Consider the following 57,671-nt stretch of genomic DNA (forward strand, 5'->3'; position numbering starts at 1 on the left):
CCTACCTTCTCTATTGTAGAGGAATCCAATACCGACCCTGGCGCGCCGAGCTCAGTGTATTCAAATGCCTCGGGCAACTTAGGTATGTAGGGTAGCACCGAGAACTTCCGGTCCTCACCGAAGCGTCGCTTGAGCGCTAAGCCATTGAGCGAGCTATCAAGATCGCCCGCCATAAAATAGGACATTCGCTTGAGATTCCACACGTCCTTGAATGCCTCGTTCAATTCCTTCAAGGTCAGCGACTGGATGTACGCATCCATCTTTTCGGAAAATTTATCCGAGGATACATAAACCCGGCCTAGGGCGATGCTCTCTACCAAATCGTCGACCAACATCCTTGGTTCAGCCGTCTCGTAACGATCTGCGGCTGACCGGCTAGATTGCAGCCATGTTTTGCGTACGTAATCGAGTTCCTGCTTGGTAAAGCCATAGGTCAGAGCTTGTCTCAGTAGTTGATCCATCCATACGAACGCATCCCACCAAAACTCGCCACCTGAACTAATGCTTAGCTGACAATAGGGAATCCCGAAAATGCGATTGTAGTTCGCAAAATCATCACTCATGCCATCGATCAGCTCGCGGCAGCGCTCATTGAAAATCGAAGTAGCGAAAGCACGCAAAGTGTCTTTCTCCCGACGCTCCCAACTGTCGCCATTATCACGCTCCATCCAAGCTCTGGAGATTTCCAAAGTGTAGCGTTCGACCCCCTCTACAGCCAGGTGCCCAGTGCGGAATTGCTTGCTACGAGCCAACCGACCAATCTTGCGTTTGGGTACTCGCTCGGACGGAGTCTCCATATCCGAGAAAGCTTCCTCGATCTTCTGCTCGAACGAATCCGCGTCGATATCACCCACTACCACGAGTGTCATCAAATCCGGACGATACCATTTGCGGTAAAACGCCTTCAGCTCCTCGATCGAGGTATCCTTGACCACTGATTCCAATCCAATCGGGCTTCTCTCAGCGAGCTTCGTTCCTGCAAAAGAGAATTGGAAAGACGCCTCGGAGATTCGAGAGCTCGGCGAGTCGCGAGCCTGCTTTTCGCGAAGAATCACCTCACGTTCGTTTTCAACGCGGTTTTCTTCAAAGAGAATTCCGTCCGCATAATCTCGATACAGTAGCAGCCCTTGGTCGATGAGCTCGGCTTCGTTTTGAGGCAGCTCCAAATGGTAGACCGTTTTGTCGTGGTAGGTGAAAGCGTTAACGTCGACGCCGTAGCCCATACCAAGCTTTTGGAAAAAGGCTATCAGTTCGCCTGGCTTGAAATTACGTGTCCCTTCGAAAGCCATGTGCTCGATGAAGTGAGCAAGACCTCTCTCGTCCTCATCTTCGTCTAACGCGCCCACTTTGACCATCAAACGCATGCTTACGAGACCCGGCTTAGCTCGGTGGGGCATCAAGGCGTAGCGGAAACCATTATCGAGATCCCCCCAAACAATGCTACTGTCAGCAGGCAGCGAGCTGGACTCATGCGCCCATTTCTCCCGCTTCGCCTCAGCGACTGAAGGCAGAAACAGTATAGTAAAAACGAATACTGTGATGCCGCATAAAGATCCCCACCCCTTGCGCATGAGAGAACTATTCCGAAGGGAGCTTTACAATGCTGACTCGTTGTCCACGCCCACCTGACTCCTCGCTGCTTTGTTCCGGTACAGCTATTATAATGCCGCCATCCTTCAACTCGAATAGCCCAATCTTGCCTGGTGAGGAAAACTCGTGGCGGGGACGGAAACGCAGCGGTCTCGTTTCCCTCCTACCCTTGGGGAACATGAGCTCGCCGGAATTGCCCGCCAGCAACACGCGTCCTTTCGGCATGATTTGAATACCTGTTAAAGCGTCCAAGTCCCTCACAATAGTCTGCATGGAAGAGATGCCGTCGTACTGGCCAGAGCTGATACGGAAGACCGAACCGCTAGGACGTCCTTGCGTGTGGTTGGTTACGAAATAGAGCATATCCTCCTTGTTGCGGAAAGTCATGTCAGTCGGAAGGCTGGTTGTCCGGATGAGCTCGGCTTTCTTGGGAGCGCGATCCGAGAGCAATCCTTCTACTTCCTCTGCGCCTATTCGCCAGATCCCAGGACGTCCGACCTGCTTGCGCTCAAACATGTGCCCACCTACACCGGACTCTCCGATATAGAGGTTACCTTTGCTGTCGAAGCAGATGCTAGACGGCGAGAGAAGTGAAAGATCATCCTTGAGGCGCAAGCGGCTGTTCGGGCCGATATCGATGGACTTGATCTGCCTACCTGTGTTCGGATCGAAAACCTCGATCCCCACCATAATACGAGCAAGGTCTCGCATCGGCCGGCCAGCTTCGTCCTGCACAAGCGGCGTTCCCACAGCTAGGAAGATAGCGCCTTGCGGGATGTTTCCAAATCGCACAGGTGAGAAGTCAAGGTCGATTGGTGCAGTCAAGTTCTTGATGAAACGCATGTTATTGACGCTCACCTTTCCGTCGTCATCGACCGAAAGCTTGCTGATGTAGCTCTGACTCCTCAGGGTTCCGGCCTCACCTTGAGCGTGGTTCACTACAAACATATAACGTCCAGCAGGGCTGAAGACCGCTGCCGTGGGCCTCATAAACTCGTCCAACTGCTGGGAAATGACCGGACGGTCCTGGGCTTGCAAATGGCCTGCAAATGCGAGGCTTAGGAGGCCGATCGTGGCAAAAAAGCGTTTTGGTTGGTTCATGCTGTCAGTTTTGGGGCGGTACGCGACACGGGGTCGTCTTCAGTAACTAAGACGGAAACGATGCGGAGTTCCCCTTGCATGCCAAGCCTCCTTTTACAATGGCTAGCGAGTGCCCCAGCACGTCGTTCTATGCTTCAAACCATGTGCGTCCTGCTCAACCCAATCCCTGCGATCAATCCACGAAAAAGCCGCCCTTCGAGAGGGCGGCTTGAAATTATAGTTCGGGTGGCGCCTCTAATTCACCTCGACAGGTGGCAGGTTCCAAATCTCGGAGGCATACTGGCCAATTGTGCGGTCGGTCGAGAACTTCCCGACTCGAGCGGTGTTGAGGATCGCCATACGGGCCCAGCGCTTTTGGTCCTGGAACGCTTCGCTAACACGGTCTTGGCAATCAACGTAAGTCCGGTAGTCAGCCAACACCTTGAAAGGGTCACCCCCTCCAAGCATGCTTTCCTTGATGGACTTCAAAACATCGGGCTCGTCCGGAGTGAAGTAACTAGACCCCACCCAATCGACAACCGCTCTGAGCTCTTCGTCCGCATGGTAATAAGAAAACGGGTCATAACCCTTCACGTCCAGGGCCTGCACTTCGTCAACGTTCAAACCGAAGATGAAAATATTGTCGTCGCCGACCTCTTCACCGATTTCGATATTCGCTCCATCAAGAGTTCCGATGGTTAGGGCTCCATTCAGGGCAAGCTTCATGTTTCCGGTACCAGAGGCTTCCTTTCCGGCTGTCGAGATTTGCTCAGACAAGTCTGCGGCGGGGATGATCTTGGCCGCGAGCGATACGCGGTAGTTGGGCAAGAACACGACCTTGAGCTTCCCCTTTATGCGTTCATCGGAGTTGATAACTTTACCGACAGAGTTGATCGCCTTGATGATGGTCTTGGCCAGGTAATATCCCGGAGCAGCCTTGGCGCCGAATATGAATACCCGCGGAGCGATATCTAAGTCCGGGTTGTGCAGCAGGCGGCGGTAGAGCGTTAGGATATGCAGCAAGTTGAGGTGCTGGCGCTTGTACTCGTGGAGGCGCTTGATTTGCACGTCAAAAAGAGCATTCGGATCAACCTCCACATCGCAGAGTTCCTTGATGGTCTTCGCAAGCTCGACCTTGTTCTCGTATTTGATTTTCATATACGAGTCTTGGAATTTCGGATCGTCGGCATACTTTTCGAGCCCCCGAAGAGCGTCGAGGTTCTTGGGCCAGTCCGAGGGTATCTTTTTGCTGTCGATTAGCTTGGAGAGTTTCGGATTACACGCCAGCAACCAACGCCGCGGCGTGATTCCATTGGTCATGTTCGTAAACTTGCCCGGATAGAGCGCGTTGAAACTCGGGAAAAGCACAGTTTTGAGCAGTTCTGAGTGAATTGCAGCAACACCATTCACCGTATGGCTTCCAACAACCGCTAAGTGCGCCATGCGAACCATTTTGGGATGGCCTTCTTCGATGAGGGAAAGGTCGCGTTTCATCCAATTGTCACCCGGCCAGCGGGCTTCGATTGTATCCATCAGGCGGCGGTTGATCTCGAAGATGATCTCAAGATGTCGGGGCAATACTTTCTCAAAGAGAGGCACACTCCACTTTTCCAAGGCTTCGGGAAGCAAGGTGTGGTTGGTGTAAGCAAATGTCTTAGTGCTGATTTCCCACGCCTTGTCCCAACTCAGGCTGTGCTCGTCGACGAGTATACGCATAAGCTCCGCAACGCCGATGGCAGGGTGCGTATCGTTCAACTGGATCGCCACCTTGTCGGCGAATGTCTCCCAACTGTCGTTGTTCTTAAAGTAGCGGCGAATGATATCGTGCAAGGAACAGGAAACGAAGAAGTACTGCTGCACGAGACGCAGCTCCTTGCCATTTTCGGTCTTGTCGTTTGGATACAGCACCTTGGATATCGTTTCACCGATCGCCTTTTCGCGAATCGCTTCCACGTAGTCACCCCTGTTGAACTCGTCTAGGTCGAACTCTTCAGAGGAACGGGAGGACCAGAGGCGCAAGAAATTGACCGTTTTCGTGTCATAGCCAGCAATCGGAATGTCGTACGGTACCCCTTGGATCGTCTTCGTATCCACCCAAACAGCACGCGGGTCGCCCTTTTCGTCGAACTGGGTCTCAACGCGGCCGTAGACCTTCAACGTTTGCGTATATTCTGGGCGGACGATATCCCACGGCGTTCCAAACATCTTCCAGCTATCGGGCTTTTCGATCTGGTGACCGTTTTGGAAAGCCTGCTTGAAGAGGCCAAACTCGTAATAGATTCCATATCCGACGGCAGGCAGGTCGAGCGTGGCTAGCGAATCTAAAAAACAGGCGGCAAGACGGCCGAGACCGCCATTACCCAGTCCCATGTCCAACTCTTCGTCTACAACAGCATCCCAGTCCACGCCAAGCTCCTCGATCGCGGAACGGGCCTCGTCGTAAACGCCGGCGCTGTACATGTTGTTGACCAGCATCCGCCCCATCAGATACTCCATGGAGAGGTAGTAGCAGCGGCGGACGTTATTCTGGAAATGAGTTTGCTGCGTCTGAATCATGTTATCCACGATTCGGTCGCGCACGGCGAGGGAAATGCAGGTCCACCAGTCGCGCTTCGTCGCTGCCGACGGGTTGTGCGCGAGCGTGTACTTGAGGTGGTCCAGGATCGCTTGCTTCATGTCGCCTGAGGCGGAAGCTGCGGTTTCGTTAGCGGCCTTTTTGGCAGCCGGTTTCTTTTTTGCAACAGTACTCATTTTCAATTCAAAAGTGGTTGATAATGAAAGGCTCCTTCTAGGACCGTTCTAGGGAATTACACAAAGGCAAAATAGTAAATAATGCCAGCCATGAGGGCCGGTCCGCCAAAGCAAGGTCCGCGCCGAATAATTCGGTTCAGATTTGCCATTGCCATATAGAAAGACCAGCCTTAGCTGAAAGGCTGTGAGTTTCAGCTTTCACCCCATTGAGCCTGACAACAATCTCCGTGACAAATCCTAGAACCCTAGGACAGTACCTATCTCCTACCCTTTACTTCCCCGAACCTTCCCCGAAAATCCATGAGCACTAACGCTTCTGTAAAACTTAGCTTCCGCGAAAAAGCGGGCTACAGCTTAGGCGACGCATCCGCCAATTTTGTCTTCCAAATGTTCATCGTCTTCCCGACCGCGTTTTACGTGGACGTGATGGGCATCAGCGCCGCAGCCATGGGAACGATGCTGCTACTCGTTCGCTTCAGCGACGCGATAACAGACCCGATTATGGGCTACATCGCAGACCGAACCAATACCCGATGGGGCAAGTTCCGTCCTTGGCTCCTGTGGTCCGCTATTCCCTTCGCACTGCTATTCTGGGTCGCCTTCACTGTTCCCGAAGGAATGAGCGACGAGGGAAGGCTCTGGTACGCTGCCATTACATACACGGTGCTCATGATGGCATACACCATGAACAACGTCCCATACTCCGCACTGAACGGGGTCATTACAAGCGATGGCATTGAGCGTACCAGCGTGTCCAGTTATCGCTTCTTTGCCGCAATGGTCGCTGCCTTCTTCGTGCAAGGTTTCACTCTTCCTTTAGTAGACAAATTCGGCGACGGCGATGCCGCCAAAGGCTGGTCCATGACCATAGGTATCATGGCGGTCACTTCCATCATCTTCTTTGTCATCTCGTTCTTTAGCGTAAAGGAACGCGTGCAGCCACCGAAAGGGCAAAAGCCCGACCTCAAGCAAGATTTCCGAGACATTGTCAAAAATCGCCCATGGATCGCCATGTTCGGCATGACGCTCTTCGTCTTCATGACACTCGCCCTTCGCGGCAATGCCGGCTACGTGCATGCTAAATACTATCTCTCCCCCGACGCCTTGCTAGCCTTCATCGATAGTCTCGGTCTGGTAGCGACTCCTGAGGTACTACAAAACCAAGGTATTGGATTTTGGATACTCGATCTATTCGGCCTCATCATCACCCCAGAGGATAGTCCTACATCAGTCGGCTTCAGCCTATTCAACATGATTGGCAGCCTCGTTAGCATCATTGGTGTACTCGCGGCCAAGCCCTTAGCTCGCATCTTCGGGAAGAAAACAGTTTTCACCGTGGGTCTCGCGCTAGCCGCAATTTTCCAATCGATGTACTTCTACATAGGACCAGAGGACATTTCAATGATCCTCGTCCTCACCCTCCTGACAAGCATGTCATACGGCCCTACCATCCCGCTGCTGTGGGCGATGATTGCAGATACAGCCGACTACGGTGAGTGGAAGCGAGGCCGTCGTTCCACTGGCTTCGTATTCGCTGGCATGGTCTTCGCCCTCAAGGCTGGACTCGGTGTTGGTGGTGCGCTGGCTGGCTGGCTGCTCGCCATGTACGGCTACTCCCCAGAAACAGCGTCCGATCCAGAAGTGCAACTCGGCATGCGAAAAATGCTAGGATTCTGGTCCGGCGGATTCTTCGGAGTCGGCGTACTCTTCATGCTATTCTACCCGATCACCAAAAAGGTGGCCAACACGATGGAAGAGGAACTCAAGACACGCCACAGCGCTCAAGAAGCTTAATCCTAGTCGCCAATGCACAAATATCGCCTCATTCTGGCCCTGCTCGCCGCCAGCCTTTGCTATACAACCCTGAGTTACGCCGAGGATGGCTATCGCCTATGGCTACGCTACGAACCTATAGAGAACGAGGCGATCGCGGCTTCCTACCGCGACGCGATCGGGCCGGTCTTCGCCGAGGCTAAAAGCAAAACGGCAAAAATTGCGATCGATGAACTAGACAGAGGGCTTAACGGCTTGCTCGGGACTAATCGCTCGTCTCTTCCACCTCACCTTTTGGTAGGTACACCTCAAACCGCGCACATCAAGGAACTCGGGCTCGACCTAAGCGAGCTCGGAGACGAAGGTTACCTCCTCACCCGACACGGAGATAACACCGTGATCGCCGCTAACACGGACCAAGGAGTGCTCTACGGCGTATTCGCTTTCTTGAGGCACCTCCAGACCCAGTCTCCACTGCAAGACTTGCAGGTCGCCTCAGCGCCAAAAATTGATCACCGATTGCTTAACCATTGGGATAACCTGACTCGCACCATCGAACGTACCATGGTCGGAGCTTCGATCTTCAACTGGTTCGACCTGCCATACTACATCGAGCCTTATTACCATGACTACGCCCGAGCCTGTGCTTCGGTCGGCATCAACGGCACCGTTCTCACCAACGTCAATGCCAACGCTACCGTACTCCGTCCCCAGTTTCTGGAGAAGGTCAAAGCGCTCGCTGATACATTCCGCCCTTACGGTATCCGTGTTTACCTTACAGCTCGCTTCAGTGCGCCAGTCGAAATCGGGGGCCTCGATACAGCCGATCCACTCGACCCTGCAGTTATTAAATGGTGGAATGACAAAATCGACGAAATCTACACTTACGTCCCCGACTTTGGCGGCTTCGTGGTAAAAGCCAATTCCGAAGGACAACCTGGTCCCCAAGCCTACGGTCGAGACCACGCAGACGGTGCCAACCTACTCGCACGAGCCCTCGCACCCCACGACGGCATTGTAATGTGGCGTGCCTTCGTCTATGATTTTGAGATCAAGGAAGACCGCCATAAACAGGCCTACACTGAGTTCACCGCCCTCGACGGAAGGTTCGAACCCAACGTTTCGATACAAACTAAAAACGGGGCCATCGACTTCATGCCCCGCGAGCCCTTCCATCCACTCTTTGGCGCGACTCCTGATACGCCGCACACCCTTGAACTACAGATCACCCAGGAATACCTCGGTGGTGACATTCATCTTGTCTACCTCGCCCCTATGTGGAAGGAAACGCTTGAGTCCGACACTTTTGCAAAGGGAGCCGGTTCCACTGTCGCAAAAATCGTAGACGGATCCGTTTTCGATCACGAACTCACCGCTATCGCAGGGGTCGCAAACATTGGTAACGAGCGCAACTGGACCGGCCATCCGATGGCCGCATCGAACTGGTACGCTTTTGGCCGCCTAGCGTGGGACCATCAAATCAGCTCAGAGCAGATCGCCGATGAATGGACCCGCATGACCTTCGGAAACGATGACTCTACCGTAGCGATCATAACGAAGATACTGCTCGGCTCTCACCAGACTGTTGTGGACTCCTCCATGCCTCTCGGTCTGCACCACATCATGTATCCCGGACACCACTACGGACCCGGTCCATGGCATGACCAAGGCCGCCCCGACTGGACTTCGACCTACTACCACAAAGCCTCCTCCGACGGAATCGGCTTCGATCGAACCGAAAATGGGAGCGACGCTCTCGGCCAATACGCTCCTGAGGTGGTAGAAAAGTGGAGATCGCCAGAAACGATCGAGGATAAATTCCTACTCTGGTTTCACCACCTTGATTGGGACTACAAAATGAAATCCGGAAACACGCTCTGGAACGAGCTCTGCCTCACTTACCAGGACGGCGTGGATCGCGTCGCCGAGATGGGCAAGCAATGGGCCAACCTACAAGGCGCCGTTGACGACCAGCGACATGCTCGAGTCACAGCCCTGCTGAATCGGCAGCTCGAGGACGCCAAGTTTTACATGGACGCGTGCCTCGCGTATTTCCAGACGTTTTCACAGAGGCCGTTTCCCGAAAGTATCGATGCGCCTGAATATCCACTCGAGTACTACAAGAGTTTCGAGCTCTACCATGTCCCCGGCCACCCCGGCGAGCAGTGGTAAGGGGGTACCGACCCAATCCTATAAAAAAGCCGTTCCTACGGCAGGAACGAGGGAAAGTGGAATTCGCTTCTTAAACTACGCCTTTTGCTGGCGTCTTCTTAAAATAACACGCCAGCTAAGCCGATATCTAGTAGTACCAGAGCCGATCCATAGTCTGGAACCTTTACGTCCAGGTCACCTGCCCTACCATCAACTGTGATGTGCGAAATCCCCAGATAATTGTCCGAGTGTTTTTTGTGGACGATCCCATCTTGGTAAATTATGATCGCGTCGTAGTTGGACGACTCGTTGAAGAGCTCTAAATCGCTCGCATCCCATATCATCGAGAAAAGGCCATCCACTGCCGATTTTTTACCGCCAGCCTTCGATCCGACGCTCGTCAGAAACGGTTTCGGATTCTCCGACCAGGTCAGTTGCACGAATTCGCGGAGGGCGTCGCCCGCTCCAAATTGATAATCGAAGATTCCAGCGGCGGAGCCGCTCTCGGAGCTCGGGTGGTCCAGCTTGTATAAATCGCTTTACGGATTCACGTTGGATAGTGTGGCTGTGCTATCGTTCAAAACGAAGGGCATGTTAATCCGAAGGGCCGAAGGTTGCCGCTGCAAAAAATACAACCGTGCTCGTAGTCAATCTAGCTGCTGAGCAATACGGACGCAAAAAGTAGAAATTCGTACTCGGAAAACCGACCGATTGCCCAAAAGGTTTAGCCAACAAAGACTTTGCCCCAGGCCGACTCGATCCTCAACCAAATGCTCACGGTTTGACTGTCAGCCAAGATATTACCGTCAAGCCTCGACCCCAACTAGCAATAATTACAAAGACGTAATCTAGCCGCAACCTTACGGAAATCCCCGTGTATTTAAATTCGTTCGCATAACGAATCCCTTTGATCCCTCGTGAAACCCACTCTCTTTTCTATAGCGCTGATCTTCGCATCAGCGTTCTTCTCGTTTAATACTTTCGCAGCGGAGCCGCAATCTCCGCAAGAGCTGAGCCTAAGATCCGCGATCGAGGAGGCTTTGTCGCAAAATCTCGGCCTTCGAATCCAAAGCCTAGCGCCTCAAATCGCAGAGGAAGCTGTTGCCGCGCAGGAAGCGAACTTCGATCCCTCTCTATTCTCCCGAGCGAACCTCAGCCAAAGCGAGCTCGACTGGGAAGACGCTAACGGAACTACTCGCCAAACCACATCGGATTCCCGCTCGTATTCGGTCGGCGTTACTAAACGCATAAAGACTGGAGCCCAAGTCACTGCCAGCGCCGCTCAATCCCGCAGCGACGGATCCAGCTTCAATTCCGAACTCGGCCAACTCGTTGGGGGCTCGCTGAGCGAACGTGCGTCTCTCACGCTCGAGCTCACCCAACCTCTGCTCCGAGATTTCGGTCGCGACGTAAACCTGGCACCTATCCGCCGGGCCAAGTCCCAAGCACGCGTTGCAGACCTACGAACCCGGAACAGCGTCCTCGACCTTTTGCAGCAAATCGAAACCGCGTACTGGCAATTATCTGACGCCTATCAACGCCGCGACCTCCGCCAATCCAATCTAGAACTCTCGGAACGCCTTCTCGAGGAAGCCCTAGAGCGCGAGCGACTTGGTCTCGCCACCCAATTGGAGACCCTCCAAGCGCAGGCCAACCTCGCCCAGCGTAAGGAGCAAATCATCAGGGCCGACCAAGCCATTCGCGAAGCAACCGACTTCCTTTTTTCCGCCATGGGCATTCTCGACGAAACCGTCGAGCTCGCCCCAAACCTTTCGGTTTCCCCACTTCCCGAGGCCGCGAGCGATATTCCCGCTTTCCAAGAGACCCTAGACGTCGCCTTTGAACAAAACTTCGACTCTGACATACAAGAAGAAGTCCTACAGCAACTGGATCAGGAACGCATCCTCGCCCGCAATAGCAAGCGCCCTCAAGTCGATCTCAGCGTATCCAGCTCATACAATGGTCTCTCGCCAGAGAGCGGCCGTGACGCTTTCAGCGAAGCCCTCGATCGCCGCGGCGATGACTGGGGCCTTAGCTTGAGCTTCAACCTACCTTGGGGGGCCCGGTCAGCTAAGTCCAACCTTCGCCAAACCCTCCTCCGAATCGACCAAGAGGAGATTCGCCTGGCTGAAATCAAGCAAGACCTTCTCCGCTCCGTGCGCTCCGCTTGGCGCGACCTTGACGCATCTCGCCAGCAACTCGCCGCAGCCGAGCTCGTCGTAAGCCTCCAGGAGGCCACCTATGAACAAGAAACCGGCAAGTACGAAGAAGGGCTCTCCACCATCCGCATCTTACTCGAGACCCAGCGAGACCTAGACCAGGCGAAGCTTAGCCTCCTCGACGCTCAACTCGCTACCGTACAAGCAGAGATCACCCTTGCCCGCGTGCAAGGCAACTTGCTCGATCGCCACGGTATAGAGTGGAACGACGCCCTATACGACGATCAATAATCGTATTCCCTTTTCAACTACCGCATCCTCAATTTTCTCATGAAAAAACGATACTGGATATCAGCTCTCGTCATCATCGGTCTCGGCATTGCCGGAGCCAGCAAGTTCAAGAAGGGCGACCAAATAACCGAAGTCACCGTAGAAAAAGTGCAAGTCGGTGACATCACCAGCGTTGTAACCGCGACCGGAAAAGTCTTTCCCGAAATCGAAGTTACGATCTCTTCTGAAGTCGCAGGGGAGATAGTGGAACTCCCCATCCAGGACGGTCAACTCGTGGAGAAAGGAGATCTACTGGTAAGCGTAAATCCCGACCGCCTCGAAGCCCAGGTCCTCCAGCAAGAGGCTGCCCTGCGAGCCAGCAAGTCAAACTCCCTCGAGTCAAAAGCCCGCATGCTGCAGGCCGAACTGGACCTGAACCGTCAGAAGAATCTCTTTGATAAAGGTTTCTCCACCCAAGAGCAACGAGACGAAGCTGAGACGAGCCTAGAAATCAGTCAAGCGTCCTACCAAGCCACCCTTTCCCGCATCGAGCAGCAGGAAATGCAGTTAAAGGAAGCCCGAGACTCGCTCGCCAAGGCGACCACTTTCGCGCCGATCAGCGGTACCATCACCTCCCTCAGTTCCGAACTAGGAGACCGCGTCGTTGGCACAGGTCAATTCGAAGGTACCGAAATCATGAGCGTCGCCGACCTTTCCCAAATGGAGATTCGCGTCGATGTGAGCGAATCCGATATCGTGCAAGTCAAGATCGGCGATCCAGCGACCATTGAAATCGAAGCGATCCCCAATGAAGAATACAAAGGTGAGGTGACTGAAATCGCTAACTCAGCATCCGGCGGTGAGAACTCCAACGACCAACTCACCACCTTCCTAGTAAAAGTCCGCCTCATAGATCCCAGTGCCAAAATCCGGCCTGGCATGACCGCAACGGCTGACATAAAGACTCAGACTGTAAAAGATGTCGTCAAAATTCCACTACAAGCTGTCACGGTTCGATCAAAGGACGAAGTCGCCAAACAACTTCAAGAAAGCTCCGTAGGCACGGACACCCCAGCGAAGCCTGACATGACGCGTGGCGAGAACGGGAACCGAGAAGCGGGTCCTCGTAAACGCGACAACCTTGAGCGGGTAGTATTCCTCTACAATGACGACAACACCGTCACCCTTCTGCGTGTTGAAACCGGACTCGCAGACAATCGTTCGATCGAGATTAAATCCGGAGTCACCGAGGGCCAGCAAATCGTCACCGGTGGATATCGCGTCCTCACTCGCGAACTTGAAAACGGCAAGACCGTAAAGATTGCAGACAACAAGAAGGACGCAAAATTCAAGATGCCTTCCAAGTGAGCGAAACAATCATCCAGATAACAGGCGTTAAGAAGATCTATGACCTCGGCAAAGCCAAGGTCCACGCTCTGGACGGAGTCGATCTTAAGATCTACGAAAACGACTACGTCGCGATCATGGGCCCCTCCGGTAGCGGAAAGTCTACGCTCATGAACATGCTCGGCTGTCTCGACACACCCTCTCAAGGCCAGTACTATTTCGGTGGTGAAGATGTAGCAAAGATGGACGACGACTCACTCGCGGATATTCGTAACCGGCGTATCGGTTTCGTTTTCCAATCCTTCAATCTGCTTCCCCGCGCAACCATCCTTCGCAACGTCGAGCTACCTCTAGTCTACGCCGGGATCCCGAAGAAAGAGCGAGCAGAGCGAGCACAGCACGCCCTCTCCCAAGTCGGACTCGGCAACCGTGTCGAACACCGACCCAACGAGCTCTCCGGCGGTCAACGTCAACGCGTCGCCATTGCCCGCGCCCTGGTTACGGAACCCTCAATTATCCTCGCAGACGAACCCACTGGTAATCTCGATTCTAAGACCGGCGAAGAGATTATGGAACTATTCGAAGGACTGTATTCAAAGGGCAATACTATCATCCTCGTAACCCACGAAGAGGAAATAGCGCAGCACGCTCGCCGTCTTGTTCGCCTGCGTGACGGCGTAGTCGAAAGCGATGCTGCCATCCCAAGATAGCGGGCGACTTCCGAGAATCCACGCATGAAACGTTCACGCACCAGACGCATGGTCAATGACCTCGAAGAGTCTGCACGCATTGCCAGCGAGCAGCTCTCCGAGCACAAGATGCGTTCGCTCCTTACTGCATTGGGTGTAATCATCGGCGTATGGGCTGTCATCCTAATCGGCGTCGGTATGAATGGCCTGGATACAGGTTTCAAAAACAGCCTAAGTATGCTTGGCGACGATCATTATTACATCGAAAAGTTCCCTTGGAAGGACATTGGCGACGACTGGCGAACTTATGTCCGACGCCCGAACTTCGAGTCCCGCTACGCCGAGGAAATGAACGAGATCATCGATAACACGCCGAATTCCGGACTCCTGCTCGCCGTACCCACCGTCGGATTCAGGCGTAGTATCTCTCACGAGGACCGATCCGCCAGCAATATACAGTTCACGGCAACGACAGCTGATTTTGGATACGTCAACACCGCAGACCTCGAGGAAGGTCGCTTTTTCACTCCAACTGAGGAGACTAGCGGACAAAACGTGGTCATCCTTGGATCAGGCGTAGTCAAAGCGCTCTTCCCGGACGAGGACGGCAGTATTCTCGCAAAGCGTGTCAAAATTGCCAACATCCAGTTCAGCGTGATTGGTGTCCTCGAAGAGCAAGGATCCTTCCTCGGCTTACAAAGCTTCGATAACCAAGCAATCATACCCCTACCCACCGCCCGCAAGTTCTTTGTAGGCGGGCGCCGGTGGAATGGCACGTCTATCCGTGTTGTAAAACAGCCTGAAACGGACCGCGAGTTAGCGAGAGACGAAATCATCGGTGCTATGCGCCGGATTCGCGGACTGTTGCCGGGCGAGGAAAACGATTTCGAGGTAAACGCCTCCGACGCCGTGGAGGATACGGTAGGACCCGTGAAAGCAGGCATCGCAGTGGCGGGATTCGTGATCACCGGACTTGCCCTGTTCGTGGGAGCCATCGGTATCATGAACATCACCTTCGTGAGCGTTAAGGAACGGACCAAGGAGATCGGTACCCGCCGCGCCATTGGAGCTAGGCGTAGCTCCATCCTCACCCAATTTCTGATGGAAGCAGTTTCGATCTGCCTTCTCGGAGGGTTGGTCGGATTGCTGCTCGCCTTCGTTTCCAAAGCAGTGCTCGACCACTTTTTCCCAAATTTCCCTGCAAGCTTTTCTATCGAGCTGATGATTCTCGCCGTTTCCCTTTCCGTAACCACAGGCATCCTTTCCGGCTTCGTACCGGCGCTCATGGCATCTCGCCTCGAACCAGCGAATGCTCTCCGCCATGAGTAAGCCAAAGAACAAACGCGGAATGCTCCTTTCTGATTTGTTGGAGCAAGCCTTCGCTTCGCTCGGCGCAAACAAGCTTCGTTCCTCGCTGACGATTCTTGGCGTCTCTATCGGAGTCTTCTCCGTGGTTGGCGTCATGACCGCACTATCAGCGGTGCGGCACAGCATCGACACTAGCCTCAATGTATTCGGAGCCAACGTTCTACAGGTTACCAAAGACCCCGCTATCCAGCTTGGCCCAGGAGGACGCCAGCGGATCCGCGGTAGAGAACCGATCTCGCCTCGCCAAGCGGAGAACTTCAAGCAAGAGATGGATGCTCTCGGAATTCCAACTACATTATCTGCCAGCGATGGAAATGAACGGGCAACCTACGGAGAGTACAAGACCCAACCGCGTATCAACATCATCGGTACAAACGAGAACTATCTTCTCACCAACAAGTACGAGCTGGATTTCGGCCGCAACCTGACCCCCGCCGATATAGAGTTCAATCGGCCCGTCGTAGTCATCGGTCGAGAAATCCTCGACGAGCTATTCCTGCACGAGGATCCGATCGAGAAACAGATAAACATGGACGGCGAAAAGTACATCGTGGTCGGAGTACTGGAGGAACGCGGTGAAATCTTCGGAAGGTCTATGGATGGAGTTGCTCTCATCCCACACTCAAAATTCGTGCAGAACAATTGGCACAGGCGTCGTAGTATGGAAATCGCCATCCAAGCGGATTCTGTCGATAAGATCGAAGACGTGGAAGACATGGTCATCGGCAATATGCGCATGGCCCGAGGGCTTCAGCCGGAACAAGAAAACGATTTTGAGATCACCTCCAATGAAGCCTTGCAAGCGGCATTCGCTGAAATCGCGATCGTCGTCGGAATAGGCGGCCTCATGATCAGCGGGATCGCCCTCGTCTGCGCTGGTATTGGCATTATGAATATCATGCTCGTTTCCGTAACCGAGCGAACTCGCGAGATAGGCGTGCGCAAATCCTTGGGAGCCCGCAAAAAGAGCATTCTTGCCCAGTTTTTGCTGGAGGCCGTTTTCCTATCCGAAGTGGGTGCTGCCATCGGCATCTCAGTCGGAATCCTCGTTGGCAACATCATCGCTACCCAGTTTAATGCCACTATGATTATTCCCTGGTTTTGGATCGGAGCTGCAGTCGGCATTTGCTCGCTCATAGGAATCGGCTTCGGCTTCGTGCCTGCACTACGCGCTGCCAACCTACATCCCGTTGAGTCGCTAAGGCACGAGTGACGTGCGGCCGCGCCTTAAAACCCAAATTCTTCCTGGCACTCCTCGCTGGGCTCCTCGAGAAGCTTTCTCAAGAACAGCGGCCGGTGGATATTTGTCGGTCCATTGTCCAATATAGCCGTGCGGTGAAGCACCGTAGCATATCCTTTCGAGGATGCTAAGTCGTAGTGAGGATACTCGCAATCGAGAGCCATCATGATTCGATCGCGCGTCACCTTAGCAATGATCGAGGCCATAGCGATGCAGAGGGCAGTGGAGTCGCCCTTGACCACCGCTTGATGCGGATATCCGAGGTGTTTCATCGGCTTGCCGTCGACCAGTATTTTCCAGTCGAACAAAGTTTCGGGACGGCCTTCGGTGCCGGCAAGCTGGTCGAACAAAGGGTCTGGTTCGTGCGGAGAAATCGTAGCTGCTCCCAGAGTTTCCTCAACTGCTCGCTTCATGGCGATCTGCGTTGCTCCTAAGATATTGTGGTCCTCGATCTCACTCACACTACCGCGACCCACACCAATAAAGAGACGCCCTTCCCGCTCTAGCCAGCGTAGTTTGGCGTACAGGTCTTCGCGCTGTTCCAAGGTCAACAGCTTGGAGTCGTTTATGCTGGAAGCGTTTCGCTTACACCATTCGCTGTCATAAAAATCCTTCCGAGCAGCAACCGCCGCCGCAACCACTGGCCCCGCGAGAGCGCCTCTTCCGGCTTCGTCCACCCCGATCAATCCTACCCGCTTCTTCAGGTACTTTCGATCGTAGGCCCGCAGGCGATGCGACTTCATCCACGCACCTCCCGGCGAATCACAACGGAGCTAGACTGTAACCAATCTACCACTACCGCTTAAATACTGTCTCCTTCGGTTTCTTCAACGGCAAGCGATCTAGCATACCCGCAGCTTCCACTACTTGGTAGGACGTCTTGAAATGCAGCTTGGCAAACTCGCCCAAACGCTCCGGTCCAAACTTGTGTAAGATTTCCGTCGCTTGTTCCTTCACCTTGGCACTCGCACCCTTGGATAAGGTATCCCCAAACTTCTTAGACAAGCTGTCCATGTAGCGAACGTATTCCGCGCGAGCGACCACTGAAGCGGCGGCGACCACGGGATCGGCTTCCGCCTTCGTCTGCATTCGCAAGTCGAACTTTGGATCTTTGAAGTATCGCCCAACAAGGTCTTGTTTGCTGAATTGGTCGAGCATGCCCCAAGGCACCCGCTTCTTGGCGAGAGCAGCTTTTAGAGAGATCGCATGCTGCCAGGCCAATAGAAGGTTCAAGTTAGCCCGCGGCTTACTCATCAACTGGTTGTACTTCGGCATCCCACAAAAACAGGTTTCCACCGAAACCCCTTTCGTGCCGCGAATTATCTTATCCAGTTTCATGATACGAGCATCGGTAATCGTCTTCGAATCGCGGATACCATCTTTAACCCATCGGTCGATATGCACTTTGTCCGCGATCACGCAGGCAGTCACGACCGGTCCGAACAAGTCGCCCTTGCCGCTTTCGTCCATGCCCGCATGCGACTCGAACCATTCCGGATGGTAAACCTCGTCGTAGCCGAACTTGGCTTCACCGAGCACCTCCGGCTCCAAGGTGTTGATGATAAACTCCTCAGTGTCCTTGCCCTGCACCACGAGCTTGCCGCTCTTGTAGCCGACTACGTTGACCTTGTTTCCCTTGAACCCGAATTGGGCGTACTCCACCTCGTATGGCTCCCACATCTTCATCTCGAGAATGTGCTGGAGCTTGTCCAACTGCTCTGGAGAGAGCTTATGGGTGTACATCGTCTTCTTCTTGGGCTCGTCGGGGTCGACGACAGGTTTCTTTTTTCCTCTGGCCATCAATAATTTACTTCGCAACAGCTAGGCAGAGCATTCGAGCTTTGAAAATCAAAAAAAACTGCTGCTCGAAGCGCGAAATCGGGAATAGCCCCCGTACGTATTCACAGCGATGATAAACTCACCGACAATGAAGATTCTCAGTAGGATCGCATTTCTGTTGGTCTGGCTTTTCGCCGCCCCTCTCGCTTCCGCCAAAACGCCACCAGAGGGAGTTGTCCCCGTCGACAATTTTAACTTAGAGCGCTATCTCGGGCTCTGGTATGAAGTGGCCCGTACCGATAACCGCTTCGAACGTGGCCTCGACAGCGTGACTGCCGAATACACGCTCAAGGAAGACGGAAGCATTACCGTCTTTAATCGAGGATGGGACGAGAAAAAGCAAAAATGGGATGAGGTGAACGGCCGCGGCTACAAGATTGGCGATCCCGACAAGGGTACGATGAAAGTCACATTCTTTTGGCCGTTCTACGCCGGTTACCACGTTTTCGAACTCGACCACGAAGGCTACCAGTACGCCCTCGTTAGCGGGGACAACCACAGCTACATGTGGATTCTCGCACGCACGCCCCAACTCCCTCAGGGTACCCTAGACATGTTACTGAAGGAGGCCGAGGAAGCGGGGTTCGACACTGACGAGCTCGTCTGGCTCGACCACCAAACCGTGCATCCTTCCTTGCTAAGCGAGTAATATATCCAGATCGATTCGTCGATCGCTGAAAAAGCTAGCCGTGCCCTCGCCGTAGTCGCACTGTTCGTCCCCGATGCCTTCCCAAAATACTCTGACTGACGAAGCCGAGGCCTTTCGCGCTGCCTTGATCTCTTGGTACGACGCCAACGCCCGCGAGCTGCCGTGGCGTAGCGAACCGTCCACCTACAAGACGGTGGTATCCGAATTCATGCTACAGCAGACGCAGGTAAAAACGGTTCTGCCCTACTTTGCCGCCTGGCTGAGTTCCTATCCCGATTTCAAAAGCCTAGCCGCCGCCTCCGAAGATCAAGTCCTCAAAAGCTGGGAGGGTCTCGGCTATTATTCCCGAGCGCGCAACCTCCACAAATTGGCCAAGGATGTCGCTGCAATCCCCGATGGCGAACTCCCCACCGACGCCAAGAGTTGGCTCGCCTTTCCGGGAGTCGGACCCTACGCCGCGGCCGCCATCTGCAGCATTTCATTTTCCGATCCTTCCGCTGTCGTCGACGGAAATGTCGTGCGCATCCTTTCGCGACTCACGGCCGACGAGACCAACTACAAAAACTCCACCGACGCGGCCAAATCCTACCGGCAGCTCGTCCAGGATTTGCTCAATATTGATCGTCCTGGCGACCACAACCAAGCCATGATGGAGCTCGGTGCCACAGTCTGCCACAAGCAATCTCCCAATTGCCTGCTTTGTCCAGTGCGACCGTTTTGCCAAGGCCACGCCTCAGGCGTCGCCGAAAGCTTACCTCGCCTAGCCAAAACTAAGTTTGAGGAAGTCACCCTCAACCGGGCTTGGATCCGCAGCGCCAAAGGCGTTCTGCTTCACAAAATCCCTGCAGCCGCCAAACGTATGAAGGGCTTGCACGAGCTACCCGATCTCGCCCAGCTAGCAATCCCCGCCCCCCAGAGCAAACCTCAGCTCGTACGTAAACGCGGCATCACCAAATACCGTATCACCGAGCGCATCCACGCTATCCCAGCGAACAAGCTCCCGGCGGAGCTTCCCGCCGACCACGTTTGGGTAGCTGCCGAGGCCATCCCTGATCTCCCATTCTCCGGACCTCATCGCCGTTGGATAACCGAGCTATTGGAAACAATTGAATAAGCCTGCTTCCAACTCTTAAAAATGCGACAAGCCGGCGTCTCTTTCGAGGGCACCGGCTTGCTGAATCGACTCTCTGGAATCACCTTATTGCGTGTATCGGTAATCCGTTTTTAACTGCGTTAACTCCTTGAGTCTGATCCCTTCCATAAATCGGATTTACCACGAAAATGCTGAAGCCTTTTTCGGCTCTTTGTAAACCTAGGGGCATGGTATAAGCTACGCACGCCGTTTGCAGCGCCACGGCTTAAGGCTGGTTCTCAAGTGGGTTACATTAGGGAAAATTGATTGAATAGCTCCCTGAGCAAGCTTGTGATTCTCGGAGCCCAGTGCTTATTTGCCGCACACCAACAAAACCATCACCTATTGTGAAAGATCCCCTTTTTAACTGGCTCGACCACCGCGCAGCTGGAGTTCTCCTCCACCCGACCTCGCTTCCCGGCGAATACGGCATCGGTACCCTCAATGACCATTGCTACCGCTTCCTCGATTTCCTCGCGGAAGGTGGTTTCAAGTACTGGCAAATCTGTCCGCTCGGCCCCACCGGCTTCGGCGACTCACCGTACCAGTCCTTCTCCTCTTTCGCTGGAAATCCGTACCTGATTTCTCTCAACGCTCTGGAAGCCAAGCATCTCATCGAGCATGACATCCTCGAAGAACTGAAATCGCTTCCCAACGGGTTCGTGGACTTCGGCGGACTCTACAATGCTAAATGGCCTGTTTTGGACGCGGTCTATGAAACCTTCGTGCAAGGCAAAAAGAAGATCCGTCCCTACGGAGCCTTCTCCGCCTTCAAGAAGAAACACGCCGACTGGCTCGAGCCTTACGCCTACTTCCAGGCACTCAAAGCACACTTCAACGGCAAACCTTGGTACGAGTGGCCCGAAGACGTCCGCTCTTTTTCCGACGCCCAAACCTACCCGCTGCGCGAGGAGCTTAGCCGACAAATTGACGCGGAAATGTTCTATCAGTACCTCTTCGAAGGTCAGTGGCAGGGTGTTCGCGACTACGCCAACGAACGCGGCATCCAAGTTATCGGCGACATCCCTATCTTCGTCGCCCTCGACAGCGCCGACGTCTGGCAAAACCCAGAGTACTTCCAGCTCGATCCTAAGACATTCCTACCAATCGCGGTGGCAGGCTGCCCTCCCGACTACTTCTCCGCTGACGGTCAGCTCTGGGGAAACCCACTCTACGATTGGGACGCTCTCGCCGAGGATGACAACTCCTGGTGGATCAAGCGCCTCAGGCGCTGCTTCGAACTCTACGACGTCGTGCGCATCGACCACTTTCGCGGCTTCGACTCCTATTGGAGCATTCCTTACGGATCGGAGACGGCTCGCACAGGCGAATGGAAGAAAGGCCCTGGAGTCGATTTCTTCAAGTCCATCAAGAAGAAGATCAAGACCTGCAAGCTCATCGCCGAGGATCTTGGCGACCTAACCGACGACGTACGTATCCTCAGGCGAGATACCGGACTTCCCGGAATGGCGATCCTACAATTTGCCTTCGGCGGAGGCGGCGACAATTTTTACCTCCCCCACAATCTCCAGTCCAATTCAGTTCTGTATCCAGGAACGCACGACAATAACACATCGCTTGGCTGGTACGCAGAAGCATCTGACGAAGAGCGTGACCATATAAGACGCTACCTGCGCGTCGACGGTAGCGAGATTGGTTGGGACCTCCTACGCACCGCCTACAAAAGTGTATCGAAACTTGTCATCGTCCCCATGCAGGACCTTATGAGCCTCGGCTCGGAAGCCCGTTTCAATACGCCCGGCGAAGCGATCGGCAATTGGACTTGGCGCTACCTGCCGCAACAGCTTCAAGCTCTACGCGGCGGAACTGCAGACTACTTAAAAGAACTTGCTGATGACAGCTACCGCGACGGTTCAGACGCAGTAAACACGATCTAGTTGCGAGTAGCCTCTCGATGAAGCTCAGCCTGTAAGCGACGCCTACGGGTCGCTTATTCCACTAATTCAAATCGCGATTTGCCCTTTCATTAACCACGCGAGGGCTGCGCTCTCCGATGAAAACTGCCGCATGTACGATTTCTTCGAGTCGAAGAACTCGCTGAAATAGTTCAAGTAGGCTGAGGGTACGGGCTGTAGATTATAAACCGCGCTTTTGATCGATCTGTACTCTTCCAAAGCATCTTCCCGCCAGTCTTTAATGAGAAGCATGTTTTCGCGGGTCAGTGGTATGTCAATTTCCTCTACATCCGTGGATGTGATTACGCGGAGGTTCCGATCGTAATTCTTATTAGCCTTCAACAATTCGAAATGCATACTCACGGCATCCATCCCCAATTTAGGTCCCCAAACCACCCGCAGCAAACTTCGGTTGGAGTAGTAAGTATGCAGTGCCATCTTTAAACGAATACGAACAGCACCGTACCTAAAATCAGCTTAAACGCAACCTTTCCCAAACGCTTTGGAGCTAGTCTTCGTCGTAGTCAGCCATTTGGTAAATGGCTTCGCAACATGACTCCGTTTCGTCTTCGAGAATGTAATGGCCCGCTTGATTATAGCGAAACGCGGTGGCATCTGGCAAAAAGCGCTGCCAACGATCGTAGAAGTGAATATTGAAGCAGAAGTCCTTGCCGCCCCAAAGAATCGTAACGTCGCGTTGCCTCAATTTCAGCAAGTTGTTCTCGACCTCGAGGAGATCATTGAAGCTCGGATGGGAAACGTGCATCGGAATATCCTTCACGAACTCGTAAACCGCCCGACGGTTCGACCAGTTCCCGTAAGGTAGAAGCATTCCCTCTTTGACCGTTTGGTTGAGTGGCTTTTTCTTAACAGACATCCACGCGGCCGGCCCGGCAAAGCCATTCAGTCCCTGCACCAGTAACTTGCCAAAGATGGGATTGCGGCACAGCGATATGCGAGCCGGAATCCTAGAATCCACGAAGGCCGCTGTATTCAAAATCGTAACACGGCGGAGCTTTTCGAAACGTTGCAACGCTGCTCCCAAACCAATAACACCGCCCCAGTCGTGGACCACGATATCGAATCGCTCTAGACCCAAGTGATCGATTAGCTCACCCAGATCCTGGATACGCTGTTTGATTCGATACGAATAATTCGATCCAGGCTTATCGCTCAAACCACAACCGATGTGGTCGACCGCGATACAACGGAATTTTCCGCGCAGCTTCTTGATCACATTGCGATAGTAGAAGGACCAAGTCGGATTGCCGTGAACCATGAGGACAGGAAAACCCTCGCCCTCGTCCACATAGCTCATCTCGAACTCGCAACTGAGCTTCAACCGCTTAGGCTCGAACGGATACTCCTCCTTCAGACGATCTGGAATAGTAAGAACGCTCACCACTCCACCCCCATCATTAAGCAATTAAGACCGCTTCCAATCCCAAGCAGAGCGACCTTGTCACCCGCTTTTACGGCGCCGTCTTCAGCCGCTTTCGTCAAGGTGATGGGAAGCGCTGCTGAACCGGTGTTACCGAAGTTTTGGTAACTTGAGTAATCCTTCGCGTGGTCCAAGCCCAAGGTATCGAACAGAAGCCGTTGGTGCGCCGCACCTACTTGGTGGCAAACGATACGGTCCGCCGTCGACTCGTCCCAGCCAAGTTCACCCTTGAATGCATCCCAAGTCCGTTTGGCCAAGGAGACGCCGGCTTGCAGCATCTCTTCCGAATCGGTCTGCATTTCCAATCCCCCACTGGCAGCGCTCGCATCACCCTTACAAAGATCGTTGGCTGACGTATCCGCCATTACACTACCGCCTAAAATTCGATGTCCATTAGGAGACAGAGACTCGTGGCAAACGACCGCTGCGACCGCACCTGCTCCGATGGTTAGATTTGCAAAAAACGGTTTGATGGATTTCCGGTTTAAGTCGCGTTCGAGCAAGATTTGGATCGTGCGTTCCAACAAGGGTTTTCCGTTTTCTCCGGACACGACAACCCCAGCCTTTATTTGGCCGGCATCGATCATCGAACTGAGCAGGCTGATCGAATTAAGAAATCCAAGGCAGGCGTTGGAAACGTCGAAGACCTGCACCGATGGACTTAACCCCATCAAGCGGTGGGCAAAGGAAGCTGTGGCAGGTTCCAGCATATCGCGGCAAACAGAGGAATGGATACACACTTCGATCTGTTCGGTGGACAACCCTGATTCCGCGATCGCTTTGCGGCCCGCTTCGGCTGCTATTTCCGATGGACGCACTTCCTGCTCCCAGAAGCGTCGCTCCCTAATCCCTGTCATTAGCTCCAAACGCCCTTCCGGAAGCCTCAAGCGCTCGTAAAGTGGAGCTAGCTTTTCTTCGATCAAATCGCTCGACCAGGCGGTCGGAGGCGATACGTAGGAAAGGGAATCTATAACTGCGGAACGGACCTTCATCAAAGTTAGGCTTTGCTGCCTTTATCCTCGGGTCGCATGGCGAGCTTGATCACTTCCGCGTCGAAATAGTTAATTCCCATTCCAGCGTCTAGGGTCAGCCCTGTGCCATTCATCCCGCTGGAACGCTCGCTGAGGAGGAAGACAGCCGCATTCGCGACTTCCTGTGTATTCAGAGCTTGTTTACGGAATGTCAGCTTCTCGCTGTAGAGATAGCTTTCCGCGTAACCGGGAATGCCTGCCGAGGCGCTGGTCTTTAAGGTCCCTGGATTTACGGTATTGAAGCGTACCTGAGTGTCCTTGCTGAAAGACTTCGCTAGGAATCGAATCGAGGAATCGAGTGCAGCCTTCACGGGTGACATGTATCCATAATTCTCTGCAGTGATAGTGAGAGATGATATGCTGATAGCGACAACGGATGCATTGTTGTCGAGGTAAGGCTTAAAGGCGTTCGAAACCTCGATCACCGAAAAGGCGGAAATGGCGGTGGCCTGCAAGAAATCGTCGCGATTGGTTTCGTGAAAAGGCTTGAAACCCTCGCTGTAGTTCGCGAATGCGATCGAATGCACGATGCCGTGCAAGGTGCCAAAATCTCGTCCGACATCCTCGGCGAGTTGCGTGATTTCTTCCTTGTTCTCTACGTCGCAAACATAGACCGGCTTGTCCTTGAGGAGCTTGGCGGTGCTCTCCTTACGCGCTTGGGAGCGAACACTGTAGATAACCGTCGCTCCCTCTTCTTTCAATGTCTTGGCTATGAACCAAGCAACGCTCTTGCGATTGGCCACGCCCATCACGAGCACGTTTTTGCCTTCTAGATTTAGGAATCCCATAGCGGCTAAGCTTTGGCGCTGGCGAGAGCCACGCAAAAAGAAACTGTCATGACGCGCCGTCCATCGTCAGTTTGTACACTGCCATCTAGGAAAGAAAAAGCGCCCATGCTTTCCTTGTATTTCACAGTGATCAATAAAGTGTCGTTTGGACGGACAATGCTCTTGAAACGGGCATTTTCAATCTTTGAAAGAACCGGCACCAGGGTCGGATCCTCCTTGATCCTGTCAGCGAACAAGCGGCTCATGTAGATGGCGCCCGTTTGGAATACTGCTTCGGAGATGATCACGCCCGGCATGATCGGATTGTTCGGGTAGTGTCCCTCGAAAAATGACTCCGTATCAGGCACATGGCGGCGCGCAGTGAGAGATTTTTCGGTCTGCTCGACGACTTCGTCTACAAAAAGGAAAGGAGGACGGTGCGGAATCGCGTTGAGGACTTCTTCGGTGGCCATGGCTTACGGGGTCGTGGTTGCTTGGTTAAGGCTTATTCAAAATTAAGCGACAGGCTTGCTCAATTCGGCAGCCTTCATTGCGACGATTTGCTTGTCTACCTTGTTGGAGGTAATTACGCCGTAGTTCATCGACCCAAGCCACCCAGACATGATAATGCCGACTGAACCTGCATGGTACAACCCGCCAACCTGATCTGGGAGTTCCATGGAAAGCTTGAGACCTTCGAACTTGGTACCGAAAGAGGTGCCTTCCGGATGACGCGTATAGTGGTTAATAGTGCGCGGCGTGGCGGCCTCGAGGTGGTCGATCTTGGCGCGAACGTCGGGGATGTACTTTTCGAGGGAAACGAGAGACTCCTCAATGAGGCGTTCCTTGTGCTTTTCATACTCCTCGTCGCTTAAATTTTCCCAATCGACCATCTTGGCGTTCAAGGAGGCGACAATCGTGTAGCGATCAGTTCCAGGGCGCGTCTCGGGATAGTAGACTGAAAAGGTGCGACTAGTAGTGTTCAGGTCGACCAGCTCTTCACTGCTGAAGACGGGTGCATCGGAGGTAAAAACGAGATCGCCTATGTTGGGGATGGTCTCGCCTTCCTTGATTCCCATGTAGACCTGACAGGAACTGCTGTTGATGCGAACCGCATCGAGCTCGTCGAGGTACTCTTTGGAAAAATTCTCTTCGCCCACCATTTTCTTGACGGTGGTGACGACGTTCGCATTGGAAACCACCGCCTTGCAGCTAACGGTCATCACGTTGTCCGGCTCCGAGTCACGCGTGCGGCCTTGGATGAGGACTCCCGTCACCTGCGGTTTACCGTCTACCTCATCGGTCAGGATTTGGCGAACGAGCACGTTCTTCTTCAGCGTAGCCCCATTGCGTTCGAGTTCCTCCACCATTTTTCCGATGAGCACATCGGTGCCACCTTGGAAGGTGAAGACGCCCTTGCTCATGAAGTTCGAGAAAACAATTCCGTAGGTGATCGCCGGCTCATCGAGCGTGGAACCATTTGCGTAGGCGATCGGTTCGAGCAAGAGGCGATGCACATCGTGGCGTCCAGGGAAAAATTCTTCGAAGAGCTCGCGGGTGGTTCGCTTGTCGTCGTCGTAGAAATTCATCTGACGCAGGTGGGTGTAGAAGCCTTCCACCTGTTCGAGCTCGAGCTTGAAGTCTTCCACCAGGATGCGAGTGAAATCCTTCCGGTCGAAAGTGGTCCACACGTCAAACTGCGGATTGATGAATCGAACGTCCCTTAGCTGATGGATCGAATCGGCGATTTCCTTTGTCCAATACTTGCGGCAGGACTTGACCATGCCGTGCGGAAAGCCGTGCAAAGAGATATCAAAGATGTGCTTGCCCGGACGCTTGAACCAAGTAGCGAGGCCGCCAAATTGGTAATGGTGCTCGATCAGCAGGACCTTATGTCCGCATTTGGCGAGGACGTTGGCGCTAGTCAGCCCACCTAGGCCGCTGCCGATTACGACCACGTCGTACTCCTCGTCCACTCCTTCTAGCCAGTTTTTGCCCATAAGCGGCCAACGAATAGAGCTGAAAACGGGAAATACAACCGAGAAATCACCTTGGCGATATTCCTCTTAAATTCCCTCCCAGAAGCAGTTCAGACACCATTGCCGACCCTCCTGAAATCCGCTTTTCTGCTTGCGGATCACAAAACAAGCGCAATTCGTAACTTCAATGGCTAAGACCAAGATCAAATTCGAAACCAATCAGGGAGAGATCACCCTGAAGCTTTATCCCGACATTGCCCCGAAGGCATGCGAGAATTTTGCAACCCACGTGGAAAACGGCTACTACGACGGTATCATCTTCCACCGCGTCATTCCTGAGTTCATGGTACAATGCGGCGACCCGACGGGTACTGGCCGCGGCGGCAAGTCGATTTGGGGAAAGAACTTCGAAGACGAATGCACCACCGAAGTCCGCTTCGACAAGACTGGCTTGCTCGCAATGGCAAACGCTGGTCCTGGCACTAACGGCAGCCAATTCTTCATCACCACTGCCAAAACACCTTGGCTCAACATGCGTCATACCATCTTTGGCGAAGTGGAAGAAGGCTACGACATCGTGCAAGCCATCGAAGGCGTCGAGCGCGACGGCATGGACAAGCCACTCGAGGAGCAAAAGATTATCAAGGCCACCGTCATCGACTAAGCCCAAGACACTCATTTCCAACAAAAGCCCGTTCCCGCAGAGGAGCGGGCTTTTTGCTTGGAGAGACCGATTTCACCCGGTCCGCCACGTGGGCATCGGCCTCAATCCCGTTTGACCGTCAAAGTCAACAGTCGGTCCCACTCCTGGTGATAGCGAATGAAGTGTTTCTTCCCTTTCTCGATTTCCTCGTCGAGGAGCTCGCGCACCAGAGCCTGTTCGCTTTCGTAGGCCTCCGAGCTCAGCAAGCCAGAAAAGTGAGCGATGCGAGCCCAAAGCAAATGGGTGGTGATCGCGTCAAATTCGTTGTAATCCAATATATCCTGAAGTTTCCCCTGTAGCCAAAGGTCGGATACAAAACCGCCTTCCGTGTCCACCTTACCTGGTATTCCCGAGAGTGTCGCTATCTCGTGCAGACGCGGTGTCTGCCCCCAGCGCCCCACCATTGGAGCAAGATCGACATTGTGGTCGCCGCTCGTGGCAAAGTAGTCCACGCCCTCCCAAGGCTTGTTGGGGCGCTCCCCCATGCCTTGGCTGTACAAGCCATGTACGATGGCTCGCTGAACGATGATCGGCACGTCCGCGTTGTGGGAATTGTAGCCGACCAGCTGCGGCTTGCGCGAACCGATCGCCTTCAGGAGCTGTTTGAGGATGGTACGCTCCTTAGCCTTCTCGTCGTCGCCAGCGGTCGCAGGCAAGGTCACCAGTTTCAGCTTCACCTTGCCCGCCACTACCTCGCGCAGCACTCCCGATACCGAAACAATGCGGCAAAGCACCGTTTTAAGATACGGCTGAGGATTTTCCTCGGTAGCGCCGCTCTCGCGCCAGAGCCGCTTCATTGCTTCTTCTGGACCGTGGGCTCCGCTCGTATCCACCCCGAAGAGCATCTCCGCGCTCAAGGGATCAGGTATCCATTCAAGGTCGAAAGAGAACAGGCAGGGCTCGATGGTCTTTAGCACGGGACAAGATATAGGAGAGGTATTAGCTCTGTGTTAAGTCTTTCTTGCACAAGTCCTACAGCTTTCCATCTTGCTACCCATGTCTCTCGACCAGGAACTCTCCATCGCCAAGGAAGCCGTACGCAAAGCTTCCCTCCTCTGCTCCGCAGCCCAACGCGGACTCGTCGACGCTGAAAAGCACGACAAGGACGACAAGTCGCCCGTCACCGTAGCTGACTACGGGGCCCAAGCTATCGTACTCTCCACGCTCGCGAAAGCCTTTCCATCCGACCCAGCGGTAGGCGAGGAGGACTCCAGCGACCTACGCAAGGAGGAGAATGGCGAGCTGTTCGCTCGCGTCGTGGAATACGCCCAAAAGATCGATTCCTCGCTGGACTCCGACTCCGTGCTGGCCGCTATCGACCGTGGGAGCCATGGTGGTGGCGCAGCAGGACGCTTCTGGACCCTAGACCCCATCGACGGCACAAAGGGTTTTCTGCGCGGCGAGCAATACGCAGTCGCTCTCGCCTTGATCGAAGACGGAGAAGTCGTACTGGGAGTGCTCGGCTGCCCTAATCTTCCAGTCGATCCAGCTAACCCCGACAGCGAGAAAGGCTGCATCCTGTTCGCCGTCAAAGGACAGGGTGCCTTCCAAGCGCCACTCAGCGACATTTCCGCAGCTGTTTCGATTTCGACTGACTCCGTATCCGATCCTGCCCAGGCCGTATTCTGCGAATCCGTCGAGTCCGGACACACGGCCCACGGTCGCTCCGCTGAGATTTCCGAAGCCCTCGGCACATCTGTAGAGCCGTTCCGCATGGACAGCCAATGCAAGTATGCCGCTGTTTCTCGCGGCCAAGCTTCGGTCTACCTGCGACTCCCCACCCGTCCCGGATACGAGGAAAAGATCTGGGACCATGCCGCCGGCTACATCGTGCTACTGGAAGCAGGAGGGCGAATCGCCGACACCTTTGGCCAGTCGTTGGACTTTTCCATCGGTCGAACCCTGAAAAATAACAAAGGCATAGTCGCTACCTCACCGGCCGTTTTTGAAAGTGTCGTAAAAGCGGTCGTCGCATCCGGAAGATAGCAAGCTCCAGTTGACCCAAACCTAGGGCATCGAAACCCAAACCTATTCCTAGTTAGGCAACGAAGCTCCCTTTGGGGGCTTTTTTTGGGCCCTTACTCATCCTCGCTGAGTAGTATTCACGAAGCCAAATGAGTTTTTCACCTCTAATTCAACACAAGCTCAAGTTTCACCTTATCTGAACGATCATAGAGTGCCGAACCTACCAAACCAGCACTCTGAACGCTTCAAACTACAGTCTCACCACACGCACACGCGAGCTAGCCGCACGAAAACAACGTACGGTTATTGGATATGTAATCGCCCTTCTGGCCTTCTCGTTGCTTCCCATTCTGCCCGCTCAAACCTTGAGCGAGGCCCTTGATGCGACGCTCTCGCGATACCCGAAGATTCGGGTGCTCGAGTCCCGCGTACAGATTGAGCAAAACAAACTCACCGGTGAACGCGCAGCTCTGCGCCCCCAGCTATCCCTCAGCATGCGCGGAGGCGAAGAACGCTTCGGAAACGAAAAAGGACTCCAAGTATACGGAGAAACCGGCAATGCCTCCCTGCAAGGCAAGCAACTCCTTTTTGATGGCGGCAACACGCGCCACCGAATCACTGAAGCTCAGGCTAACCTGCGCACCAGCGAAGAGTCTCTCCGCAAAGTCCGCGAGGACCTAGCCCTCGAGCTTTCGCTAACATACGTAAACGTCATCAAGTACACCCGCTTGGTGAACCTTGCCGAACAAAGCGTCTACCTCCACAAAGACGCACTCGACAAGATCCAGCAAAAATTCGATGCCGGGGCCGGCCCAAGGGCAGACGTCGTTCTCGTAAAAGCTCGTCTTGGTATGGCAAAAGCCAGCCTAGAAGCACGCAATCGCCAACTCAATATCGCCAACAATACGTTCCTGAAGTTGACCGGCGTCTACCCCGCGAGACTCGTAGAACCTGATTTCCCAGGTTGGGCGATTCCCGAATCAATCGACGAAATCTCTTTCAACGCAAATCCCAGCGTCCGAGCCGCACATTCAGAACTGCAGGCTACCTATTCGCGTCGCAAAGTAGCTGAAAGTGCCTTCCGCCCGAAGCTAAACTTCGTGGTCGAAGGTGACGCGGCCGAATCCGACCGCTACGAAAAGCTCCAAGAGGACGCTATGGCCTTGATCACACTCTCCTACAATATCTTCGACGGCGGGAGGCGACGAGCCGAGATCAATCGAGCCAACTATCAGGTTAACGAAGCGGACTTCAAGTTGCAGGACACTCTCATCGAAACTGAGACCTCATTCGCAAACGCTTGGAACGAGCTACTTTCGACGAATGAACGTATCTACCTTTTGGAGACCCATCGCGATGCAATGGAGTCGGTCGTAGACGCATACCACGAGCAGTTCGAACTCGGAAAGAGGCCTCTCATAAATCTGCTCGACGTCGAAAATGAACTATCTTCCGCACGAGCTTCCGTAGAGGAAGAACGCCTCAACAGATTGCAAGCAGCCTACCGACTCCTTTCTGCGATGGGCGAACTCACCACCTCTATCAAATAGTATCCAGCCTTCTACACAGCCATCCAGTATGAGCGACAATAAAGAAAACAAAGTATCCAAAGGTAAACTACGCGTCCTCATTGTGGAAGACTCGAAGATCGAGGCTAAATTCACAGCGAACCTTCTCAAGAAAAACGGATACGAGGTTACAAGCGAACGCGTGGAAACACGTGAGGACATGAAAAACCAGCTCGATGAACAGGAGTGGGATATCGTGATCTCCGATTATCAAATGCCAGAGTTCGACGGCATGCAGGCACTTCAACTCTTCCAAGCCTACGACCTGGACATCCCTTTCATTCTCGTCTCAGGAAAAATAGGCGAAGAAAGCGCAGTCGACCTCATGAAAATGGGAGCGCAGGACTATATAATGAAAGGCAATACCGCTCGTCTATTGCCGGCCATCGAGTCTCACCTGAAGGATGCCTCCAATCGTCGCGAGAAAGTAAAGCTCGAGAGCAAGCTCCGCGAGAGCGAAGCTCAATACCGAGGATTTTTTGAAAATGCTGCGATTGGTATCTTTCGATGCGACGCCCAAGGTAAAATTTTAGACGTAAACAGCTTCCTCGCTCACGCGCTAGGTTTCGAGACAAGGGGTGACTGTATCCAAGTATGCGAGACACTGTCTCCTGAAGTCTACGATCACCAGACCCATCAAGCGAGCACAGTCGAACTCGCTGCCGAAGCACAGCAAGGGGGGCATTTCGAGGCTACTTTTCATCGCCAAGACAACTCCACAATGGAGGCAATCATTAACGTTTGGGCTATAAAGGACCAAAGCTCTGAAAGCGTCTTTCTTGAGGGAACCATAGAGGACGTGACAGAGCAACGAGAGATGGAACGCAAGCTCCGCGAAATGGAACAGCTCCATGAATCCCTGATAGATCTGACCAGCAATCTCTAATGATTTCCGACAAAAAGAATACCAGGCTTGCGCCCCCGATTCGCCGAGCCGCACCTAGGCCCGGGGTCGAAATAGCTACGCCCGAGGAGAAAACCTCTCAGTCGACAATCGAACCGAGAGTATTCGACGACCCACTACTCGACTGTCTGATACTGATAGGCAAGATGCATGACCGTCAGCTCTCGGGCGACGTGCTCACAGCAGGCCTTCCTTTGGTCGACAACCGTCTTACTCCACGCCTTTTTATCAGGGCAGCTGATAGTGCAAAATTCTCTGCTCGCATCGTCAAACGTAACCTCACCGCAATACCAGAGCTCGTATTCCCATGCGTCCTCCTGCTCCGCGATAATCGCAGCGCTGTTCTCGTCAGCCGAAAGGGAGACGACTTCTCAGTTATCCTTCCCGAAACTGGAACAGGCCAAGTCGTACTAGACAGAGCGAAACTAGAATCTGAATACATAGGGACCGCCATCTTCGTAAAGCCCGAGTTCGCCTTCGATGCTCGGGCCGACAAATCAGAGAGCAGCATCAAGTCTAAGAACTGGTTTTGGGGAACCCTTTGGAAATACCGACGTGTTTATCAAAGCGTCCTACTGGCTGCTGTCTTCATTAACATTTTCGCGGTTGCAGGTTCGATGTTCGTCATGAACGTCTACGACCGTGTCATTCCGAACAACGCTATCGACACCCTTTGGGTGCTGGCAAGTGGGGTAACCCTCGTTTATGGCTTCGATTTCCTGCTCAAGACGCTGCGTAGCGCCCTCATCGACAAGGCAGGAAAAAACGCTGACGTCCTCCTCTCTAGCTTTATATTCCAACGCGTGCTCGGTATCAAGATGGAGCACAAACCCGCCTCTGCAGGCAGTTTTGCAAGTCTGGTAAAAGGATACGAGAGCCTGCGCGAGTTCTTCACCTCCGCGACGATGGCCACACTCATCGACCTCCCTTTCGTCGTTCTTTTCATCGGTCTCATGTATTTCATGGCGGGCTGGGTGGCCTTTATCCCAGCAGCTGGTATCCTACTTATTTTGGCAATCGGAGCGATCCTGCACATACCGCTCAAACGAGCTGCCGAAGTAGCCCAAGGATCCTCAGCGCAGAAGCATGCCCTGTTAGTGGAAGCCATCGGAGGGTTTGAAGCCATCCGAGGGCTTTCCGCTGCAGGCATCTTCCAGCGTCGAATGGAAAACTTCCTCGGAAGCTCCGCCAAAAGCGAAGTGGCGTCGCGACGGATTTCTGCCGCTGCGACGAATTTCACCGCTTTCGTATCACAGATGGTTTCCGTTGTTATAGTCGTCGCATCCGTTTATCGGATACGCGAGGGAGACATGAGCATGGGAGCTTTGATAGGCTGCACGATCCTCAGCGGACGAGCAATGGGACCGATCGGACAAGTCGCGGCACTACTCTCACGAATGCAGCAATCCATCGTCTCGCTGAAGGGCCTCAACGAAATCGTCGAGCTTCCCCAAGAGAGAGAAGCCGGACGGAATTACGTTCGCAAAAACGACTTCCGCCCGAGCGTCGAATTCAAAGAGGTCAGTTTCTCCTACTCGGAGGATACCGAACCCGCTGTCAAGAACGCTAGCTTCGTGATCGAACCGGGAGAGAAAGTCGCAATATTGGGCCGAGTTGGTTCAGGTAAGAGCACCTTGCTTCGCTTGATCCTCGGCTTTTACCAGCCGACCTCTGGCATGATTCTCGTCAATGGCACCGATATCCGCCAACTTGACCCAGCTGAGCTTCGACGCCGCCTCGGCTATATCGCCCAGGATAACAATCTTTTCTTTGGCTCCCTCAAGGAAAACATCCTTATGGGCGCCCCTTGGGCCGACGAAGAGGAATTACTCCAAGCATCGAAGCTTTCCGGCGTCGAACGCTACGCTTCCCGACATCCAATGGGCTACGACATGCAGATCGGCGAACGCGGCGAACGCCTTTCTGGAGGACAGCGCCAAGCTATTAACATCGCTCGAGCAATCATCGCAAAACCACCGGTCCTCGTCATGGACGAGCCAACTAGCGCCATGGACGCCAATGCGGAGCGCGAGTTCATTGCCGCCATGGACTTCTACGGAAGCGAAAACGGACGCACTATCGTACTGTCCACCCATAAGCCTTCTATGCTCAAACTGGCAGACCGCATTATCGTAATGGACCAAGGTCGTATCGCAGCCAACGGACCTAAGACCGAAGTCATGCGCCAACTCTCAGGAGGAGCCGGTAGAAACTAATTCCCGATCCCATGAACACACCCGAACCATCCCGATTCCAATCTGGAAAGAAGACCGTTCCAGAAAAGACCCAGACACCGATAAACGAAGAAACGGTTTCTCCGAAGGCCGATTCGGAAGTCCAGGCGACGGAACCAAAAGAGCCTGTGGAAACCAAAGTCGACCCCCCTCAGGCGAGCCCATTAAAGAGCGAACAAGAAACCGTGAAACCGAAAAAGAGCGATCTCGACTTCGTTGCTGATACCAAAGCTGCCTTCCTCGAGAACCGAAGCCCTTTGGCAAGTCTGTTACTGTTCACTATAGTCGGCGTTATTAGCACCTTCGTCTACTGGGCGAGCAGCTCAGAGGTCAATGAGATCACGCGTGGCCAAGGAAAAGTCGTCCCCACCGATTTCCTGCAAGTGGTACAAATCCTCGAAGGTGGAATCCTATCCGAGCTAAACGTCAGAGCAGGTGACATCGTCAACAAGGGCGACAGTCTACTCCGTATAGACAGCACGGCATTTTCAGCTGCCCGAAGCGAGAGCGCAGCTCAGCGCGACAGCCTCATGGCCCGCATCGCTCGATTGGAGGCAGAAGCCAACGACAGCGATTCCATTACCTTCCCTGAGTACATCTTACAAAGCCGCCCGGACCTCGCCATAAGCGAGCGCACCCTTTTCGAAAGCCGCCGTTCAAATCTCGCTGGATCAGTCCGCCACTTGAGCAAAAGCCTCGAGCTCAAACGTCAAGAGCTCGATATAACCGTACCCTTGGCAGAGAAAGGTATCGTTTCCCAAGTGGAACTGCTGCGACTTCAGTCGGCCGTGAACGATACGGAAAGCGAATTAAGCCGTATCCAAACAGATTATACAAAAGAAGTGCTGACCTTGAGAAACGAGGTACAAGCGAAGATGGAGCAGATCCAGCAAAGCATGCTCGCTTACGAAGACAAAATTCGTCGCACAGACGTCAAGTCACCCGTAACCGGTACGATTAACAAAGTGAACTTCAACACGATTGGCGGAGTAATTCGATCCGGAGAACCTATCGTGGAAATCGTTCCTCACGAGAGCGATCTCATCGTTGAAGCTAGTGTTCTTCCCAAAGATATTGGCTTCATTCACCCCGGCCAAGAGGCCACCGTGAAACTTTCAGCATACGACTTCTCGATCTATGGAGGCCTCAGAGGAACCGTAGAGCACATCAGCGCCGACACCTTCACCGACGAACGCGGAGACAGCTACTACACGATACGCGTGCGCACCGGCGAGCGGTCACTCGCAACGACCGATCAGGACTTCAACATTATTCCTGGGATGCAAGTAGAAGTCGACATTCTCACAGGCAAAAAGACGGTACTCGACTACATCTTTAAACCGTTGCTCAGGGCAAAGATGAACGCCCTGACAGAGCGCTAACGCTCAGCCGACATTCGATTGTTCTCAACTGCCGTCGCTCGCCCCTCGAGGGCTTTTGTCGCAGGCCGGTGATGGCAAGACTATCTCCCGAAGCAAAGACCCTTGGCGATAGGATCGAGTAGCCAGGGGCAGTCGCCCGCCCCCAGCTCTCACACCACCGGACGTACGGTTCACGTATCACGGCGGTTCCGAAGCTAGATTTCTCTTCTCAGCAATCGGAGTTGATCGTACTCAGACAGGAGATTCATTTCAGCGAAGGCTTTGCGCGGCAAGGCCGCGTTCATATGTGAAGCCCCGCTGTTGAACCAAGGCCCGCGCCCGTTGAAGCTGCTCTTGCGAGCTCGCTGTGGGTCCAACCCCAGCGAGATCAGCTTCTTGTAGCGAGCGCGCGGGCGTTTCCACTGGCGCCAGATTACACACCGCAAGCGGCGCCGTAACCATTCGTCCAATACCCGGGCGAAGGTTTCGGTCTGGCTCAGACGGAAGTAGCTGGTCCATCCACGTAGCACCGGGTTGAGCGTTTGTTCGATGAAGTCTTTCACATTGCGACCGCGCGCCTTGCGCAGCAGCCTCTTGAGCTTGGACTTCACCTTTTGCACGCTCTCCTTGGGCACGCGGATACGCGAGGACTTGCCGCCGGTGAAGCTGTAGCCAAGGAAGATCCTACGGCTCGGGCGATCCACCGCGCTTTTGAGGTGGTTCACCTTCAGCTTCAATTTCTTTTCCAAGAAGGCGGTGATCGACGCAAGCACTCGCTCCCCGCTACGCTGAGTGCTACGCTGAGTGGCAACGTAGATGTTGCAGTCGTCGGCGTAGCGGCAAAAGCAATGCCCGCGCTTCTCCAGCTCCTTGTCCAGGTCGTCCAGCATGATGTTGGACAACAACGGAGACAAGGGCCCGCCTTGCGGCGTCCCCTTTTCGGTGGATTCGGTCAGCCCGCCAACCATAGTTCCGGCGTTAAGCCATGAACGGATCAGCTTGAGCATCGCCTTGTCCTTAACCAATCGGCGCACACGCGCCATTAGAAGGTCGTGGTTCACTTCGTCGAAGAAGCTCTTCAAGTCCATGTCCACCACCCAGTTCTTGCCTTCGCTTTGGTACTTGCGAGCCTGTTCGACCGCCTGTCCCGCGCTGCGCCCGGGACGGAACCCGTAACTGCGTTCGCTGAACTGCGGGTCGAACATCGGCCCCAGCACCTGTAGCGCCGCCTGCTGCAGCACGCGGTCGAGAATCGTCGGTATACCCAGTTTTCGGATACCGCCGCCGGGCTTTTCGATCTCCACGCGCTTGACGGGAGCGGGACGATACGTCCCCGCTGCCAGCTGCGCCTCGATCGTTTCCCAACGCTCTTTCATGTACGCTAAAGTGGCCTCCATGTCGCGACCGTCGATTCCCGCGCTGCCGCCGTTGCGGCGCACTTTTCTCCACGCAGCGTTCATGTTGCCGCGCTCGGTCATCTGTCCAATCAGGTCTTGATTGCGAGCAACTCGGTTCGCTTCGTCCGATGGCGGAGTTGACGCGCCCGCGCGAGCTCGCCCCGGATTCCGTCCGGTTCCTCTCGCGCGGGTCCGACGAATGGCGTCGCCAGCTTCTGCATCCCTGTCCTCTCTCATGGTCGAAGGCCTCGTTGTCTCTCTTCGGTTCGATCCTTCGCGGGCGACCTGCTGCCCGCTACTATGATCTCGGCTGACTTCTCCCGCCCCATCGCCACGCATCGCTGCGGGGCTAGTTCCATAAGGAACGAAGCGGAAGACCTCCCCGGGTAATGCGCCCCTGCCTTCACGTTTATGCCTGCCGCATCTACAACCACGCCTTCCGCGCAAGTTTCGGACTTTAGAGTTCGTGGCCTCCTCATCCGGCGTAGCTGCCTCCTATGCGATTCCTGTTCGTCAGGCCAACGCTTTGCCATAGGCTTCCTCCCCACGCATACCTCGCGGCAGCGCAGTTGCCTTTCGGCTAGCTCTTCCCCTTGCCGGGCGAGCAACAGACTTTTATCGATTCTCACGATAATCACTGTCAAGCAGGAGCGCCCTGCCGGGCGCACCACAAAAAAAGCCCGCACCGACCGGCGAGGGCTCTTAAAATGTTTCGCCGAAAGACCGATCGACTATCGATTGCGTTTGAAAAGGTAGTAAACGACTCCGCCAATCATGATCAAAGGCAGGAAACTCAGGATCGCCGTAGTAGCGTAGTATGCGGCCCTAGCCTCTTCCTTGCCCACAGCGCAAACCGAACAGGCGTCCGCGGAAGCCACCATACATACAGCGGCAAGGAGCCCTGCTATCTTACTTAAGCGATTTACAATATTCGGCTTCATCTGTGCTCTTATCAGAGGTAAACGAGGATGTAGAGAATCGGCCAAACGCCGACTACGAAGTACCAAAAAGTCTGACCCGCCCTGAAGCTTTGAAGCCTCAGGGTCCCTTTGCGGAACTTCAGGAATAAGCGCAACTGGGCTACGATTGAACCGATCGCGTGGACCGCGTGAGCCCCTATGATTAAATAGAAAAACGAGCCGTAGGTGCTGGATTGCAGGGTCAAACCTTGGCTCAGTATTCGAACCCACTCAAAGCCTTGGAATAATACAAAAAAGGTTCCCAACCCGAGTGTGAGCAAAAACAACATTTTGCTCTTATCTCCGAAGCCTTCGCGCTGAAACGCACGTCCCGTTAAGTACATGGTAACGCCACTCGCCAACAAGATCGCGGTGTTAAATGCAGTGGCTCCGATGGGTAGTCGCGGCTGGTCAATCGGTGGCCATTCGACGGCATTTGCCTTCGAAATCATAAAGGCACTGATCAAGCCTAGGAAGAACATCATCTCCGCCATAATGAAGACGATGACTCCCAAAACGCTATTCGAAAGAGCCGGCTCCCGAACCGAACTGCCCTCCCCGTGAATTCCTGCTTCTGCGTATCTCATATTCCCTCCTGCCTCGAAGACGAACAACTAGTGTGCCTGATCGCTGTGATCGCTCTGCGACTCCTCGCCGTGGGTGTCTCCATGTGCGCCAGGTTCCTCACCTGCAGCCACTTCCGGCTCCACGTAGACTTTTTCCCAGTTGTGTCCCGATGCCTTCATCGAATCCGTAGCGGTCCCGAAGAAGAAAACGAAGAGAAGAGCCACCATTGATAACAAGATGTAAGGAGCATAAATCTTCTCAAACTTCAGGTGCATGAAGTATGCGAGAACGTAGTACGCTTTGACCAATGCAATTCCAAATGCTGTGATCAAAACGAGGATCAAGCGCGTTGCTCCCTGCAGATTCATGATTTCCGCGATTTCCGGACCTGCGACGCTGACTACGAAAAGGACCAGCAGCATGAGGTAAATCTTAAAGTAACTTGGATGGTTTTCTGATGCCATATCTAAAATAAATTCCGTATCTAAGATTCAACTACTTTGCGATGTAGAGAAGTGGGAAAAGGAAAATCCAAACGATATCTACAAAGTGCCAGTAGATGCCGATGTTTTCCACGCGGTGCCAGTTTTGCTCGTGCTTGATATCCTTTTCGGCGATGATCGCCATAATCACCATACCACATAGAACGTGGAACCCGTGTAGTCCGGTAGCCATGTAGTAGAAGCTCCAGAAGTTGCTCGTGAAGAGAGTGTAGCCGTGAGCGATCTCGGTTGCGTATTCGTAGGACTTGAATCCCATGAAACAACCGCCCAAAGCAATCGTCAGCCAGAGATACTTCCGAGCCGTCTTGGCATCCCTCTTCTCCGCAGCAGCGTGCGCGAGGACCACGAAGTAGCTCGAGGTCAGCAGCCAGAACGTGTTAGCGCCACCAATAAAGGTGTTGGTATGCGCCGCCGACTGAGCCCAAGAGCCGTGTAGAAAACGGTTTAGGAGATAAACAGCGATTAGACCGCCGAAAATTACGATTTCAGAAGCGACTACCCACCAGACCGCTAGGCGGCCAGTTGGGATACCGGTACGACTTCTGCCAGTTGCAATGATTTTATGACCCATTGTATCTAGAAAGATGTTACGTTAGTTTACTTGGATGCCTCGGGCAGGTTTTGAGGCCAGTAGTCATCCTCGCGTCCTTCGACAGAGAATTCGTATGGGCCACGGTACACTTCAGGGAGATTATCTCCGAAGTTACCGTGAGGTGGAGGTGACGGAGCAACCCACTCTAGCGTGTTAGCCTTCCAAGGATTCGGTCCCGCTTTCTTGCCACGCTTCAAGCTTACGATGAAGTTAATGAAAAATGGGATTTGGAAAAGGATTAGAACGATCAATGAACCAGTCGCAAAAACGCGGAGGTCTTGGAAATTCTCGGTGTAAAGGTCCGGGTATGCGGTGAAACCGGCGATACGACGATGCTGGCCCGCAGCACCTAGGACGAAGAGCGGAAGGAAGATCCCATTGAACGGTATGACCGTACCCCAAAAGTGGATTTTGCCCCAAAACTCGTTCAGCTGGCGGCCGAACATCTTCGGGAACCAATAGTATATTGCGGCGAATGTTCCTATGATCGCGATCGGTACGAAGGTGTAATGGAAGTGAGCGAGCACGAAGTACGTGTCATGCAAGTAAATATCAGTACCGCTCGAACCTAGCCAGATACCCGTGACCCCACCGATGAGGAATTCCGCGATGAACGAAAGCGCAAATAACATCGGCGTAGTGAAACGGATGGATCCCCCCCAGAGCGTTCCGATCATCGCGAACAGCATAATGGCCACTGGGATCGAGATCAGAAGAGTCGTGGTAGTGAATAGATATGTCGCTCTCGGATCTACACCAGAAATGAACTGGTGGTGAGCCCAAACGAAGAAGCTCAAGATCCCCAAGCCAATAGAGCTGTAAAGGATCATTCTGTAGCCAAATAGCTTTTTGCGAGAGAAGGTACAAATGATCTCAATCACGACTCCCATCGCGGGTAGCAGTACCACATAAACTTCAGGGTGCCCGAAGAACCAGAACAAGTGCTGCCACAATACAGGGTCGCCTCCAGCCGCGGGATCGAAGAACCCAGTGCCTAGCGTCTGGTCGAATAGCAGCATGACCGCTCCAGCAACAAGAGGACCTACTGATGCCATGAAGAGGATAGACGCGATGACGATCATCCATACAACCATGGGAATGTCGTAAAGCTTCATACCCTTGGCACGGGCGTTCATCACCGTAGTGACGAAATTGATACCTCCAAGTAGGAAGGCCACGATCTCCAGCGTCACAGCGATCAACCACATTGGGGCTCCAAATGGCGTCCCGTTGTATTGAGATTCTGCTGACAAAGGAGGATATGCAGTCCAAGCGCCGCCGAATCCACCTTGCGGAACGAAGAAAGAAGCGATGAGGACGATCGCACTAATCAAGAAGATCTGGTAGGATAGACGGTTGATCTTCGGAAAGACCATATCGTCGCAACCGATCATCAGCGGAATGAGAAAGTTACCCAAAGCGGCGATAAGTACGGGCATCGCTACCCAGAAAATCATGATCGTACCGTGATTGGTGACCAGCGAGTTGTATGCCGCAGGCGACACGACACCGAAAAACGGAATCGAAGAGCCGGGGAAAGCAAGATGCATGCGGAAAACATAAGAGAAAAAGCCTCCGATGAGTCCCATGGCCATACCTGTGAAAAGGTACTGGAAGCCGATGATCTTGTGGTCAGTGGAGAAGCAGTACTTGCTCCAAAACGATTCGTGATGGCCGTGATCGTCGTGATGGTCGACGCCAGCCGTTGCAGTTGCAGTATCAGCCATTGTTAGGCGCCTCCTTCAATTTAGATTCAGTGTTAGCGTAAGCAGCGTCTTGCTTCAGGTTCGCCGGGGTGTTCTCAGCGATCCAAGCGGCGTATTCGTCGGAAGACTTTATTTGGACTCGAGCCGGCATAAAGCCGTGGCCATATCCGCACATCTCGGCACACTGCACATCCCATTCCCCTTCGAGGATAGGCTTAAAATGTCCATATATCTTGCGCCCCGGAACCGCGTCTTGCTTGAGGCGGAAGACTGGGATCGAGAAGCTGTGCATTACGTCTAGAGCCTGGAGCTCGTACTTGTACTGAGTATCCTTCTTAAGCACGAGCTCGTTGATAAGGACGATGTCGTCTTCTGTGTCTAAGACGCCATCGGCACCTGCGTGCTCGAAAGTCCAAGCCCACTGCTGGGCGATGACTCGCACTTGCTCGTCGTATTCTGGCATATCGATTTTGACCTCATGCCAAACCTTGAAGGTGTAGAACAGGATGGCCAAATCGCAAATGAGAATCAGGTAGTGGGGAATCTCCACCGCTTGTTTCTGCTTGTGCGTTTCGCCCGTTATATATTGGGCCTTTTGGCCCGGCTTAGCGCGGAATCTAAAGACGACGTAAAAGAAAAACGCCATCACCAGAAGGAACCAGAACATAACCAAATAGGTGATCAGATCAAACAGATGGTCGATGCTCCCGGCAAATGATGATGCTCTAGGAAGGAAGTACTCTAGCATGGGAAACGGATTAGGTTAAAGTCGTAGGCCTCACTGTCAGGCGGCCTAACCGAAGAATTTCCAGAAAGACAAAATCGTGGCTGCAAACAAAACCGTCCCAACCAAGGTATATTTGAAGAGCCTACGCGTTATCGCATACGCATATTGCTCTTGTTGTGGATCAAGTTCCGAGGGCTCTTCGCTCATATTTCTGTCAGGCGGTTGATTGGAAGAAAAAGTATCCGCAGCTTACTTCGAAAGAGATTGGATATACGCAACAACATCTTTCATAGCTTGCTCGTCAGCCAGCATCATTGCCATAGGGCGCATCTGAGCGCCAGTGGTGTCCTGCGGGTTTGAGCCACGAATGCCGTCCTTGAACTTGTGAAGCTGGGCCACCAAGTACCAGTCATGCTGGTTCAGCAACGTGGGTGCGTTGAGGAGATCGTTCCCTGCCCCATCCGCGCCATGGCAAGCTTGGCAGGTCATGTAGAGGGCTTTGCCCTTTTCAGGGTCGCCACCCTCGATTGTAGATGCAATCGGCTTACTTGGTAACGAAGCAATGTACTTTGAGACTGCTGCGACATCCGCTTCCGAAGCTAGCAAGCTTGCCATCGGACGCATTTGCAGTCCGCTTGCGTCCTTCGCGTCGCCGCCACGATGCCCTGCTTTGAACTTGCCTAGCTGGGCTGCAACGTACTTTTCCGAAAGCCCCGCAATTGCAGGAGCGTTCAACAGCTTCATTCCAGAGCCATCGGCTTGGTGACAAGCTACGCAGTTCACATAGAGCTGCTTGCCACGCTCGTCTTGGGCGTGGGAAACGGCGGATACAAATGACGCCAAAAGTCCGACCAAAGCGAGACGGAGTGCAGTCGTTGATAGAGACGAGTTAATCGATTTCATATGTCAAAAGAGACGCCTGCCGGACTTTGTTACCGGAACGGCATCGGTGCAGTGCTAGATGTTAATACTCAGTGATCGTCTTGGCGCAAGTATCCCTAATCGCGGGAACGAGAAAAGTAGGCACGACGGGGCAGGCAAACCGCCGTCAGAAAAGGGGCTAATACCCTTTTTGAGAAGTTCGATGTCAAGGCTAAAGGCCTTGAGATTTAAAGACATACTTCGTCGATACTTCAGTGGCGATCCAAGTCCGCGTTGGTTGAAAATCGACCGGACCCGCACGATTAACTAGGCTTGTTTCCGAGCCATCGTCGCACGGTCGGGTAAATCATATTTCAAAAAACCGAATCCGCTGCGAGATCTACTCAGAAAGCTGGTAGCACCGTCGAAGACTATCTCTAATAGGACACGGGTAAGGACGCTATACTTGCCCCCTCCCCACTTGAAACCTGACACATGCTTCGACTCGCAGCATACCCGCTTCCCAAAAGATGAGCGAGCAGCACTCAAACGCGCTGCCACGGCGCATCATTGTGATCGACGACACCGAATCGATCCACACCGATTTCGAAAAGGTACTCGCTCCAGCAGGTTCTAGCGAGAGCGAACTCGCCCTCGAGGAGCTCGATCGAATCATGTTTGATGAGGAGGCGCGTCACACCGTTTCCAAAAATCAATTCAACTTCCAGATTGGTCATGCATACCAAGGAGAGGAGGGACTGAATAAAATCCTAGGCGCGAAAAAATCAGGATCGCCCTACTCCGTTGCCTTTGTGGACATGCGCATGCCGCCGGGCTGGGACGGCCTGAAAACAGTTGAAGCGATATCGAAAGCGGATCCTCACGTACAAATCGTAATATGTAGCGCCTACTCCGACTATTCATGGCGCGAAATTATCGAGCGAGTTGGCCATACCGATCGCTTGCTCATCCTGAAAAAACCTTTCGATCAGGCCGAGGTCTACCAACTTGCGGTCGCCCTGAGCGAAAAGTGGCATACCGAGAAAAGTACTCGGGACCTGCTCGCCGAGCTGGAGCAAAAAGTAGCTGATCGAACTCAGCAAATCTCCAAGGCGAACAAGAGTCTGAACTCCCTGAATTCTGAACTGCAGGTGGCCGTCGCTGAAGCTCGCGCCGCTGAGCGAGCAAAAGGTCGCTTCCTTGCGACAATGAGTCACGAAATCCGCACTACCTTGAACGGTATCATCGGCGCTTCCCACATGCTGAACCACAGCAACAGCTTGAACGATTCAGATCTCGAGTTCGCTAGTATCATTCAAAAGAGCGGCGACGCCCTGATGATCATTATCAACGACATTCTCGACTACTCGAAGTACGAAAACGGACAACTCGAGCTCGAGAAAATACCGTTCAGTCTCAAGGATCTGGCCAGAGAATGCACAAACCTGATGGAAAACGCGCTTACGCGGATGAACATCAACTTGGTCCTCGAGCACGATGAGAAGCTCCCCGAACTCGTAGTCGGAGACCCCGCGCGAATCCGCCAAGTCATTCTCAACCTCCTGAACAACGCGTTCAAATTCGGCAGGGATGGAACGGTAACGCTATCTATCAAGGCAGAAGCTATCCACGAAAAATCGGCGACATTGCGAATCGAAATCTCCGACAACGGTATAGGGATGTCTTCTGAAACGGTGGAACGTCTCTTCTCAGCGTTTATGCAGGCTGACTCCTCCACCACTCGGGAATACGGTGGTACCGGGCTCGGGCTCGCCATCTGCAAACTTCTAGCCGATGCCATGTCTGCACGGATCGACGTCACGAGCGAGTTGGGCAAAGGCTCATGCTTCGCCTTCGTCCTTGAGCTGCCATTCCCGAAGGAAAACGTGAAAGCGGTCCCAATCGAAAAAACGAGGAGCAACAAGCAGGAGACTGCTAGCGTTCGCAAAGCTGTAGACCTTGATTTCGGAGGCAAAAGAGTCCTCCTCGTAGACGACAACGCCATCAATCGAAAGCTCGGTAAGCGCTTCCTCGAACAAATGAAAGTCGGGGTGACTCTCGCTACCAATGGCTTGGAAGCTTTGGAGACCGCCACTCGAGAAGATTTCGACCTCATCTTGATGGACCTCCAGATGCCAGAGCTAGACGGTTTGGAAGCTACTCAAAAAATCAGGAGTAGCGGTAGTCCGAGAAGCGAGGTGCCCATCATAGCCCTCACCGCGAACGCGTTCAGCGATGTGCGCGATCAGTGCAAAGAGGCCGGAATGGATGACTTCCTAACTAAGCCGCTGAGGGTTAACGAATTGGCCGATGCACTCGGCCGGTGGATAGTCGAAACGACATAGGTCTCGAAGCCCGCAGATATCAAAAAATGAAGCTTATCGCTGCCATCATTGTCGTTGCGCTTGCTTGCGATCTCCTCGCAGCGCCCCAAAAGAAGCTAAACCTCAGAGGCATCCCCTTTTACCAAATCTACGAGGAGAAGGACATCGGAAACAGTTCGAGCTCAAACTTCATCACTACTGCCCCCGATGGCAGACTCTTCTTCGGATGCGAAAATGGGATTCACTCATTTGACGGTACCAGCTGGAAACACCTCCTTGAGACACCCTCCACTCGAGAGAAGATTCGGTGCATCGCTTGGACTCCAAACGGGGTCTTTGCGGCGGGTTATGGCACCATCGGCAAGCTTGATTTCACTGGGCCAACAGGTATCCGATTCGACCGCTTGAACCCTCTCCCGCTTACCGACTACAATAGCGAGTACTACTCCAAGATCCACCAGCAAGGCCAAATCCTCTACTTCATCGGACAACGAAGTGTCGCCTACCTAGATCTCGAAAATATGGAGTACGCCGCCACCTCGTTCGACTCATGGGTCAAGGGCTCCACTATCCACCAAGGTACGCTCCTGGTAGCAACGACACGCGACGGAATTGTCGTGTTCGACGGCTTCTCACACTCTACTCACCCCGCGTTCACGCGATTCAACGACAAGCACGTCATCCTCGAAATCGAGTCTAGCGAGTCTGGCGAAATCTACTTTACCACCGAGAGCAAAGAGATCTACCGGATCCCTGCGGGGGAGCCCATCGACAAGTTCACCCGCTTCGCTTTCGAGGCGGAAGGCGTTATCCGGGACCTTGAATTCGTTGAGGACAACAAGTTGGCGATCAGCGTAGCTCACAAGGGCATCTACTTCGTCAATCGACAAGGAGACATCCTTTCCACTTTGGAGAGAGACCACGACTATAGATGGGTCGGTTCGAACTCTCTGCACCTCGACGAAAATAAGACTCTCTGGGTCCAATTCAACTCTACCGTCGGCAAGGTCATAATCGACAGTCCCGTCTCCCAAATCGACGAGAGACTGAGCATGGGGGTCGAGTACCCAATCGCCCACGAAGCTGGAGGAAAAGTGTGGATTCGCACCAACGGGAGGCTGCTCGAGCCGGCCTTCACTGAGTTCGGAAGCCTGAAAGGATTTAAGGACTCCACTCCAGGCTTGGATCGATCTGTAGTCGCTGCCGTCTCAACCAAAGAGGAGCTCTATTTCCAAGCGGGTGATTCGACTTTCATCCTGGAAAACGGCAACCACCAAAATCTTGGCAAGACAGGATTCATCGAACGTATGGTTCTATTCGAAGGGGATCCAAATCGCTTCTTCGCCTCAACACCCGATTCGCTCATCCTCATGCATCGAGAAAAAGATGAAATGATAAAGGAGGACCAGATCCTTCACCGGGCAGGACATATCAATAAAATCGCTCGATCTTCGAAAAACGTTTTTTGGCTCGAAATTGGTATCGGCCAAATCGGCCGTGCGTGGGTCGAAAACGGACGGATCAAGTATCAGCTCTTAACGCAAGAAAATGGACTACCATCCGATTGGGTTGCCGTTTGGGAGCACGAAGGGGAAGTCCTGTTTACCTCCCGCGCTGGAATCTACGAGTTCATACCGAGCCTCTCCAAGTTCCGAAAGACGCATTTACTAGAAGCTTACTTGCCATCGGAAGATATCTTCCACCGCGTCGCCACTGATCCTTCGGGTAATATTTGGGCGTCACATGAGAAATTTAACTACATCTTATGGAAGCAAGCGGATGGTTCATACAAGAAAGACGCCATTACCCTCAGTCAATTAGGCGACCAATACTTCAACCAATTTAAGTTTCTCTCGAATGGAGACGCTATTCTCCTCACTGCTAATGAACTCTTCCACATTGACGGAGAAAGGCTGAAGGAACCATTCGATTCTCCTAAGCGAAACCTTTTCCTCTTCGAAATATCGGACATAGAGGGATCTTCGAACTACTACATAAATTCAGGATTCGAATCGACCCCCAAACGACTCGAGTTCGCCAGCGATCGACGAAACCTCACCTTCCGAGCTGGGGACACTAATTCCGCGACCACCAAACCTCCTCTTTATCAGTACTTCTTGGAGGGCATGTCCCAGGATTGGTCAAAATGGAGCACTTCGAACGAGGTGAATTTCACCAAGCTTGACGCAGGAGAGTTTACGCTGCGTATCCGAGCCCGGCCTAACGAGTCCGTCCCCCCAGAGGAAATCTCTATAGTCCTATTCATCGAGCCTACCCTATTCGAAACACCCTTAGCGTACCTCACCTACGTCACCGCATTCGGTGTTGTATTATATTTCGGATACAATCATCTAGCTAAAAACCTTAAGCACGCCAACCTCAAGCTTGAGAGCATGGTGGAGGAACGCACTAAGGAAATCGAAAGCAAGAACGACGAGCTTCGAAAAAATGCGAGCGAGCTCACTTACGCCCTAGAAGAACTTGGCAACGCTCAGGACCTCCTCATGTGCACTTCTAGAAAAGCGGGCATGGCAGAGGTCGCCACCAATGTCCTGCACAATGTGGGTAACGTTCTGAACAGTATCAACGTGGCCCTGATGACCCTTTCCGAAAGACTCTCCCAGGAGCGCGTCAAAAAACTCGTTCTCGTTTCGCAGATGATCAACGCGCATCGAGAAAACCTGGCCGAATTCCTGACCAACGACCCGAAGGGCAGATCAATCCCCGCCTACCTCACGCAACTTTCGAAGGTTTTAGCAGACGACAACTCGCACTACCAGCTCGAGGTCGAATGCATGCAGGAAAACATCGAGCACGTGAAGAAAATCATTACGACTCAGCAGACCCACGCAAAAACGGTCGAAGTCCTCCAGACTTTCAAGATAGAGAAGCTTTTCGACGACGCACTCGAAATGACGACCGGAAACTTGGAGTATTCATTTTATGAAGTCGTGAGAGACTTCGAACCCGACCTCGAAATCGAGACCGACAAGCACAGCCTCCTTCAGATGATCACTAACTTCATCAAGAACGCAAAGGAGTCCATCATAGAGTCTGGCAAGCCTTTAGGGCTTATCACCCTCTCTGCAAAAACTACAGCGAATAAAGAGAATATTCGTATCCAGATTTCGGATAACGGCCTAGGCATATCGGAAGAAAACGAACGCATGATTTTCACCCATGGATTCACGACGAAGTCCGATGGGCACGGATTCGGGATGCACAGCTGCGCCAACGCCGCTAAAAAATTAGGCGGCAGCCTCCATATAAAGAGCGAAGGCATCGGAAGCGGAGCAACCGTCACTTTAGTCCTCCCAGTTTCAGCGAAGAGCAAATATCGCCCAAGGACTGCAAGCGAACTGACCTCCTACTCTCGAAATTAAGCTTTCGACTACTTCGCCAAGCCGAATCGCTTGGTAAACGGATAGTAGATCATGACAGGGCGTCCGACAACCGCCTCAGGAGGCACATAACCCCAGACGCGCCCATCCGAACTGTTGTGACTATTGTCACCGATAGCAAAAAAGTGCCCGTCAGGAACGGTCTGCTCAGTCGATAAATCAACGGTCAGACTTCTTTCATCCTTCATCGTAGTATAGCCGCCGTAGTTATCCTCCATTTTGGAGTTCTTCTCGAACGCGACCGAACCAGTAGCTGGCTCGCCGTTCACGTAAAGGGTGCTCCCTTCGACCTTCACCGTATCACCCGGTGTGCCCACCAAGCGCTTGATGTAGAACTTGTCCTCCGCTACCGCGGGGATCGAATCAGTCTTGAAAACGAAGCCGTCCCCAACTTTTGGCGACACGAAATGATAGGACATGCGATCGACGAAAAGTTGGTCGCCCGTCATCAGGTCAAACGAAAGCAAGCTCTCCCCCTCTTCCACCATACGCCCGGTGCGCAGTAGGTAGACCGTCACGTTCATGTTTCGTCCAGTACGCGGGTCATAGATAGTCTCCTTCTTCGTCCCGGCAAACGATCCTTGGCTCAAACCGCCACGCTCAATCAATCGGTCGTAAGGAGAGACCACTCCCGCTTTCTGCAACGGTAACAATACTTGCCGGTCCAAGTTGAAATCGGAAGGATACTTGAAGGAAACACTCTCATCGCCCACATAGAGTACGCGCTCAGCTCCGGGGGCGTTGATGACAAAATAACGCTTCACATTAGCGGGCCGCTCGAAGATTCGATAAGAGCCGCTACCCGTCTTCACCATAGGTATCAGCAACTCGCCGCTCGTCGGGGCTGTCACGTCATAGTGTTTCGCTCCGAAGCTCACGAAACGGAAAGCTCTTTCTATGACATTCGGCTTCTCTGCGTCATCCGCGTAAACCTCGCCGGTCATCCCGTAGTAGCTAGGCCACATGGAATTGGTCGGGATCTTGAAAGGCTTGATGAAAAAGGTAGTGAAGCCGACGTAGATGATCAGCGCCGCAAAAAAGAACTCCACGTTCTCCGCCATCGAACCGCGGGGATAATAGTTTCCACCCACATGCTCCATGTGCTCCTTCAAGGACTCGATCGAGGCGCGCAAGCGACTGTCCGCGGACTCAGACTTGTCCCTCATGCCAGACTTCACCTCTTCGCTCAGTCGCAGCAGCGTTGAAACCTCGGTTTCGCTCAGGCGATCCTTACGGAAATGGTATACCTTTCCCGCGTGGTAGAGCCAATTCTTGGCGGTTTCCCGTAACTTCTTGGATTCGGATTTAAACAGAGAAAACATAGGGCTTCGCTTGAGGAAAGCCAGACACTGGCCAGCCGATTTCGATCCCGCGAGCGAAAAATCCCCCGAAATCTAGTCGTAACGCGACGCCTCCGCTCAACAGCAAGGTGGGAGCGTGCTTGTCACGCGATAAACAGCGAGGCGACCCGTACACTGCGACACTAGTCGTTCTTCAAAACTTTGATGAAAGCGTCCGGTGGGATGGAAACATTGCCGATGTTCTTCATCTTCCGCTTACCTTCCTTCTGCTTGTCGAGCAGCTTTCGCTTACGGGAGATATCGCCGCCGTAACACTTCGCCGTCACGTCCTTGCGCATAGTTCGCACATTGTCGCGAGCCACGATCTTGCCGCCAATCGCTGCCTGAACCGCTATCTTGAAAAGGTGCGGCGGAATGATGTCCGCCAGTTTCGTGCAAAGCTCGCCACCCTTCGTGTGCGCCTTCTCGCTGTGGACGATCGAGGAAAACGCGTCCACAGGCTCGCCGTTGACGAGGATATCCATCTTGACCAGTTTGGCCGGGCGGTACTCGCCGAGCTCGTACTCCATAGAGCCATAGCCGCGGGTAATGCTCTTCAGGCGGTCGTTGAAATCGACCAGGATTTCGTTGAGCGGCAAAACGCACTCGAGGATCAGGCGCGTGCCATCGAGCGTATCGGTCCGTTCGCAGGAGCCACGCTTTTCCATAACCAAAGCCAAGATGTCTCCCACGCACTCGTTTGGTACGTGGATGTGAGCCACGATGGTCGGCTCGTAAATCGTTTCGATGTGCGACGGGTCAGGGAGATTGATCGGATTATCGATCTCGACCTCGTCACCGTTTTGCTTCAGCACCTTGTATACAACGCTTGGATACGTGGAGATAATTTCTACCCCATACTCCCGGCGGATACGCTCTTGGATGATTTCCATGTGCAGGAGCCCCAAGAACCCACAACGGAAGCCGAAGCCAAGAGCAACGGAGCTCTCCGCCTGGAAGCTGAAGGCCGCGTCATTGAGCTGCAGCTTGCCCATGCTGCTCTTGAGTTTCTCGAAATCGTTCGTCTCCACCGGATAGATACCGCTGAAAACCATGGGGCGGACGACCTTGTATCCGGGAAGCATCTCAGCGGCAGGATTCGCATTCTGAGTGATGGTATCACCCACTTTGATATCCGCCGGATTCTTGATGTTGCACACCATGTAGCCGACATCCCCCGCCTGTAGCGAATCCACCTTTTTCTGAGCAGGAGTGAAAACGCCTACTTCCTTCACCTCGGCGCGGGTGTGGTCGCTCATCATGAGGACTTGGTCCTTTGGCTTGATAGAGCCGGAAAAGACGCGCACAAAAGCGATCGCTCCGCGGTAGGCGTCGTAAATGGAGTCGAACACCAAACAACGAGTCGCCTCGTAATCGGTCCAGCGCGGCGGCGGGATTCGGTTTACCACCGCTTCCAAAATATCTTCGATGCCGATGCCCGTTTTACCGCTAGCCAAGATCGCGTCCTCGGCAGGAATCGCCAGGAGATCCTCCAGCTGCTGCAAGCACAGGTCGAGATCAGCGCTCGGCAAATCGATCTTGTTAATTACCGGTATGATGGTCAGCCCCTGCTCTTCCGCAAGATGGGCATTGGCCACCGTTTGAGCTTCCACGCCCTGCGCCGCGTCGATAAGTAAAAGGGCCCCTTCGCAAGCCGCCAAACTACGCGACACTTCGTAAGAGAAGTCCACATGCCCCGGCGTGTCCGCCAAGTTGAGCTGATAAGTCGTGCCGTCTTTGGACGGGTACAGCAGCGTTACCGGGTGGCTCTTGATAGTGATACCACGCTCGCGCTCCAGATCCATCGAGTCCAAGTGTTGGGCTTCGAGGACGCGCTGAGCGACCGTGTTGGTGTATTCCAGCAGACGGTCGGACAGAGTCGTCTTCCCATGGTCCACATGGGCAATGATGCTAAAGTTGCGCTTATTTACCGTCTCCATTCGAAAAGCGGAAGAAGTTGAGCACTCCTTCCAAAGCTTTCAAGTCGGGAGTTTGCTTGTGGAAAAACCGGCATTCACTCCTTCAGGCCGCAAAAGCCGTTCCAAATCCCGCACGACGCAAGGAATATCACACTTTCAAGCGCGCTTATTACATCGTGGTGTCGCATTCCCCACCTGGCGTTGCTCAAACAATCGGCTTTCTTCACAGTCGCACTTTCACCGAAAATGCCACAGTATCGATAAAGCCCCCTACCACCGGCCGAAAAGTGGAAGAATCGCGCCCGTTCTGGCTGGCCACCAGATGGCATGCGAAAGACGACGGCTTCTACTCGCCTTCTACAAGTCAGCCCAGGTCTCGAAACTAGCGTTCGCCCAATCCTTGTTGGTCCGCTTGACTTGTCCCTTTAAAACCCCGCCAACTCCGAGCTCCCAGAACAGGTCCGCTCCAGCCGCAGCTGCATTCACCAGGCAATCCTCCCACAGCACGGACGAGACAACTTGCTTAACGAGGGCTTCGCGAATCGCGGTCGGCTCGGAAACCTCCTTGCCCGTGGTGTTTGTGAAAATCGTGTAGCTCGGCTCCTGAAAGCTCACGCTCTCCAAGTAAGAAGCAAAGCGTTCGCGCGCCGGCTCCATGAGGCGGCTGTGGTAGGCGCCCGCTACATCGAGCTCCATTACGCGGCGAAACCCTTTCTCTTTTCCGGCTGCGACCGCAGCGACGATCTTATCCTTTTCGCCGGAAATTACGATTTGTCCCGGGCAATTAAGGTTGGCCATCTGCACGTCCATTTCTTCGCAAAAGGAGGCGACCACGTCCCGCTCAACGCCTATCACCGCGGCCATAGAGCCCTTGCTCGCTTCACAGGCTTCCTGCATCAAGCGGCCTCGCTCGGCCACGACTTTCAAGCCCGTCTCGAAATCGAAAACCCCAGCCGCGGTCAAGGCAGTCACCTCGCCGAGGCTTAGTCCCATAGCGATCGAAACATCGCCAAGCTTGCCTTGGGATTTCAAGATCTCAAACATCGCCATCCCATGCACGAAGAGAGCGGGCTGGCACACTTTCGTCTCAGTTAGCGACTCCTGCGGCCCTTCGAAGCTTAGCTCGCTGAGCTTCCATCCGAGAATCTCGTCGGCCTTGTCGTAATGGGAGCGAGCAATCTCGCTGTTCTCATAGAGATCCTTGCCCATGCCCACTTTCTGGGCGCCTTGTCCTGAAAACATCAAAGCGGTCGTCATAAGGGCAGACTTGCCAATAGAAAAATACCGCCAAAGCAAGCAACAAAGCCTTCGAACAGGACTACAGCCCCACTCCGAAAATGCTGAGGGCACCCCATTACACGAAAGCCGGAAGCAAAACCAAACCTAGCCCGAATACTCGTCCAACCGCTTCTTCAACGTGTTGCGGGTAATTCCTAGAATCTCCGCCGCCCGAGCCTGGTTGCCGCCTGTTTCCGCGATGGCTCGTTCGATCATCTGGCGTTCGATCAAAGTCAGGATCCGCATCTCTTGGCGCTCCCGCAGCTCGTGATAGAGCTTGTCGTAAATAGCCGGCAAGGAGACCGGCATCGGCTCCACTAGGGGAACCGCGGTCACTGGAACAGCAACCGTTTCAGCAGGAGCAGCCGTCTCTATAGTGCCGTCTTGGAACCTAGCGGAAGTATCTCCCAATTCGATTTTGGCGACGGGGGCCTCGGGCGCTGCAGCGGCTGCAGTCGCCACCGGAACTTGCACCTCAGCAATGGCGGGGCGAACCGTGTCCGGCAAATCCTTCATCAGGATCGCGTCGCCCTGAGCCACCACCGCACTGCGGTAGACCACGTTGCCCAGCTCGCGAACGTTGCCTGGCCAGGCGTAAGAGACCAAGGCGTTCAAGGCATCCGGCGAGACGCGTGTCACGCGCGCCTTACGCTCCTTCACCAAATTCTGAAGCATGAAATCTACGATGTCCGGAATGTCTTCCTTGCGTTCCTTCAGGGCAGGCACGCGAATCCGAAAAACGTTGAGGCGGTAGTAGAGATCCTCGCGAAAATCCTTTTCCTCAACCATCTTCTCGAGGTCCTTATTGGTCGCTGCGATCACGCGCACGTCGACCTTAATCGTCTCCGTGCTGCCGACGCGCTGGATTTCGCCTTCCTGCAAAACGCGTAATATCTTCGTCTGGGTCGCCAAGGCCATGTCCCCGATCTCATCGAGGAAGATCGTGCCGCGGTCACACTGCTCGAAGCGCCCGATGCGTTGCGTCGTCGCTCCCGTGAAGCTCCCCTTTTCGTGACCGAAAAGCTCGCTCTCGATCAAGTTGTCCGGGATCGCAGCGCAATTCACCGCCACGAATGGGCCGCCCGAACGCAAGCTGTGCTGGTTGATGCATTTCGCGATCAACTCCTTGCCCGTGCCGCTCTCACCCGTCACCAGCACCGTCGCGTCGCTGGCCGCCACTTGCCCGATCACCTTAAAAACTTCCTGCATCGCTGGCGAGTTGCCCACGATGCCTTCCTTGTAGTCGTCGTAGTTGACCTTCTTCTCGTACTTGTTGGCGGACTTCATGTCCTTTGACGAGCTGATCGCCTTTTCCGCGATCTCGATCACCTTGTCGACGTCGAAGGGCTTCATGATGTAGTCGTAGGCACCAAACTTCATCGCCTCGATCGCCGTCTGAGCTGTGCCAAACGCAGTCATGAGTACGATCTGCAGGCTGGAGCTGGCCGAGCGCATGTGCTGTAGGGTCTCGATCCCAGAGATCCCGCCCATGCGTACGTCGCACATGATCAAGTCCGGCTTCAGACCTGCCTTGATCTTATCGATGCCTTCCTCGCCGCTGCCGGCAGTCTCGATCTGGTACCCGCGGCTGCCAAGAACGCGGCCCAGCGAGTAGCGAATCTCTTCGTCATCATCGACGATCAAAATGGTGCTCATAGTCGTATCGTTCGGCATTCAGGGACCGTTTTCTGAGAATCCTCCAATCGAGTGCAATACCATAAGCGACAATAAGCAATTTCCATAACCCCTACTGATCGCGCTTATTAGTCATCAAGCGCCAAAAATCTAGCCCATCGCTCACCCAAACTTCTCCGACCTCACCGTTTGGCTGGTATTCGATCGGCCACACCGCTACGATAAATATCCGGAAATTCGCAACGCCCAAGCCGAGAGATGCCACCCAAAGCCAGCTGCCTACTGGCGAGGAAACCATCAGCCAAGTAAACCCTAACACCGCCACCAAACTCGCCAACGGGCCGCCCAAAGCCACCCAAGCCTGTCGCCCGCGGGTCTCCTCCTCGCGATCGTAGCGCGTCGCGCCATAGCGATGTCCACTCGATCGGAACCCCAGCGTCAATCGACCCAAGTTCACCGAGCCTCGCTTGCCGGAGGAACCTACTTCCACCTCAACTCGCTGCCGTGTCACCAACAGCGCGAGCAAAGCATGCCCTAGCTCATGCAAAAAGACGCCCGCCACCAAGCCGCCAAAATAGCAGGCCAACAAGCAAGCAAACTTTCCAATCATGAGAACCATAAGACACCCCATCCAAAGCAATCGCCTTCCTCAAGCGACAATAATAATTCCGCCCTTCCTAGAGCGACGGCTTCCACGCCATCCGCGCTACAGGATTAAATAGCAAGTAGCCAAATCCCGCCACTTCTCCCCAAAGAGAAAACTAATCCACAAACGCCGCCAGAATCTCCACGAACCGTTCCCGGCATTCGAAATGCGGGTTATGGCCGCTCTCCGGGATCACCTCCAAGGCGCTCGAAGGAAAATATTCCCTCAGTCGCGGGACCTCCTCCTTCACGAAGTAACGGCTCTTGCCACCCATGATGAAAAGCGTGTCCCCCTCGTATCGATCCTCCGGAGACAACGGATTTTCCTCGATATCCCTCTGCCCCCCGACGATTGCATCTAGGTTCACCATCCAGCGATATTCCCCCGTGATTCGGTCCTTCTCCAGATTCGTCAGCAAAAACTTCCGCAGCTTCCAGCTCGGGATAAAAGGCTCCAACATCGCTTCCGCATCCGTGCGCGACTTCAGGGAGTCCATGTTTACCGCTGCCATACCAGCAAAGTCATTGTCATGGTTATTCGGATACCGGTGAGGCTGGATGTCCACTACCACTAGCTTGCGAATCGCCTTCGGGTATTCGCAAGCTAACTTCATGGCCAACTTCCCACCCATAGAGTGCCCGACCAAGATCGGTCGAGAATCGAGGGTTTCGTCCATCCAAGTCATCACGTCCTCCATCATCACCTCGTAGGAGTGGGGCTCCTCCCAAGGCGATTCCCCATGGTTCCGCAAGTCCAAGCAATACACATGGTGCCTCTCCGCCAACGCCTGCCCAGCCGCCTGCCAATTCCGCGACGACCCCAACAAGCCATGCAAGATCACCACCACCGGCTTCCCCGCCTCACCAAACTCCCTGTAAAACAAATCCATCGTCCCCACACACAAACCGACGGGCCCTCCAAAACAACACCAAACTCATCAACGTATAAGCGGCGACGCCCTCCACCCAATTCACTCCAAGCTCAACGGGAAGCGGCCTCGCCCCGCGATTCCACCCAGCACTTCAACCCAGCAAAGCCGCCTCCCGACCCTAACTCCAAACCCACTCCCGCCTTAGCGGCGGCTCGGGTCAGAAGTCGATGGAGGATCGCTCGCTGGAAATGTTTCGTCCAACGCCTCGTCGATCTTAGCCTCCCCGTCGCTCTGGCGACGCTTGGGCTCCTTGTCCAACGGTCTTTTCGTGGTTTGCTCAGGATACTCCTCGGCACCCTCCTCCGGGTAGAATTTCTTCTCACCGGCCTTCTCGCGCTCCGCGAAACTGTCCGTACTCGTTGCGTTATCAGGGTCCAGATCCGCGTTGTGACGTGGCGAAGGCACCTTGAACTCCTCTGTTCCTTTTATCTTTCGCTTATTCATAACTCCTTTCCCTTGCATTCCTCGTACCAACCCAACTCGCCCCTCGCAACCTCCCCCAAACTCACCACCAATTCACCCCTCTCCCCACTTCTCCCTTTACCTCGCCCCACCTCCCCCCAAATTTCCCTCCTTCCCATTCAACCCTCATCCTTCATCCTTCATCCTTCAAAAATGGCTCGCGAAAAGAAGATCACCCCTATGATGCAGCAGTACTACGAGGTGCGAAAAACCCTTCCGCCCAACACCCTGCTGCTCTTCCGCTTGGGAGACTTCTACGAGATGTTCCACGAAGACGCCGAAGTCGGCGCCCAAGTCCTCGGTATCACCCTCACAAAGCGCAGCGACTACAAGATGGCCGGCATCCCCTTCCACGCCGCCGAGCAATACATCGGAAAAGTCCTTGCTGCCAACATGAAGGTCGCAATTTGCGAACAGGTTGAGACACCTCAAGCAGGCAAGCTCGTAAAACGCGCCCTCACCCGTATCCTAACTCCGGGGACCACCATCGAGGACAACCAGCTCGACTCCCAGCGA

Annotated in this window: 47 protein-coding genes (2 of these 47 cut by a window edge); 19 read left to right on the forward strand and 28 right to left on the reverse strand. The window is 53.8% G+C overall.

What is annotated here, in order from left to right; genetic code table 11:
- From QEH53_RS07045 to QEH53_RS07055, 3 genes are all read right to left on the reverse strand, one after another.
- Window positions 1-1,571: the 5' portion of an insulinase family protein gene (locus QEH53_RS07045; protein ID WP_309022445.1), read on the reverse strand. Its footprint begins 1,315 nt before the window's first position; only the first 1,571 of its 2,886 coding nucleotides appear in the window; it begins with the start codon at window positions 1,569-1,571; the stop codon falls past the left edge of the window.
- A 7-nt stretch (window positions 1,572-1,578) separates the two neighbouring features.
- Window positions 1,579-2,691 carry a hypothetical protein gene (locus QEH53_RS07050; protein ID WP_309022446.1) on the reverse strand — a complete coding sequence of 371 codons (1,113 nt, stop codon included), beginning with the start codon at window positions 2,689-2,691 and terminating at the stop codon, window positions 1,579-1,581.
- Between the two features lie 234 nt (window positions 2,692-2,925).
- On the reverse strand, window positions 2,926-5,421 hold the full coding sequence (locus QEH53_RS07055) for a glycogen/starch/alpha-glucan phosphorylase (protein ID WP_309022447.1): 2,496 nt from the start codon (window positions 5,419-5,421) through the stop codon (window positions 2,926-2,928).
- Window positions 5,422-5,721: 300 nt separating this feature from the next.
- On the opposite strand from QEH53_RS07055, the gene QEH53_RS07060 reads away from it, so the two are divergent.
- A complete protein-coding gene (locus QEH53_RS07060) occupies window positions 5,722-7,215 on the forward strand; it encodes an MFS transporter (protein ID WP_309022448.1) in 1,494 nt (497 codons plus the stop codon).
- Window positions 7,216-7,227: 12 nt separating this feature from the next.
- A complete protein-coding gene (locus tag QEH53_RS07065; RefSeq protein WP_309022449.1) occupies window positions 7,228-9,366 on the forward strand; it encodes an alpha-glucuronidase family glycosyl hydrolase in 2,139 nt (712 codons plus the stop codon).
- Between the two features lie 98 nt (window positions 9,367-9,464).
- Here QEH53_RS07065 and QEH53_RS07070 read toward each other — a convergent pair whose 3' ends face one another.
- Complete coding sequence (locus QEH53_RS07070) at window positions 9,465-9,785, reverse strand: hypothetical protein (RefSeq protein WP_309022450.1); 321 nt, start codon at window positions 9,783-9,785, stop codon at window positions 9,465-9,467.
- A 477-nt stretch (window positions 9,786-10,262) separates the two neighbouring features.
- Here QEH53_RS07070 and QEH53_RS07075 point away from each other — a divergent pair, with 477 nt between their 5' ends.
- The 5 genes from QEH53_RS07075 to QEH53_RS07095 are packed head-to-tail and all read left to right on the forward strand — an operon-like array spanning window position 10,263 to window position 16,391.
- A complete protein-coding gene (locus QEH53_RS07075) occupies window positions 10,263-11,795 on the forward strand; it encodes a TolC family protein (protein WP_309022451.1) in 1,533 nt (510 codons plus the stop codon).
- A gap of 39 nt (window positions 11,796-11,834) precedes the next feature.
- Window positions 11,835-13,142, forward strand: coding sequence for an efflux RND transporter periplasmic adaptor subunit (locus QEH53_RS07080; protein ID WP_309022452.1), 1,308 nt, complete (start codon window positions 11,835-11,837; stop codon window positions 13,140-13,142).
- Window positions 13,139-13,831 carry an ABC transporter ATP-binding protein gene (locus tag QEH53_RS07085; RefSeq protein WP_309022453.1) on the forward strand — a complete coding sequence of 231 codons (693 nt, stop codon included), beginning with the start codon at window positions 13,139-13,141 and terminating at the stop codon, window positions 13,829-13,831. The genes QEH53_RS07080 and QEH53_RS07085 overlap by 4 nt, the downstream gene beginning before the upstream one ends.
- Before the next feature lie 24 nt (window positions 13,832-13,855).
- Window positions 13,856-15,139: an ABC transporter permease gene (locus QEH53_RS07090; protein ID WP_309022454.1), complete on the forward strand. Its 1,284-nt coding sequence runs from the start codon at window positions 13,856-13,858 to the stop codon at window positions 15,137-15,139.
- Window positions 15,132-16,391 (forward strand): ABC transporter permease, encoded by a 1,260-nt coding sequence (locus QEH53_RS07095; RefSeq protein ID WP_309022455.1) that lies wholly within the window; start codon window positions 15,132-15,134, stop codon window positions 16,389-16,391. The genes QEH53_RS07090 and QEH53_RS07095 overlap by 8 nt, the downstream gene beginning before the upstream one ends.
- A 14-nt stretch (window positions 16,392-16,405) precedes the next feature.
- On the opposite strand, the gene QEH53_RS07100 is transcribed toward QEH53_RS07095, so the two are convergent.
- Window positions 16,406-17,161: a ribonuclease HII gene (locus QEH53_RS07100; RefSeq protein WP_309022456.1), complete on the reverse strand. Its 756-nt coding sequence runs from the start codon at window positions 17,159-17,161 to the stop codon at window positions 16,406-16,408.
- 52 nt (window positions 17,162-17,213) lie between these two features.
- On the reverse strand, window positions 17,214-18,218 hold the full coding sequence (rnhC, locus tag QEH53_RS07105; protein ID WP_309022457.1) for a ribonuclease HIII: 1,005 nt from the start codon (window positions 18,216-18,218) through the stop codon (window positions 17,214-17,216).
- Between the two features lie 109 nt (window positions 18,219-18,327).
- On the opposite strand from rnhC, the gene QEH53_RS07110 reads away from it, so the two are divergent.
- The 3 genes from QEH53_RS07110 (at window position 18,328) to malQ (ending at window position 21,936) form a co-directional block, all read left to right on the forward strand.
- A complete protein-coding gene (locus QEH53_RS07110; RefSeq protein ID WP_309022458.1) occupies window positions 18,328-18,906 on the forward strand; it encodes a lipocalin family protein in 579 nt (192 codons plus the stop codon).
- Between the two features lie 73 nt (window positions 18,907-18,979).
- On the forward strand, window positions 18,980-20,020 hold the full coding sequence (locus tag QEH53_RS07115) for an A/G-specific adenine glycosylase (protein WP_309022459.1): 1,041 nt from the start codon (window positions 18,980-18,982) through the stop codon (window positions 20,018-20,020).
- A gap of 365 nt (window positions 20,021-20,385) precedes the next feature.
- On the forward strand, window positions 20,386-21,936 hold the full coding sequence (malQ, locus tag QEH53_RS07120) for a 4-alpha-glucanotransferase (protein ID WP_309022460.1): 1,551 nt from the start codon (window positions 20,386-20,388) through the stop codon (window positions 21,934-21,936).
- Window positions 21,937-22,002: 66 nt separating this feature from the next.
- Here malQ and QEH53_RS07125 read toward each other — a convergent pair whose 3' ends face one another.
- From QEH53_RS07125 to QEH53_RS07150, 6 genes are all read right to left on the reverse strand, one after another.
- Window positions 22,003-22,392 carry a hypothetical protein gene (locus QEH53_RS07125; protein ID WP_309022461.1) on the reverse strand — a complete coding sequence of 130 codons (390 nt, stop codon included), beginning with the start codon at window positions 22,390-22,392 and terminating at the stop codon, window positions 22,003-22,005.
- Between the two features lie 70 nt (window positions 22,393-22,462).
- Window positions 22,463-23,356 carry an alpha/beta fold hydrolase gene (locus QEH53_RS07130; protein ID WP_309022462.1) on the reverse strand — a complete coding sequence of 298 codons (894 nt, stop codon included), beginning with the start codon at window positions 23,354-23,356 and terminating at the stop codon, window positions 22,463-22,465.
- Window positions 23,353-24,387, reverse strand: coding sequence for a 3-oxoacyl-ACP synthase III (locus QEH53_RS07135; RefSeq protein ID WP_309022463.1), 1,035 nt, complete (start codon window positions 24,385-24,387; stop codon window positions 23,353-23,355). The genes QEH53_RS07130 and QEH53_RS07135 overlap by 4 nt, the downstream gene beginning before the upstream one ends.
- Window positions 24,388-24,392: 5 nt before the next feature.
- Complete coding sequence (locus QEH53_RS07140; RefSeq protein WP_309022464.1) at window positions 24,393-25,214, reverse strand: SDR family oxidoreductase; 822 nt, start codon at window positions 25,212-25,214, stop codon at window positions 24,393-24,395.
- Between the two features lie 5 nt (window positions 25,215-25,219).
- Window positions 25,220-25,666, reverse strand: coding sequence for a 3-hydroxyacyl-ACP dehydratase FabZ family protein (locus QEH53_RS07145; protein WP_309022465.1), 447 nt, complete (start codon window positions 25,664-25,666; stop codon window positions 25,220-25,222).
- A gap of 42 nt (window positions 25,667-25,708) precedes the next feature.
- Window positions 25,709-27,193, reverse strand: a complete 1,485-nt coding sequence (locus tag QEH53_RS07150) for an NAD(P)-binding protein (RefSeq protein WP_309022466.1) — start codon at window positions 27,191-27,193, stop codon at window positions 25,709-25,711.
- Between the two features lie 166 nt (window positions 27,194-27,359).
- On the opposite strand from QEH53_RS07150, the gene QEH53_RS07155 reads away from it, so the two are divergent.
- On the forward strand, window positions 27,360-27,836 hold the full coding sequence (locus tag QEH53_RS07155) for a peptidylprolyl isomerase (protein WP_309022467.1): 477 nt from the start codon (window positions 27,360-27,362) through the stop codon (window positions 27,834-27,836).
- Between the two features lie 101 nt (window positions 27,837-27,937).
- Here the strand turns inward: QEH53_RS07155 and QEH53_RS07160 are convergent, their stop codons facing one another.
- Window positions 27,938-28,792, reverse strand: coding sequence for a hypothetical protein (locus QEH53_RS07160; protein ID WP_309022468.1), 855 nt, complete (start codon window positions 28,790-28,792; stop codon window positions 27,938-27,940).
- Between the two features lie 79 nt (window positions 28,793-28,871).
- Between QEH53_RS07160 and QEH53_RS07165 the strand changes: the two genes are divergently transcribed.
- The 5 genes from QEH53_RS07165 to QEH53_RS07185 all read left to right on the forward strand — a co-directional run bounded on the left by QEH53_RS07165 (window position 28,872) and on the right by QEH53_RS07185 (window position 35,928).
- Entirely contained in the window at window positions 28,872-29,861 is a 990-nt protein-coding gene (locus QEH53_RS07165) for a 3'(2'),5'-bisphosphate nucleotidase (protein WP_309022469.1), read from the forward strand.
- Window positions 29,862-30,205: 344 nt separating this feature from the next.
- On the forward strand, window positions 30,206-31,390 hold the full coding sequence (locus QEH53_RS07170) for a TolC family protein (protein WP_309022470.1): 1,185 nt from the start codon (window positions 30,206-30,208) through the stop codon (window positions 31,388-31,390).
- Window positions 31,391-31,418: 28 nt separating this feature from the next.
- Window positions 31,419-32,294 (forward strand): response regulator, encoded by an 876-nt coding sequence (locus QEH53_RS07175; RefSeq protein WP_309022471.1) that lies wholly within the window; start codon window positions 31,419-31,421, stop codon window positions 32,292-32,294.
- Entirely contained in the window at window positions 32,294-34,528 is a 2,235-nt protein-coding gene (locus tag QEH53_RS07180) for a type I secretion system permease/ATPase (RefSeq protein ID WP_309022472.1), read from the forward strand. Before QEH53_RS07175 ends, QEH53_RS07180 begins: the two co-directional genes overlap by 1 nt.
- 11 nt (window positions 34,529-34,539) lie before the next feature.
- Entirely contained in the window at window positions 34,540-35,928 is a 1,389-nt protein-coding gene (locus tag QEH53_RS07185; RefSeq protein WP_309022473.1) for an HlyD family type I secretion periplasmic adaptor subunit, read from the forward strand.
- A 194-nt stretch (window positions 35,929-36,122) separates the two neighbouring features.
- Here QEH53_RS07185 and ltrA read toward each other — a convergent pair whose 3' ends face one another.
- The 8 genes from ltrA to QEH53_RS07225 form a co-directional block, all read right to left on the reverse strand.
- Window positions 36,123-37,541 (reverse strand): group II intron reverse transcriptase/maturase, encoded by a 1,419-nt coding sequence (gene ltrA, locus QEH53_RS07190; RefSeq protein ID WP_309022474.1) that lies wholly within the window; start codon window positions 37,539-37,541, stop codon window positions 36,123-36,125.
- 494 nt (window positions 37,542-38,035) lie between these two features.
- Window positions 38,036-38,245, reverse strand: coding sequence for a hypothetical protein (locus tag QEH53_RS07195; RefSeq protein WP_309022475.1), 210 nt, complete (start codon window positions 38,243-38,245; stop codon window positions 38,036-38,038).
- Between the two features lie 11 nt (window positions 38,246-38,256).
- Window positions 38,257-38,850, reverse strand: a complete 594-nt coding sequence (locus tag QEH53_RS07200) for a cytochrome c oxidase subunit 3 (RefSeq protein ID WP_309022476.1) — start codon at window positions 38,848-38,850, stop codon at window positions 38,257-38,259.
- A gap of 27 nt (window positions 38,851-38,877) precedes the next feature.
- Entirely contained in the window at window positions 38,878-39,294 is a 417-nt protein-coding gene (locus QEH53_RS07205) for a cytochrome C oxidase subunit IV family protein (RefSeq protein WP_309022477.1), read from the reverse strand.
- Between the two features lie 31 nt (window positions 39,295-39,325).
- The gene (locus QEH53_RS07210) at window positions 39,326-39,904 is read right to left on the reverse strand and encodes a cytochrome c oxidase subunit 3 (protein ID WP_309022478.1); all 579 of its coding nucleotides are present in this window, start codon (window positions 39,902-39,904) and stop codon (window positions 39,326-39,328) included.
- A gap of 26 nt (window positions 39,905-39,930) precedes the next feature.
- Window positions 39,931-41,652, reverse strand: a complete 1,722-nt coding sequence (locus QEH53_RS07215) for a cbb3-type cytochrome c oxidase subunit I (RefSeq protein ID WP_309022479.1) — start codon at window positions 41,650-41,652, stop codon at window positions 39,931-39,933.
- The gene (locus QEH53_RS07220) at window positions 41,645-42,379 is read right to left on the reverse strand and encodes a hypothetical protein (RefSeq protein ID WP_309022480.1); all 735 of its coding nucleotides are present in this window, start codon (window positions 42,377-42,379) and stop codon (window positions 41,645-41,647) included. The genes QEH53_RS07215 and QEH53_RS07220 overlap by 8 nt, the downstream gene beginning before the upstream one ends.
- Window positions 42,380-42,607: 228 nt before the next feature.
- The gene (locus QEH53_RS07225; RefSeq protein WP_309022481.1) at window positions 42,608-43,261 is read right to left on the reverse strand and encodes a c-type cytochrome; all 654 of its coding nucleotides are present in this window, start codon (window positions 43,259-43,261) and stop codon (window positions 42,608-42,610) included.
- A 488-nt stretch (window positions 43,262-43,749) separates the two neighbouring features.
- Here QEH53_RS07225 and QEH53_RS07230 point away from each other — a divergent pair, with 488 nt between their 5' ends.
- Window positions 43,750-45,564: a response regulator gene (locus QEH53_RS07230; protein WP_309022482.1), complete on the forward strand. Its 1,815-nt coding sequence runs from the start codon at window positions 43,750-43,752 to the stop codon at window positions 45,562-45,564.
- A 26-nt stretch (window positions 45,565-45,590) separates the two neighbouring features.
- Window positions 45,591-48,926 carry an ATP-binding protein gene (locus tag QEH53_RS07235; protein WP_309022484.1) on the forward strand — a complete coding sequence of 1,112 codons (3,336 nt, stop codon included), beginning with the start codon at window positions 45,591-45,593 and terminating at the stop codon, window positions 48,924-48,926.
- Between the two features lie 8 nt (window positions 48,927-48,934).
- Here the strand turns inward: QEH53_RS07235 and lepB are convergent, their stop codons facing one another.
- From lepB to QEH53_RS07270, 7 genes are all read right to left on the reverse strand, one after another.
- Window positions 48,935-50,266: a signal peptidase I gene (gene lepB / locus QEH53_RS07240; protein WP_309022485.1), complete on the reverse strand. Its 1,332-nt coding sequence runs from the start codon at window positions 50,264-50,266 to the stop codon at window positions 48,935-48,937.
- Window positions 50,267-50,427: 161 nt separating this feature from the next.
- The gene (lepA, locus tag QEH53_RS07245) at window positions 50,428-52,224 is read right to left on the reverse strand and encodes a translation elongation factor 4 (protein ID WP_309022486.1); all 1,797 of its coding nucleotides are present in this window, start codon (window positions 52,222-52,224) and stop codon (window positions 50,428-50,430) included.
- Window positions 52,225-52,560: 336 nt separating this feature from the next.
- On the reverse strand, window positions 52,561-53,460 hold the full coding sequence (fabD, locus tag QEH53_RS07250; RefSeq protein WP_309022487.1) for an ACP S-malonyltransferase: 900 nt from the start codon (window positions 53,458-53,460) through the stop codon (window positions 52,561-52,563).
- Between the two features lie 126 nt (window positions 53,461-53,586).
- On the reverse strand, window positions 53,587-55,137 hold the full coding sequence (locus QEH53_RS07255; RefSeq protein WP_309022488.1) for a sigma-54 dependent transcriptional regulator: 1,551 nt from the start codon (window positions 55,135-55,137) through the stop codon (window positions 53,587-53,589).
- 91 nt (window positions 55,138-55,228) lie between these two features.
- Window positions 55,229-55,735 (reverse strand): M50 family metallopeptidase, encoded by a 507-nt coding sequence (locus tag QEH53_RS07260; protein ID WP_309022489.1) that lies wholly within the window; start codon window positions 55,733-55,735, stop codon window positions 55,229-55,231.
- 142 nt (window positions 55,736-55,877) lie between these two features.
- Window positions 55,878-56,651, reverse strand: coding sequence for an alpha/beta fold hydrolase (locus QEH53_RS07265; RefSeq protein WP_309022490.1), 774 nt, complete (start codon window positions 56,649-56,651; stop codon window positions 55,878-55,880).
- A 183-nt stretch (window positions 56,652-56,834) separates the two neighbouring features.
- The gene (locus QEH53_RS07270; RefSeq protein WP_309022491.1) at window positions 56,835-57,137 is read right to left on the reverse strand and encodes a hypothetical protein; all 303 of its coding nucleotides are present in this window, start codon (window positions 57,135-57,137) and stop codon (window positions 56,835-56,837) included.
- Between the two features lie 171 nt (window positions 57,138-57,308).
- On the opposite strand from QEH53_RS07270, the gene mutS reads away from it, so the two are divergent.
- On the forward strand, window positions 57,309-57,671 hold the 5' portion of the coding sequence (mutS, locus tag QEH53_RS07275; protein WP_309022492.1) for a DNA mismatch repair protein MutS. Its footprint extends 2,232 nt past the window's final position; 363 of the gene's 2,595 nt are visible here — the first part of the coding sequence; the start codon lies at window positions 57,309-57,311; the stop codon falls past the right edge of the window.

This window comes from Pelagicoccus sp. SDUM812002 (genome assembly GCF_031127835.1).
Classification (GTDB): Bacteria; Verrucomicrobiota; Verrucomicrobiia; order Opitutales; family Opitutaceae; genus Pelagicoccus.

Coding starts and splice junctions, on each gene's coding strand:
- QEH53_RS07155 (WP_309022467.1), top strand. CDS start 27,360: ATGGCTAAGACCAAGATCAAATTCGAAACCAATCAGGGAGAGATCACC.
- QEH53_RS07095 (WP_309022455.1), top strand. CDS start 15,132: ATGAGTAAGCCAAAGAACAAACGCGGAATGCTCCTTTCTGATTTGTTG.
- QEH53_RS07080 (WP_309022452.1), top strand. CDS start 11,835: ATGAAAAAACGATACTGGATATCAGCTCTCGTCATCATCGGTCTCGGC.
- lepA (WP_309022486.1), bottom strand. CDS start 52,224: ATGGAGACGGTAAATAAGCGCAACTTTAGCATCATTGCCCATGTGGAC.
- QEH53_RS07225 (WP_309022481.1), bottom strand. CDS start 43,261: ATGAAATCGATTAACTCGTCTCTATCAACGACTGCACTCCGTCTCGCT.
- QEH53_RS07195 (WP_309022475.1), bottom strand. CDS start 38,245: ATGAAGCCGAATATTGTAAATCGCTTAAGTAAGATAGCAGGGCTCCTT.
- QEH53_RS07150 (WP_309022466.1), bottom strand. CDS start 27,193: ATGGGCAAAAACTGGCTAGAAGGAGTGGACGAGGAGTACGACGTGGTC.
- QEH53_RS07125 (WP_309022461.1), bottom strand. CDS start 22,392: ATGGCACTGCATACTTACTACTCCAACCGAAGTTTGCTGCGGGTGGTT.
- rnhC (WP_309022457.1), bottom strand. CDS start 18,218: ATGGCCAGAGGAAAAAAGAAACCTGTCGTCGACCCCGACGAGCCCAAG.
- QEH53_RS07115 (WP_309022459.1), top strand. CDS start 18,980: ATGCCTTCCCAAAATACTCTGACTGACGAAGCCGAGGCCTTTCGCGCT.
- QEH53_RS07135 (WP_309022463.1), bottom strand. CDS start 24,387: ATGAAGGTCCGTTCCGCAGTTATAGATTCCCTTTCCTACGTATCGCCT.
- QEH53_RS07180 (WP_309022472.1), top strand. CDS start 32,294: ATGATTTCCGACAAAAAGAATACCAGGCTTGCGCCCCCGATTCGCCGA.
- QEH53_RS07260 (WP_309022489.1), bottom strand. CDS start 55,735: ATGGTTCTCATGATTGGAAAGTTTGCTTGCTTGTTGGCCTGCTATTTT.
- QEH53_RS07165 (WP_309022469.1), top strand. CDS start 28,872: ATGTCTCTCGACCAGGAACTCTCCATCGCCAAGGAAGCCGTACGCAAA.
- QEH53_RS07050 (WP_309022446.1), bottom strand. CDS start 2,691: ATGAACCAACCAAAACGCTTTTTTGCCACGATCGGCCTCCTAAGCCTC.
- QEH53_RS07140 (WP_309022464.1), bottom strand. CDS start 25,214: ATGGGATTCCTAAATCTAGAAGGCAAAAACGTGCTCGTGATGGGCGTG.
- lepB (WP_309022485.1), bottom strand. CDS start 50,266: ATGTTTTCTCTGTTTAAATCCGAATCCAAGAAGTTACGGGAAACCGCC.
- QEH53_RS07100 (WP_309022456.1), bottom strand. CDS start 17,161: ATGAAGTCGCATCGCCTGCGGGCCTACGATCGAAAGTACCTGAAGAAG.
- QEH53_RS07205 (WP_309022477.1), bottom strand. CDS start 39,294: ATGGCATCAGAAAACCATCCAAGTTACTTTAAGATTTACCTCATGCTG.
- QEH53_RS07185 (WP_309022473.1), top strand. CDS start 34,540: ATGAACACACCCGAACCATCCCGATTCCAATCTGGAAAGAAGACCGTT.
- QEH53_RS07265 (WP_309022490.1), bottom strand. CDS start 56,651: ATGGATTTGTTTTACAGGGAGTTTGGTGAGGCGGGGAAGCCGGTGGTG.
- QEH53_RS07220 (WP_309022480.1), bottom strand. CDS start 42,379: ATGCTAGAGTACTTCCTTCCTAGAGCATCATCATTTGCCGGGAGCATC.
- QEH53_RS07235 (WP_309022484.1), top strand. CDS start 45,591: ATGAAGCTTATCGCTGCCATCATTGTCGTTGCGCTTGCTTGCGATCTC.
- QEH53_RS07255 (WP_309022488.1), bottom strand. CDS start 55,137: ATGAGCACCATTTTGATCGTCGATGATGACGAAGAGATTCGCTACTCG.
- QEH53_RS07210 (WP_309022478.1), bottom strand. CDS start 39,904: ATGGGTCATAAAATCATTGCAACTGGCAGAAGTCGTACCGGTATCCCA.
- QEH53_RS07110 (WP_309022458.1), top strand. CDS start 18,328: ATGATAAACTCACCGACAATGAAGATTCTCAGTAGGATCGCATTTCTG.
- QEH53_RS07065 (WP_309022449.1), top strand. CDS start 7,228: ATGCACAAATATCGCCTCATTCTGGCCCTGCTCGCCGCCAGCCTTTGC.
- QEH53_RS07060 (WP_309022448.1), top strand. CDS start 5,722: ATGAGCACTAACGCTTCTGTAAAACTTAGCTTCCGCGAAAAAGCGGGC.
- QEH53_RS07215 (WP_309022479.1), bottom strand. CDS start 41,652: ATGGCTGATACTGCAACTGCAACGGCTGGCGTCGACCATCACGACGAT.
- ltrA (WP_309022474.1), bottom strand. CDS start 37,541: ATGAGAGAGGACAGGGATGCAGAAGCTGGCGACGCCATTCGTCGGACC.
- QEH53_RS07090 (WP_309022454.1), top strand. CDS start 13,856: ATGAAACGTTCACGCACCAGACGCATGGTCAATGACCTCGAAGAGTCT.
- QEH53_RS07175 (WP_309022471.1), top strand. CDS start 31,419: ATGAGCGACAATAAAGAAAACAAAGTATCCAAAGGTAAACTACGCGTC.
- fabD (WP_309022487.1), bottom strand. CDS start 53,460: ATGACGACCGCTTTGATGTTTTCAGGACAAGGCGCCCAGAAAGTGGGC.
- QEH53_RS07200 (WP_309022476.1), bottom strand. CDS start 38,850: ATGAGATACGCAGAAGCAGGAATTCACGGGGAGGGCAGTTCGGTTCGG.
- QEH53_RS07230 (WP_309022482.1), top strand. CDS start 43,750: ATGAGCGAGCAGCACTCAAACGCGCTGCCACGGCGCATCATTGTGATC.
- QEH53_RS07055 (WP_309022447.1), bottom strand. CDS start 5,421: ATGAGTACTGTTGCAAAAAAGAAACCGGCTGCCAAAAAGGCCGCTAAC.
- QEH53_RS07270 (WP_309022491.1), bottom strand. CDS start 57,137: ATGAATAAGCGAAAGATAAAAGGAACAGAGGAGTTCAAGGTGCCTTCG.
- QEH53_RS07145 (WP_309022465.1), bottom strand. CDS start 25,666: ATGGCCACCGAAGAAGTCCTCAACGCGATTCCGCACCGTCCTCCTTTC.